Origin of the sequence: Streptomyces colwelliae (assembly GCF_048158785.1) — a bacterium.
In the GTDB taxonomy this organism is placed as follows: Bacteria; Actinomycetota; Actinomycetes; order Streptomycetales; family Streptomycetaceae; genus Streptomyces.
In genome coordinates this window covers 1-56,878 of the sequence record NZ_JBLTJC010000018.1, presented here as the reverse complement: position 1 = coordinate 56,878, position 56,878 = coordinate 1, and the positions used below count along the sequence as shown (strand labels likewise).

Below are 56,878 nucleotides of genomic sequence, written 5' to 3'. Positions count from 1 at the left end.
CGGTGACGGCCCTCCTCCAACTGGCGGCCGCGCCGGAGCCGTTCCTCCGCAGAGGAGTCGCCCGCCACCCCCGAGCCACAGCTGCCCTGCTGAACCAACTCCTTGCGGACCCAACCCCTGACGTCGCCGACGATGCCGCCGCGAACTCCGTACTGCCGCGCAGTCGGATGTGCCGGATTCTGAGCGAGGCCGACGTGTGACGCGGGGGTTGCGGGGGTGCGGTGGCTAGGGCCAAGGACCCGCGGTCCTTCGGCAGTGAGCAACTGCGGCCTGGGGGTGGTGCAGTGTGTCCGGCACTCTCCCTTGACGTCACGCACAAGGAAGGCGTCCGCCATGTCCGACCCGCACAGCCAGATCCCCTACTGGAACGCCGCCGCGGCGACGAAGACGTTCACGCACCCACTCCACCCGCCCTGGCTGCGCGGGATCGACAGGCAGGCCGCGATTCTCGACTACGGATGCGGCTACGGCCGCACCATGGCGGAACTCGAACAGCATGGTTTCGCCAACCTGACGGGCGCCGACACGTCACCGGAGATGATCAGACGGGCCCAACACCTGCACCCCGCACGGCACTTCACCATTCTTGATAACCCGCCGACCTGGCCCACCCCGCACGCCGAGTTCGACGCCATACTGCTCTTCGCCGTGCTGACCTGCGTCCCCGGCGACGAGACCCAACGCCGTCTGATCGCCGAACTGAACCGCATCCTCATGCCCGGAGGATTCCTCTACATCAGCGACCTCCTCCTGCAGCACGACGAACGCAACCGCGACCGTTACAACAACTACGGGACTCTCTACGGCAGTTATGGCGTCTTCGAGACCGGCGACGGCGCCGTCTGCCGCCACCACTCCCGCGAATGGCTCACCGCTCTGCTCGCGGAGTTCGAAATCGTCAGCACGCGGACCATCACGGTGCCCACGATGAACGGCCATGACTCGACGGGGATCCAGTTCCTCGCCCGAAAGCCCGCCGGGAGATGAGGTCTGCTCCTGGGCCAGGCATGATTTCCTCCGTGCACGGGGACAGGAACGACCACAGGCAGGGCCGGTACACACTGACGGAGACGAAGCGCGGCCGGGTCTGGGGCGTGTGCGACGCGGTGGACGGGCTCTTTGGAGAGTCCGTGCGTGGGACCTACGAACTGTTCGGCTGGGTCCCGGAAGCAGTCGCCGTCCAGGGCTGGGTCGGTAGCAGGGTGTGGCTGGTACCGGACGACGGGACACTCGAGCCCTGGTTGTTGGAGGACGCGGAGAGCGCGGGCCGGTCTCGGGGGACGGGCAGTCTCGTACTCACCGGCCTGGACGACTACGAGGGCCCGCCCGAGGGGTACCGGGGTCCCGTCCGCGTACACGACGAACACCAATGGCTGGGCTCCTGCCAGGAGTTCGTACGCATCCTGCCGCCGGACCGGGTGGTTCCACCGCTCGTGCTGCGGGGGCTCGCTCAAAGCGACCACCTGCGGGCCGCGCTGCTGAAGGGCACCCGGCGGTCACTGAATCTGGAGGAAGCAGTCCTGGAAATACGGGACGGTCGGGGCGAGTTGCTCACCGAACGCCCGCTGTCGACCAGTGTCAGCGCCTGGCGTCCGTCCTCCTCCGGGCCGGACCTGATCGACCTCGAACTCGACGGGGAGTTGCTCGAGCCCGTTCCCGAACACGCCAGGACGGTGTGGGACCGCTGGCTCACCGGGCCGCCGGACGGCCCGGGCGCCTGGGCCGCCCTCGACACTCGTCGCCGTGGGACCTGGCTCGACCTCGTCCAGGAGCGGGGATGCCGGCGCCCTCGCCATGACCGGCCCGCGGGCCACGCCTACGAACTCGACGGCCGGTACATCACCGACGTCCCGGGCCTCTACCTGGCACTCGGCGAGGCGGTGAACGGCCCGGGCGGCTACTTCGGTGGGGGTCGGGCCGCGCTGGACGACTGTCTGCGCGGCGCCTTCGGCCACACCGCCCCGGCAACGCTGCTCTGGCGGAACGCCGCGACCGCGCACGAGCACCTGTCCCACGTCCTGTCACCGGACGGGCGGCCCTACGACCTGATGGCCGAGACTCTCGACGCGCTTGCTGAGGGCGGGATGCGCGTCGCCGTGGAGTGAGCGGGTGAGCGGTTCATGGGGTGTTCCTGTGCTCGGTCTCGGCTTGTCCCACGAGGATGGTCACTCGTACTTCCTCGGCGAACGGTTCGCCGGTGGGGAGTGCTTGCAGGATGTGTTCGGCGAGGATGTCGGGCTCGTCCGGTGCGGGCAGCCGTTCGGCGGGAATCGCGGAGCAGACTCCGCCGTACAGCTGGTCGAAGGTGAGCTCGTCGCGGTATTCGACGGCCATTTCGCGCACGCCGTCGTATCCCGCGGACCGAAGTGCCTCCGCATACCTCAGCCGGTCATTGCTGCTGGTGCCGCAGGTCGCCGTCAGCGGGGTGCCCATCCATTCCTCGAGGTAGGCACGCAGAGCCCGGGACCACGGGGTGCCCTGCAACCACAACGGCGTCCCGTTGGAGATCACCGCGATGCCTCCGCCGGTACGCAGGAGCGGTGCGGCGGCGTGGAAGAGTTCCTCGTGGCGCATCCAGTGGAGCGCCTGTCCGACGACCATCAGCGCCAGCGACTGTTCTCCCAACAGCTCGCCCAGCGCCGGGAGTTCGGTGTCGGCGCCCAGCATCCAGGTGGCGTTGCGGATCTCCTGGGTCTGCGCGGCGTGGCGGGCCAGTTGCAGCATGTCGGGTTCCGGGTCGACTCCCACCACTGAGCGGACGCGGGGTGCGAGGGGCAGGGTGAGCTGGCCGGTGCCACACCCCATGTCGAGCACGGTGTCGGCCTGTGAGAGCTGGAAGGTTTCCTGCAGGGTGTCGAAGACCTGGGCAGGGTATCCACGTCGGTACTTCGCGTAGTACTGGGCCACTTCGCCGCTGAATCCCGCTGTCATGGTTCCACTGTGCCGGGCGCCCGCCGTGCGGGACACAGGGCGCACAGGGCGATCGCTGTCCGCGGAATGAGAGAAGGACGGCGCCCGGTCCGGTGCGGTTGGCTCACTCCTTGCCGGCGCGGGCGAGGGCGTCCTCGGCCTGTGTGGCAAGGGTGTTGACGAGGTCGGCTGCGGTGGGCAGGTCGTTGATGAGGCCGACGGCTTCGCCGGCCCACACCGGCAGAGAAGGCAAGTCGCCCTGTGACAGGGCGACTTGGTAGGCCTCTCTGACGTCGTGGGGGTCGGTGGTGAGTTCGGTCTCGCGGCCGCGCCACTCGTCGAGGAAGGGATGGCCGAGAGTGCGGGCGGTGTACTTCCTCGGCCAGGGGGAGTTCCGGGCGATGTCGAGGATGCTGTTGCGCTCGGTGTCCTCGCCGCGCGCCTGAACGATGGCTGTGCTGACCGAGGGGTCGACCAGGGCTTCGGCCGTGGCCTGGAAGCGGGTGCCGATGAGTGCTCCGGCGGCTCCGAGGGCGAGCGCGGCGGCCAGGCCACGGCCGTCGGCGATGCCGCCGGCGGCGAGCACCGGCACGGGAGCCGCGAGATCCACGACGACCGGCACGAACGGCAGGGTGGAGCGACCGTGCCGGGCGCCGTGCCCGCCGCTCTCGGATCCCTGGGCCACGATGACGTCGGCACCCAGGTCCACCGCTCGCCGGGCTTCCTCCAGGTCGGTCACCTGAATGATCAGCGCCGCACCTGCCCGGCGTATCCGTTCGGCGAACGGGCTCGGGTCCCCGAAGGACAGCATCACGGCGATGGGGTTGTGCTCCAGTGCGTGCTCAACCGCGTCGATATCGATCTGCCAGGTGAGAAACCCGATTCCCCAGGGTTCTGTGGTCTGTTCGGCGACGATCGCCACTTCGCGGGCCAGCCAGTCGCGGTCGCCGTTTCCACTGCCCAGCAGCCCCAGTCCGCCTCCGCGGGAGACTGCCGCGGTCAGTGCGCCGCCGGCTGATCCGCCCATCGGGGCCAGTGCGATGGGGTGTTGCACACCGAACAGCTTCGTGAACGCCGTCGACAACGCCATAACCACCATCATGACCCTTGTCGGCGTACGAGCTGAAGGGCGGCGGATATGAGTCGCTTCGCCGCGAGACACGGCGCAGGCTGGTCGCCCCTGGACCGGGCGAGCAACGGTCCCCATCCGAGACAGCCACCCTCCTCACCGCGGCGAGCGCGACCGCCGTCCCACCACCCCCACGCCCCGGACCTCCACGCGGCGCACTGTGCGGGCACCGTGAATGCCGGATACTCGTGAACGGCGGGGCACATGTGCGCTGTGCCGACAGGAGGTGCGCGAACGTATGGACGTACCTTGGCGCGGTCTGCCCGGGCGGATCCCCACCTGGCTGCGCGACCACGATCCGGGACTCGTGGCCACTCGCCGGGCCGCGCGCACCGCGCTGGTGATGCCCGCGCTGTTCGCCCTGTGCAGCCAGGTGCTGCATTCCTCGACGATGGCGACCTACGCGGCGTTCGGTTCGTTCTCGATGCTTCTGCTCGTGGAGTTCACCGGACCCATGGTGCAGCGCCTGCGGGCGCACGTGGGTCTGGCCGTGGCCTGGGCGGTACTCATCTGCCTCGGCACGCTGGTGGCCCGGACGACCTGGCTCGCGGTGACCGTCATGGTCGTGGTGGGCTTCCTGCTGCTCTTCTCGGGTGTGGTCAGCTCCGTCCTCGCAGGCGCGACGACCGCGCTGCTGCTGGCCTTCATCCTCCCGGTGACCTCGCCCGCCCCGCTGTCACAGTTGCCCGACCGGCTCGCCGGAGCGGGCCTCGCGGCGGCTGCCGCCATGCTCGCGATCTCGCTGCTGTGGCCCCGCCCCGCCGCGGACCCGCTCAGCGCGCCCGCCGCCCGGGTCTGCCGCGCGGCCGCGGCGCAACTGCGTACCGACGCCTCGTGGTTGGCCGGCGGGCCGGACGCTGCCACCACCCGGCAGTGCGAGGTCACCGCCGGTCAGGCCGCCGCCGCGGCGGCGGAGCTGCGCACCGCCTTCGACGCCACGCTCTACCGGCCCACAGGTCTGTCCGCCGGTTCCCGCGCTCTGGTCCGGCTGGTCGACGAACTGACCTGGCTGAGCGCCATCGTGGCCGAGAGCGGCCCGCCGCTGGAGGACCGGGGAGCCTGCGACGCCGACGCGCACGCCGTACGGCGTGCGGCGGCCGCGACCCTGGACGAGGCGGCCGACATGCTCGACGCGCCGCGCAACGCGCCCGACGCCCTCCGCACCGCCCTCGTGAACCTGCGTACGGCCATGGACGGCATGGAACTCCGCGCCACCCACCGGCTGCCCGTGCACCGGCCGAAACCCGGCACGGAGTCCGAAGTCCGCGCCTTCATCGAAACCCTCGATCTGTCGTTCCGCGCCCAGGAGTTGGGGTACGCCACCCTCCAGATCGCCGGCAACGTGGACCTGGCCGCGGCAGCCGAGCGCCGCAGCTGGCCCGAGCGGTTGCTGGGCACGGAACCCGGCGCACTGACACAGCCGCTGGCCTCCGCCGTCGAGCGCGCCGCCGCCCACCTGGAGCCGCGCTCGGTGTGGCTGCACAACAGTCTCCGGGGTGCGCTCGGCCTCGGCATCGCGGTGGCCCTGGCGAACGTGACAAGTGCCCAGCACTCGTTCTGGATCCTGCTGGGAACCCTGTCGGTGCTGCGTTCCAACGCGCTCAACACCGGGCAGAACGCGCTCCGGGCCCTGGGCGGCACGCTCGCCGGTTCGCTCATCGGGACCGGACTGCTCCAGCTCATCGGGCACCACAGCACCGTGCTCTGGTTCCTGCTCCCCGTCGCCGTGCTCGTCGCCGGCATCGCGCCCGCCGCCATCTCGTTCGCGGCGGGCCAGGCGGCCTTCACCGTCACCCTGGTCATCCTGTTCAACATCGGCCAGGACCCCGACTGGCACATCGTGCTGCTGCGGATCGAGGACATCGCCCTCGGTTGCGGGGTGAGCGTCCTGGTGGGCCTGTTCTTCTGGCCGCGCGGCGCCGCGGCCGCCGTGGACCGGGCGCTGTCGGCGGCGTACACCGAGAGCGCCCGCTACCTCGCCGACGCCGTGGAGTACGCGGCCAGTCGCTGCACCATCGGCTGCATCCCGACCGATGCCCCACTGGAGGCGGGCCGGCAGGCGGCCGCCGCGGCCCGCCGGCTCGACGACGCCTTCCGCAGCTACCTCGCCGAACGCGGCGCCAAGCCGGTGCGGCTGTCCGACATGACCACCCTGGTCACCGGGATCGTAGGGCTGCGCCTCGCCTCGGACGCGGTACTGGAACTGTGGCAGCGCAACGGCGGTGAGGAACCGATGGAACCCGACCGTTCCGAGGCCCGGCTCACCCTGCTCGACACCGTCGGCCGGCTCGCCGACTGGTACCGCGAACTGGCTGTAGGCCTCGGCCGGCACACCGTCGTGCCCACTCCGCTCGCACGCGACCCCGGGGCGGAGGCACGCCTGGTCCACTCCCTGCGCCGTGACCTGCGCGGCGACGACGGACACGCCACGGCGACAGCCGTCCGCATCATCTGGACCGCCGACCACCTCAACGCGGCCCGCCGCCTCCAGCCCGGCCTGGCGGCCGCGGCGAAGCCGAGCGAACCGGCCGTTCACCCCGGGTAGGGAACGGCGTCCCGGGCCGAACGGAGTGCCACCGCCCACCAGGCCAACTGGTCGAGCACTGTGCGGGCGTGGACAGGGGACTGGGGATCGAGCGGACGACCGTCCTGCCACGCCGTGAAGTAGTTCGGGAAGGAGAGGCCGTCGCGAATCGTCACCGCGTGGAGTTCGGTCAGCACGTTCTCCAGGTGCAGCACCGCGTGTCGGCCACCCGCGGCACCGCCGTAGCTGACGAAGGCGACGGGCTTGGCCGCCCACTGGGTGAAGTGCCAGTCGATGGCCGCCTTCAAAGACGCGGGATAGCTGTGGTTGTACTCCGGCGTGACCACGATGAAGGCGTCGGAGCGCGTCAGCGCAGACGTCAGTGCCGCCATCCCGGCCGGGCGGGGGTAGTCGTCGCCGGCGTACTTCGGCGAAGCCGCGGGCAGCACCAACGGGATGTCGACGGCGGCCAGATCGACGACCTCCACCTCGAAAAGACCGTGCAGGCCGACCTGTTCCTCGACCCACGAGGCCACAACGGGGCCGAACCGTCCTTCACGAGTGCTTCCGACGATGATCACCAGCTGAGGTCTGTTCTCCATGCCCACCACGATCGGACGGCACCGGGCTCCCAGCCAGACCGTGCTCAGGCTGGCCCCCGCAGGGCCACGCTGAGCACTCCGCGGCCGCCGGGCGGCGCCGTATGCTCACGGCATGGGTTCGCCGTTGGGGGATTTCATCCGGACCACGCGAGACAGGATCCAGCCGCGATCGCTGGGACTGCCCGATCACGGCCGCCGCCGTTCACCGGGTCTACGGCGCTCGGATCTCGCCGCGCGGGCCGGCATCAGCGTGGAGTACCTGACCCGCATCGAACAGGGCCGTGACCGCAATCCGTCGGTGGCGGTGGTGAACGCGCTCGCCGACGCGCTCAGCCTCGACTCGTCGGAACGCGACCATCTGCGCTACCTCACGAAGATCACCGGCGGCGAGTGCTCCGCCGGCACTCGGCCCGTGCCGCCGCGCCGGGAGGTCCGCCCGTCCATCCTGGAGACGCTCCGCCTGCTGGAACCGGGGATCGCCATGGTCACCAACCGGCTGGGCGACGTCCTCGCCCACACCAGCGGCTACGAGTCGGTGACGCGCGGAACCGGACTGCTCGACGGCGATACACCGAATCTGACGCGCTTCGTCTTCACCGACCCCCGCGCACGGACGTTCTTCACCGACTGGGACGACATCGCGGACGAGCAGGCCTTCGACCTGTGGCGCGGACCGTCCGTGGAGAACTCCGAGTGGTTCACCACGGAACTCGTCCGCGTCGCCGGCCCCGACTTCACACGCCGCCTGAACCGGCACGTGGTTCCCCGACGTGCGGCGCTCCGCCTCAGCCACCCCTCCGGGTGTGAACTCCGACTGCTCCGCGAGACCCTCGAACTCCCTTTGGACGCACAGCAGTTGATCGTCCTCCTGTCTGCGGACGACAGCACGGCGCAGGCCCTCGACCAACTCCGCCGCGGGTCCCACGGGCGGCTTCGGGTCATCTCCTGACACACCTCGGAACTCCGCAACCACCAGGTGACAGGGCTGAGTCGGCGGGGCGGGGGTAGTCGAGACAGTGATGAACGCGGTGCGATGAACGATTGACAGGGTGCGATGAACGCGGTGCTTTGAGGAGAGGAGCGTCATGTCGGGCGTAATGGAGCGCATCAAGCGGTTCGCCAGGAGTCCTCAGGGGCGACGCACAGTGGAACAAGTACGCCGAGCCGCTGCCGACCCGCGCCGCCAGGCCCAGGCCCGGCGGTTGTTGGGCAAACTTCGCGGGCGCCGTTGAGCATGTCCGTTCCGTGCTCGCGTAGTTCTCGCGTAGTTCACGCCCGCAGTTTGAGCGGGGTGGGACCGGGATCCGCGCCGAAGGGGCAACGGGATGAGCCTGAGGCGGCCCGCAGCAGCCGACCGTCACTCAGGAGGAAGGGCTCTCCTGGTGTTCAGGTGGTGCGCTGCGCTGAAGCCGGTGGAGATGCCGCAAGAACATGGCAGATCATCAGGTCCGTCAGTTCTTGCGGCATCGGGAACGAATCACTCACTCACGGTAGGCTCAGCTGAAGACGAAGGGCCCAGGCGACTGAGCGGCGTTCGACGTGCAGGTGACGGAGATGCCGAAGATGACCATCTTCAGCGAGCCCTTGTAGAAGTCCAGGCTGTCGCCGACGGCCACGGTGCCGGGAAGCGGACCGACGGTCACCGCGCCGCCTGCGGGTATGGCCGGGTTGACGGTGCCGCTGAACACCCGGTTGGCGCCGGTGGAGTTGGTCATGGTGAGCGTGGAGCTGATGGAGTTCGCCGACAGGGCGAGCGGCGTGGTGATGGCGCTTGAGCTGAGGGTGATGGTGGCCGAAGTACTGCTGACCTGGGTCGCGGTCAACGTGGCCGTACCGCCGCCGAAGATGCCGCAGGCGGCGGTGATGGTGGCGGAGCCCGGGGTGACGGCGGCGGACGCGGTGGGTGCGAAGGCCAGCGTCGTGGCGGCGATGACGCCGGCCGTGAGTGCCGCACCCGTGGTCAATCTCTTCATGGGGATCGTGTTCCCTTCCCGTTGGTGGGAGTGCCATGTGTGGGATGGCGACCCCGGGCCGAGTGGGTGCGGGCACACTGCGGGGGATCGGATCTGACGGTCCGTCGGAACTTACGATCCCCATTGATACGCGAGCAACACGGAACGACACAGTTGAAATCTGGCCGACTGTGTACGCGAGGCTGCGGATCGGATGGGCGACGTGGGTTGCCCGGTGTGCCAAAGGCAGGTCTGCGGGACTGGTGTGCACGGCGGGGACTGGGTGTGTACGGCGGGACGGTTGCGTGGCCTGTACGGAATCGTGCGTCTCTGCCCTGAACTAGCCGTCCTGTCAGTGTAGTTGGGGTTCCAGGACGTTGTCGGTGCGCGAGAACGGAAGCCCGGAACCGGCCCGCGTGATGCCGCCGCGGGCCTGCGTCACGCACCTGGACCTGTCCCGTGACGGTCGCACCGCTGCGCAGGTTGGCCCGCCACTGCTGGCTGCCGACCGGCTCGGCCCGTACCAGGTCGTCGTGGAGCAGCCGACGGCCATGCACACCTCGGTCACGCTGAGGTCGCCGCGCCGCAGCAGAGCCTTCGCCCACTCGATCCGCCGGGTCATGAGACAGCTGTACGGCGTCTCCCCGTACGCGGCGCGGAAGCTGCGCTGGAAGTGGTCCGGGGACATCAGTGCGGGCCCCGGTCCGGCACCCGGTTCGTCAACGAGGCGCCGACTTTTGCCAGTTCCCTTGCCGAGTAGCCCGCGAATCCCACCGGAAGTACATACCGGAAGTACATACCGGAAGTACATGTAGCTCCAGCAGAGGGAGGTTGACGCCGTCCCCGAACCCGCCCTGTCAGCGGACCGATCCCTCGCCGCCGCCTTCGCCGGACATCGCCCGCGCCGTGATCTGGATGGCACGCGCGGTGCCCTGTCGGGGAAGGGCGGATGGCACCCGCTCCAGGACACCGCCCGCGAAGACGTCGTACAGGGGCAGAGACTCCAGGTGGACATAGCCGATGTGGCAGTCGCAGACGGCCAGCGGACACGCGCGCGGCCGCAACGCCGCCCGGTAGGAACCGTCGTACAGGTTCCCCAGCTCGTCCCGGACGAAGTGACAGCGGCGGACCGTGCCGGCGCCGTCGACCGAGATCACGGACTCGCCGGTACGGCACGGAAGTCCGGCACTGCGGTGCGGGTGCCGGCTGTACGGGAAGAGAGGGTCGAGCGCGGTCCAGTCGCCGGCCTCGGCGTCGTCGTAGGTGTGTCCCTCGGCGGCGTTGATCCAGAGGTAGACGTGCGGGGGCAGGTCGTCGCGGAGTCGGCGGGCCGCCGTCAGATGGGCGGGCAGGCCGACCACGCCGACACTGAAGCGCACCCCGCGGTCGGCCAGTTCACGGCACTTGGCGAGGAAACGGTCGTAGGGGGTCTGGCCCGGGTGGTAGGTGCACCACAGGGCGAGCGTGTCGAGGTCGGCCTCGGCGAGCCAGCCCGTCCGGCAGCTCAGGTTGGTCTGGATGGCGACCCGGCGCACGTGCGGCAGCCGGGACAGCTCGGTCAGGGTGCGCCGGTACCAGGAGCGGACCAACCCCTCGCCCCACGGCGTGAACAGGAGCGACAGGTCGTCCTCGCTGTCCGTCGCCCACCGCGCGAAGCGCTCCAACGCCTCCCGGTCCGCGCGGAGTTGGGCGGTCGAGTCGCGTCGCTTGGCGAACGGGCAGTAGGGGCAGTCGTAGTCGCAGGACGCGAGCGGCCCCCGGTACAGGACGGTGAGATCCATGACGGTCCGTCACTTCCGTTCGTAGGTGGCCATGGCGGACCGCACCTCGGGGGAGAACAACTCCGGCCCCACGGCGTCGGAATGGGCCAGTCCTTCCGGGGTCAGCACGAGCAGGTCACCCGTCGAGTCGGCCAGCCAGCCGCGCCCGGCCAGTCGGCCCAGCTCCGCGCCGAAGTCGTCGTCGGGCGAACTCCCGAAGCGGGCACGGTAGTCGGCGACGGACAGCCCTTCGGCCTGGAGGAGGGACTGAAGGAGATGACGGCGACGCGCCTCGTGTCCGTCCATGTCGTAGCCGACCTCCGCGTGCGCGAAGTCGGGCGTCGTGACGTAGTCGTCGATGATGTCGCGGATCTCGTGCATGCCGACCGCGTAGTCGAAGGAGTAGTGCAGCGTCGACGTGTACGAGCGGGCCCCGCAGCCGAGCCCGATCATGCCGTCCGTCTGGCAGGCGTAGTCGTCGGCGCCCTGGGCCGGGGCGTCGGCCCGGCGGAACATCCGCATCGACCGCTGGACATAGCCCCGTGCGAGGAGGTGGTCACGCCCCGCCCGGTACAGCCGCAGCCGCAGCGCGTCCCACTCCGGGTCGGTTCCGGCGTCCCGCTGGTGCCGGCCGAGGCCGGTCAACGGGCGGACGTAGAGCGGGTACAGGTACAGCTCCTCGGGCCGCCAGGCCAGGGCCGCGTCCAGCGAGGCGAGCCAGCTCCGCTCGGTCTGGCCGTCGATGCCGTAGATGAGGTCGATGTTGAGCACCGGGATGGTGGTTTCCCGGATCCGGCCGAGCGCGGCCTCCACATCGGCACGGCGCTGCGGGCGTACGGCGGCCCTGGCCTCGGAGTCGACGAAGCTCTGGATGCCCAGGCTGAGGCGGGTCGCGCCGCGGTCGGCGAGGACGGTGAGCCGGTCGGCGGTGGCCGTGGCGGGCGAGGCCTCCACGGAGAGCGGGACCGCGCGCAGGTCGGCGCCCATGCGCCGCTCGGCGATGTCGCACAGGCGCTCCAGCTCGGACGCGGTGAGGAAGGTCGGGGTGCCGCCGCCGAACGCCGCGGTGGCGAACCGCACCGGCTCCGCGTCGCCGAGTGCCGCCCGGACGGCGTCCGCCTGCCGTTCCAGGGCGTCCAGATAGGCGCCGGTCAGGTCGTCCGGGGCACCGATGCGGGTGAAGAGGTTGCAGAAGCCGCACCGGACCTCGCAGAACGGTATGTGCACATACAGCGAGAGGGCGCTTCGGTCCTGCGCCGCCCACAACTCCCGCAGCGCGGGCCGGTCTTTGAGGGGACGGTACGCCGTCTTGTGCGGATAGGCGTACACGTAGTGCTGGTAGGGGCTGGTCTGCTGGGCGGTGGTCATCGGACGGCCTCGGCGGGGTCGAGGAGGAAGTGGGCGTACGGCACGGTCCACACGGACTCGTGGCCCAGACGGTGGCCGGTGTAGCCGTCGTCGCCGTAGGCGGTGCCGTGGTCGGAACACACGATGACGAAGCAGGGGCGCCGGGAACTCGCCGCGGCGAACAGCCGCCCGATGTGCCGGTCGACGTACTCCAGCGCGGCGGCGTGCGTCTCCCGGGTGTCTCCCGCCTCGCGGGTCGCGCCCGGCAAGTGGAACCAGTTGGGCTGGTGCAGTGCCGACACGTTCAAGAACAGGAACAGGCGCTGTTCGGCGGGCAGTTGGCCCACCACCTGTTCCACGCGGTCGATCTGGTTCTCGAAGGAGTGCGGCGAGGTCACGCCGAACTCCTCCTCCCAGTGCGCTTCCTGGAACAGGCCGGGCAGTACGGAGCCCAGCGGACCGCGCCGGTTGAAGAAGCCCACGCCCCCGACGCAGACGGTGCGGTAGCCGGCCGCCGCCAGTCCGGACACCAGGTCGGGGGTGTCGTAGACGAAGGTGCCCTCGGCGGTCGTCTCGCTGCCGGCGAAGCTCGCCGCGAACAGCCGTGGATGCGGGCCGGGTTCGGCCGGAGTGGGCAGGAACCCGGCGAAGATCGCCTGGTGCGAGGCGTACGTGAAACTGCCCGGGGCGTGCCTCTTCTCCCAGCGTCCGCCGGGGAGTTGGCGGGCGAGATGCGGGATGCGCCCCTCGGCCGCCAACTCGGCGGCCACGTCGTGCCGCAGCGTGTCGAGGGTGACCAACAGGATGTCGTGGTCGCCGACGATCGCGTTCATGTCGGGCTCAGGCATGGGCTGTTCCTGTTCTGTACGGGTGTCGCGGGCCGCTGCCGGCCGGTGCGCGCAGGACGGCCGCCACCTGCGCGCCGTAGGTGTCCAGACCCTCCGCGCCACTGCCGGGCAGTCCGGTGAGCCGGGGCAGCAGGTCGCCGAAGGCGTTGACCTCGCCGACGAAGCTGCGACGCCAGTCCACGGCCGGCAGCAGGTCGACCCCGACGCACAGCGTGTGCGGGAAGCAGGACGCGGCGCGTTCGCACACGTCCAGGACGTCGGACCACCGGGCGCCCGCGGCGGTGACGGCCCGTCGGACGCCGTCGAGGGCCCCGCGGCTGCCTCCGAGATGCAGGTTGGTCAGCGGCCAGCGACTGGTGCGCACCACCGCGTGGGTGGCGCGGCCGGCCACGACGACCACCCGGAGATCCGCGGCACGGCCCGCCTGGGAGGCCTTCGGCACCCAGCGTTCGAGATGCAGGCCGTCCGGGGCCAGCGCGTCCACGATGCGGGCGACGTCCCGCTCGTCGTGGTAGCGCCGCACGCGGAGGGAGTTGTGGAGGGCGCCGTCGGGACCGGTCTCGACGGATGTGGTGACCCTGATCCGGCCGCCGCCGGCCGTCTCGACGGCGAGGACACCCGACGCCGACGACCCGTGGGCGGGTTTGACGAACAGCCGGGGCATCCTGTGCTCGCGCATCAACGCCCGTACGTCGTCCCAGCCGTGCACGCGCGCGCCGTGCGGACCCGACGTGGGGGAGTCCGGGACGGGCACACCGGCCGCGTCCAGTACGGCGTGACACGCCCGTTTGTCGAACAGCACCGCCAGCTCGTCCGGGTCGGCGAGGGGGATGCCGCCGCGCAGCGTGCGCAGCGCGGCGGTGAACCCTGTGTACCAGCGCGCTGAACCCTCCACCCGGGTGGGGTCCGAGACACCCCGAAGCAACTGATCGACCTCGGGGTTCTCGCCGGGGGAGTCGACCCGGACGAACTCGTCGGCGCCGAAGTCCGCCCCTCGCATGCGCAGGACGTCCACCCAGGCGACGACGCGGGGTGTGGGCAGCCCGGCCGCGCGCACGGCGTCCGCGAAGAGGGACACCCTGCGGTTCTCGGGGTTGCCGACCACCGCGAACCGGGGGCCGGTACGGGCGGGCGACGCGGTGACGATCGGCCCGGCCGCCGCGGACGCGGTCACTCTCCGACGGCGACGTAGCGCCAGACCGTGCCGTCGTCCTCCGTGTCCTCCTCGGCGTCGTCACGGTCCAGGTCGACGTCCACACCTGCCGGCACCAGCGTCTGCCGTATCCGCTCCGCGACGGTCTCGCTGAGGTAGTGGTGGTGCAGATCCAGCTTCTTGAGATGCGTCAGCGGCTGCCCGCTCAGGAGCGCAGCGGCGCCCTCGTCGGTCAGCACGCCCATCGACAGGTCCAGTGCCTCGAGGCGCTCCACCACCGGGGCGGCGGCGATCGCGGCGGCCACCGCGTCCTGCATCTCGCTGTTGCGCAGGGCCAGATGGCGCAGGCGCGGCAGTCGGGCACCGGACAGGATCGGCTCCAGATCGGCGGCCTCGCTGTCACCGCCGTAGTCCGGCGTGCCGAGCCACAGGTCGAGGTGCTCCAGGGCGGGCAGGTCACTGGCGCCGATGCCGCGCACCACCCCGACGGGCAGACCGCCCGTCTCCGCCACCAGCCGGCGCAGCGCGCCGTGCCGCAACGCGGTGAACTCCAGCCCGGTGCCGCCACGCACACCGAACTCCTCCAGCGCCGGGTACGCGTTGAGCACCGGTGCGACATCGGTCTGGTGGATCCAGGAGATCTCGCACTCCTCCATCACCAGGTCGCCGACGAACAGCGCGCGCAGTGCGGAGAAGGCGTCCCGGGCCTCCACCAGCGCCTCGAAGATCTCGGTGGGCGCGCTCTCATAGGGATCTCCCCAGCCGCCGATGATCACCGCCCGGACCCGGTTCGTGTCGACGGCGGCGCGGAAGCGGGCGAACATGTCGGCCCACGCCTCGTCGGCGTCGTACACGTCGGTGTTCAGGCGCCAGGCGACCGAGTCCGGCTCGGGCAGCCGGTCGGTCGGGGCGCCCGGCCCGGGAAAGGTGAACGAGGGCAGCCCGTGCAGCGCGTCGAGGTGCTCACCGATGGTCATGCGGCCGCTCCTGAGAAGGAAGTGTGCGTGGTGTGTGATGCGCATTTCTACCAACCGCCACTGACAGTGCCGTTCGGCGGGGGCGGGCCCGGGGCCGTTGTCAGTGGTGGCACCTAACGTCGTGGTCATGAAGCCGGTGCGCGGCGCACCCGGCGGTGAGGGGACAGCCATGTACCGACAGGGAGACGTGCTGATCGTGCCGGTCGCGCAGGACGCGGTGCCCGCTCACGCGGCACACGCCCCGAGGGAGCGGCGCGACGCACGCGGGCGGCTCGTGCTGGCGCTGGGAGAGGTGACGGGGCACGCCCACGCGGTCGTCGGGCCGGGGGAGTTGGTGCGCGAGCCGGGTCTCTACGGGCCGTTGCTGCTCCATCTGCCCCAGGGCGGGCGGGTGGTGCACGAGGAGCACGCGGCGATCGCGCTGCCCAAGGGGTGGTTCCGGGTCATCAGACAGCGGGAGTACGTGCCCGGGTCCGTACGGATCGTGGCCGACTGAGAGACCGGGACGCACCGGCATCACGACAGAACCGGGCGGGGCACGGAGGAAGAGCACGTGAGCGGGACGGACACAGGGGTGGACAGGATGACGGACCTGAAGTCGGGCGGCACACCGGACTTGGCGGCGGGGAGCGTGGTGACCGGGCCCTCCGGTGACCTCGCGGAGTGGCGGGCGTGGGCCTCGGCGACGGGCCCCGCGGACCGGGCGCGCGCCGAGGAGGGCGTCCGGCGGGCCTACCGGCTGGCGGGGCTCGCGGAACCGGAGCGCGTGGTGTGGGTGGATTCGCCCCGCGCGGCGGTCACTCTGCTCCGGGAGCAGGCTGACCGGGGCCCGAGCGTACGGGACGCGGTGCGCAGTACGCCGTGGGCGGCGGCGAGGCGGCGGCTGCATGCCGAGTTGGGGCCCGAGGGGTGGTCGGCGCACTGGGCGGCGACCGGCGGACGGCTGTGGCCGTCGACCCAGGCCCTGGTGGACCGGATCCGTATCGGCGTGCTCGAGGAACTGGCCGGAGGCGACACCGGGAAGGACGCCGCGGAGATCCGCTTGACACTCCTGGACGCCGTGCTCGGGCAGCACGACGCGCCGTGGCTCGCGGCGTTCCCCGCCGGCGACGGCCCGATCGACTCGCTGTCCGAGGTGTGCCGAAGCGCCGGCTGGTGGTGGCCGTTCGCGCGGGTCGCCGTGCTGTCGGAGCGCCCCTCGGCCCTCCACCGCGACGAGGCGGGACGACTCGACCACGGGGACGGCCCGGCGCTCGCCTACCCGGACGGCTTCGCCCTGCACGCCTGGCGTGGCATGCCGGTTCCGGCCGCCTTCCTGGCCGAACTGCCCACGCTGACCCCGGAACGCATCCGAGCCGAGGAGAACGCCGAGCTGCGCCGCGTGATGCTCGAGTACTACGGCTACGACCGGTACCTCACCGATTCGGGCGCCCGCCCCCTGCACCAGGACGAGACGGGCACGCTGTGGCGGATCGACCTGACCGACGACGAGCCCGTGGTCATGGTGGAAGTACTCAACTCGACACCGGAGCCGGATGGCACCCACCGCACGTACTGGCTACGGGTCCCCCCGTCGACCCGCACGGCCAGAGCGGGGGTGGCCTGGACCTTCGGGCTGGACGAGGCGGCGTACGCACCCGAGCGGCAGACCTGACAGTTCCCCGTACACCGCGGGACCGGAGTGGCCGTCCCGCTTCAGGATGCGGCCAGCGTGGCAGCTGGGCCCGGCTCAGCCGGGAGGGACAACGGTAGGCCTTTGGTTTCCACCGGTGGCAGACGACGCCGCCGGTCGACGCGCTCTGCCCCATGGCGGGGCGGGACTCGGTTTCTGTGCCAGTGCGGCAACTTGCCGACGCTGACACAGAGTTCAGCGGCGGCGGGACGTGTCCTGCCCCGCGGCCCACGAACGTGGGGGAAGACGAGGGGCGAGCATTGAACGATGGTGCAGCTGGTGGGAGCCGGACGCCCGGGTGGAGGAAGATCCCGTCTGTGCGGTGACGATGTCGGCCGCTGTCCATGCCTGGTGTGCCGCGCACGGAAATCTCGTATCCGCTCGATCCGGCAGGGCGGAGCGTCGGATCCGGTGTCCGACCGGATCGGCGCGACCCGGCTGTAGTCTTGATCCACTCTGCGATGCATGTCGTCGAGGCTCGGTCGATCACCGACGGGTGTGAGGAGACGGGGTGGCGAACAGGGACAACGAGGCCCCGGACACGCTGCGCGGCAGTCGCGTCGCGGACATCGGCAGCCGGGCGGGCGCAGACCAACACGTCAGCGCCGTCGGTTTCGCGGCTTGAGCCCGCGCTGCCGACCGCCTTGGTGGAGGACGAGGCCGGACACACCACGTACCTTGCATGGACACCGACCGGAATCGCCGGAATGACGGGCGGACGGAGCACCCGGCGCGCCGGCGAGCGTCCGCCTCAGCCATGACCGGGAAGCGACATTGAACGAGACCGGAACGACGCGCGAGACGGAACCGCGGGGGCCCGACACGGGTCTCCGCTCGGCGCGAGCCTTGGCCCGCCTCGCCCTGCTGTGCATCGCGGGAGCGGTGGCCGCGGTGGTGGCCGGCACCGGCCATGGGTTCATCCTGCTGCTGGGCCTGGCGGGCCTCGGATTGGCCGGCGCGGGCCTGTGGTGGGCGTTGGCGCACCGTGGATTCGCCCGTCTCCTCGGTGCCGTGTTGGCGATCACCGCACCCGTCGGCGTCCTGGTGCTCTACGCCGTGTCGGGCCTGTGGGTGGTCGCGGTGGTCGCCCTCGCGGCGTGGACGGCCGCGCTCGGCTGCGCGAGGAGTGCCCTGCGCCGGCTGCGCAAGCCGCACGGCATGCACACCCGCACGGTGCGCCCGCCCCGCCGGGCCGTACTGATCATGAATCCGAAGTCGGGCGGCGGGAAGGTCGTGCAGTACGGACTCGTGGAGCGGGCCGAGGCACTGGGCGCGCGAGTGATCCTCCTCGACCTCGACACGGATCCGGATCCGGTGGCACTGGCCCGGCAGGCCGTGGCCGGGGGAGCGGACCTGCTCGGTGTGGCCGGCGGCGACGGCACCCAGGCCCTGGTGGCAGGAGTTGCCGCCGAACACGGTCTGCCGTTCATGGTCGTGACGGCCGGCACCCGCAACCACTTCGCCATGGACCTCGGCCTGGACCGGGACGATCCGGTGAGCAGCCTGGAGGCGCTCTCGGACGGTGTGGAACTCCGCGTCGACCTCGGAGACGTCTCCGGCCGGCCGTTCGTCAACACCGCCTCGTTCGGTACGTACGCGCACATCGTGCAGAACCCCGACTACCGCGACGCCAAAGCGGTCACCGCGCTCGACCAGTTGCCGGACCTGCTGGCGGGCGAGGCGGGCGCCGAACTCAGTGCCCGGACCGACGAAGAGCGGTTGGAGACCCCGCAGGCGGTGCTGGTCAGCAACAACCCCTACGCACGGGCCGACCCCCTGACCGGTGGCCGCAGGGAACGGCTCGACACGGGCGTGCTCGGCGTGATCGCGGTCCGGGTCGGGGGCGCGGTACAAGCCGCCGAACTGGCGCTGCTGGGGGAGCGGGCCAGCGGCATCACGACCCTGACGTCCCGCAGCGTCGTCGTCGAGTCGGACGAGGAGACCATCCCGGTGGCCGTGGACGGCGAGGCACTCGTCCTGCCTGCGCCCGTGGTGTGCACGATACGGCCCGGCGCGCTGCGGGTGCGCGTGCCACGGGAACGTCCGGGGGCACCGTACGTCGCACCGGCCGTCGACTGGTACCGCGTCGTGCGCCTCGCGTTCGACCGGTCGCCCCACGAACACGAGAGCCACGACCGAGCGGCCCTCTCACGCGACAAGAACCAGGAGCAGAGCGATGATTGACCGTCGGCCTCGGCAGCAGCGAGTACCACAGGGCCTGTTGCGCGATCTCGCCAGCCTCGACCAGGCGCTCTACGAGGCCGTGACGGTCACCAGCACACCGGCACTGGACTCGGTGCTGCGCCGGCTGTCCGCGACGGCCGATCACTCCAAGATCTCTCTCCTGATCGCCGCCGCCCTGGCCCTGCGCCCCGGCCGCTCCCGGCGCGCCGCGGTGCTCGGTGTCGCGGCGATCGGCGTCGCGTCCACCACGGCCAACCTGCTCGGCAAGCGTCTTGTGCGGCGGCCACGCCCGCACCGTGCCGAGGACTCGCCCTTCCCCGGTCGGCACGTCCCGATGCCGGCATCCGCCTCGTTCCCCTCGGGCCATACGGCGTCCGCCGTCGCCTTCGCCGCGGCGGTCGGGCCCGCGTTCCCGGCCGTCACGGTCCCTCTCGGCCTGCTCGCCTGTGCCGTGGGCTACTCGCGCGTCCACACCGGGGTGCACTACCCGGGCGACGTGGTCGCCGGCGCCGTACTCGGAACGGGTGCGGCTGCCGCCGTCCTCGCGGCGGCAGCACACTGGGACGGCGCGGGCAGCGCCGGGCGGGTGACCTGCGGCTCTTCGACCCGGTGACGGCCCGTGATCCGGGCGCTCGGGCGCTCGGGTGCCCGAACGGCAGACGCCTCCCGAGACCGGTATCACCCAACCTCATAGTTGAACGCGTTCAAAAAGCTTGCCATGATGGGTCTCGCCATCCGGAGAGGATGCTGGGGGAGAGGACCAACACCATGACGAGCTCGCTTCTCATGCCGCGAGGCCGTGTCCGCACACGTGACGCCGACACGGGAAGAGCGACGGGCAGTACAGCTCCGACACGGATACTCGACTGGCGGCACCCGAACGTCTCGTCCTTGCTGCGCCATCTCGACATGCCGACGGACACGCAAGACGCCTCGGTCGCCTGCCGAACGGCGGCCCTGCGGCAGGCCCACCGATGGATCGCCACGGCAGTGCGGCCGGTGTACTCGGTGCAGGACGAGCGCCCCGTCTCGCAGGTGCTGCGCCGCCGGCGGGGCTCGTGCAGCCAGCGGCTGGCGGTGCTGGAGGCGGTCGCACGGGCAACCGGGGTGGCCACACGCGTGCGCGGCCTGCTGGTGGACGGCAGCTTCTGGTACCCACGCTTCCCCCGGACCCGCCGGTTGGTCCCGTACCAAGTCGTGCTCGCATGGCCGGAGTTCCACATCGAGGAGCTGCCGCGGAACGGCCGCCCCACCGCGCCGTGGCTGACGGTCTCGGAACTCTTCGGCGGTCTCGACGAGTTGAACGAAGCGAGCGACGGCGGCTTCACCAACACCGGCCCGGAGACGCTCTTCGAGGCACTGTCCCGGACTGCGATCGACTGGGACGGCACGACGGTCTGCCCGGCCACCGACCCCTCGTGCGACCTTTCGGCCTACGTCCGCACAGACCTCGGCCATTTCGACTCACGGGACGCACTCTTCGCCCAGCACGGCCAGAGCCTCTGCGGAACGGCGAGGCTACTCGCCGAACCCTTCATGAGCCGGCGTTCGGCAGGGTCCTAGAGCGTGTATCGGAAGTGGATCAAGTCGTAGTGACGAGTTCGACGAGGCGATGGGCGGCGCCGGCGACCGGCAGGGTCGATGATCTGCGGGGCTGCCCTCGTCCGCGCGGGGACGACGGACCAGGGGCATAGGGGTCGGTGACGGGGTTCGGCCCGCCCCCGGGCCGACGGGAGTGGGCCGAACCGCGGCTGTGCTCCGTGGGTCAGCGGACCGTGGTGACCCGGTGCTCCTTCAGCGCGGCACAGTTGGAGCCCGTCACGTAGACGTACACGTTGTCGATGTGGCCGCCCCAGTCGACGCAGTGGGCCTTGCCCTGGACATAGGTCGGTCCGGCGTACGACGTGTACGCGCCCTCGTCCTGGGCGTACTCGCCGGTGTCGGGGACGTAGATCCACGCGCCCATGTCGTGCGCGGTGCCAGGGTTGGTGCGGATGGTCGCGACGCAGTTCTTGCCGTTGGATGCGTTGTAGGTCAGGTAGACGGTGCCCTGCGTGCCGACGGGCGCGGAGTTGACGGTCTTGTAGCTGCTTCCGCAGACCTTCTGCGCGGTGGTGTTCGGTGCTGCGGAGGCGGGGCCGGCCGCAACGGTCGTCGCGCCGACTGCCAGGGCCGCCATCGCGGTACCGGCGATAACAGAACGATTGAACCTCATATTTCCCCCTTATGGTCTTAGGAGTTCGTTACTCCTGACAGGTCAGACACGTGCCGGTCGCGCAGGGTTGTGACCCGGCACCGGCTTGATCCGGCCGAGTTGACCGGGCGGACCGGGAACACTGCCGGGTGGCTGTGACCTGGGTGGACAGGGAAGTTGCGGCGCCGTCCGGGCCCGCCGTCCGCGCGACGGGTCACGCCGCGCCGTCACCGCAGCGGTCTTCGTCCGGGGACGTCGCAAGCCGGGCACGCCAGGCGGCGGCCCGGGTGACCAGGGGCCGTCCGCGCCCGGCGCCCCGCCGTCGCGGATCCGCCCAAGAGCACGACAGCGTGCGGACGTCGGCGCATTCTCGCCACAACCCATCGGCGCACTATGTGTCGAAGGAGTTCACTCAGAGGGTGATTTGTCCCGAATATAATCCTGGATTACGGCGTTGAGGGCGTTTTAGGTGCTACGTCAGCTTGGGGTGGATTCCGCGGTGAGGCGGCGGGTTATAAGGTTGATCATTGCGAGGTGGATTGTGGCTTCGGAGCGATGCGGCTTGGCCTCGTAGCCGCGGGCCAGCCGGCGGTGCTTTATCAGCCGACCCAGGGTGCGTTCGGCGGTCCAGTGGCGGGACAGGACGGTGAAGCCAATGGTGTCGGGGTTGCGGCGTGCTCGACGAAGTGCTGGCAGTGTCCGCGGTCGGCCCAGGTCTTGCGGATGGTGGGGTGCTCGGCGGTGACCTTCTCGATGAGGGTCTGGCCGGCGATGGAGTCCTGCACGCTGGCTGCGGTGACGAGGACTCGGAGGAGGAGTCCGACGGTGTTGATGACGACGCTCCGCTTGCGGCCCACAGTCTTCTTGCGGGCGTCCCTGCCTGCTGGCAGGCGGGGAGGCGCTCGGGACGGAAGAACCGCTCGAAGAGCAGGGTATGCGGGATCGGGGCGAGGTCGGTGATGCCCAGGACGTAGGCGAGGATCGAGCCTTCACGGAACATCGGTCCTGGTCCACAATGATGCCCTGGCTCTTGGCCCGCAGAGCGAAGTCGGCGACGACAAGGTACGAGTAGCCCCGGGGTCCACTGGTAGGCGCTCTTGGCCTCGGCTGCGTCCTCGCGGTCTAATGCGCGGTGATGGACGCGAGCGTGGCGGGTGTGGTGGGCGCGGCGATCGGTGCGCTGGGGGCCGTGGCCGGCGGCTGGCTCTCCGTACTCGGTCAAGGGCGCCAGCGGCAGTTGCAGTCCGACCGCGAGCACCGGCGCGAAGCCGCGCGCCGGGAGGCGTACGGCGGATTGATCGCGAGTACGAAGTTGCTGTCGGCCGCGTGGTGGCGGTTTTCCGACGTGCTCTGGACCGAGCAGTCCACGCCGGAGCAGTGGCGGACCTCCTTCGCCGAGGCGCACAAGGCTTGGACGCAGTTCAGCACCGCAGTCGCGGCCGTTGTCGTCTCCGGGCCGGTGTCCGCCGCAGAGGCGGCCGAGGTACTGCGGGTGGCCATGTACGACTGGGAGAAGGCCGGGATGGACTGGTTCGCGGCTGCGCTGCGGGAGGGACGAGGCCAGGTGGATGAGTGCCCCGAGCGTTTCAACAGGTCTGCCGAGGCGAAACGGGCTCCGGACCGCGCCTTTCAGCACGCCGCGCAGGTGGCCCTGGGAACAGAACACCCGTAGCGGGATCGCCGGGGCGCGACACCACGGATCAGGTCCGGTGGTCGAGATGCCGGCAGGCGCACCCTGGCACGCCGTGGTGACGGCAACTCGGCTGTGCAACTCGTAAAGAGCCTGGGCGCGTTACGCGTGAAGTCCTCGGCGCCCGTTGGCCAGTTGCAAGAGAGTACGCACGCGAGGAACCCTGACGGGGATACCGATGCCTGAGCCATCGGCAGAGGCAGAGGGGACGAGGATTTGAGCACCGACAAGCCCAGCAAGCAACGCATCGGCTGGTCCGGCAAGGTATGGCGCGCGTTGGAGTCGTTGCGTGGCAAGAACTGCTGGTACGTCGTCTACTGGCCAGACGGCGAACCGCACACCGACGAACGGGCCGTTGTCCTGCGCCGCACTCGATACCGATGGCAGGCCTCACGGTGGATCCGGAACTGGGGCACAGGACTTCCTACGCCGATCTTGGTCACACCCCACGACGTGATCCCGCAGTATGCGTCCAAACAGCCTCTCTATCCATACTCTGACCAGCCCCTTGGAACGGATTTCTCGATCATGGACCGAGCGCTCGGGGAACCCGAGGCTTGAGAGAGCGTCGATCGTCCGGATTCCGCGCCGCAACATGGTCTGGGACTCACGGGATTTCTGTGGGCTTCGCCGCCCAGCCCAGGCACACCTTCGGCGTGGGCCGGGCGGAAGGGGTGATACGCAGTCGGATGCCGTATAAGGGCCCCGCACTACGGCGAGGAGGCCCTGCCCGTCCCGGCCTTCTGGCCCGGCGGCCGTGGCCACTTCGAACCGCACGTGTTCGACGGCGACCTCGCCACCGGCGTGCTCGCGATCGACCTGTACAACGACGGAGCACCGCAAGCGACGCCCGCCATGGCGGTGCTCATCAGGCACCAGCTGGACACCGCGCCCTTCGAGCCCGGCTGGGTCGCGGACCCGCAAGCCTTCGTCCACCGCTGGCAGGACGGCAACTGGCAGTGGACGCTGGCCCTGTGGGGACAACCGCTGCCCCCCGAGCAACTGGAGCGCGTAAAGAGCTCCATGCCTGAGAACTGAGAAGGACGACGACACAGGTCACCGACTGTACGGAATCGCCTGTGCGATGACCCAGGCCCTCTCCTCCCCGCCTGACCATCTGCTCGGCGTGGATCGACCACAGCGGTGAACTGTCCCTCGCTGAAGGCAGGTTGATCCGCTTGCCCAGCTGGACTACCTGCTGCGAGTGGGCCGATACCTGAACTGGCGCAACGGAAGGGGAATCGGCAGGCGGACCGTGTCCTTGGGTGACCTGGCCCGGAGCGAGCGGCCTCGGTCAACGGGTTCCCGATGACGCACCACGTGGAGTGCGTGGCGATCCTTGGGCCGGTGGCCAAGCTGTCCTGACCTGCGGTTTTGTGTGTGCGCATTATGCGCGGTGTGGGCGTTACGGGCGATATCTTGACGCTGAAATGACGCTCATTTGACGCTCGTTCTGATGGGGTGTCAGGCGTGCTGCGTTGCTGGTCAGGCGATCCAATGTGCAGCCTGGCTGACAGATACCGCTGAGAATTTCGCGATCTCAGGCGCTTGTACTCAGCCGCTTGCGCACAGCGCTCAACAGATCCTTGGTCTGCTGGTGGTACACGGCGCGCATGGCCCTGGCCAGCGCGAATGTGGTCTTTGAATCAGAGATGAAGGGCTTTGGCCCGCGCATGGTCCGGATCTTGGCTGTGAACTGGGCAAGGCCGGAGTCGGAGACGGGCTCGTACAAGACAGGGTGCGATGCGCGAAGCTGGTGGAACGAAAAGATCTTCTTGAAGTTGTCTACCAGGCCGCTCTGACCTGCGGTGATGCAATCATTATTGCCTCTCACCTGCAAGTATGAGCCTTTCCGGGTCTTTCTGGGCCATGCCGCGTTAGGCGGCCCATTCTCCCCGCGCGCTCCCCAAGAGGGGCTCGTACTCCCCAGATTCTCCCCATGGAGGGTGTCCAGATGGCAGGCGCTGACCGTGATCTCGGCGGCTCGGCGTAGAGAGGCATCGGTCACGCGGCGTGCGCCTCGGCAGCGCGGAAGATGCCGGTGCGCTGTCGAAGAGTCGGTGACAACAGCGCGCAGGACGAGGGGACGCCCGGTGATACGGGATGGTGCCCCGCCGGATGGTGTAACCGATCATGGCGTCGGAATCCGCAGGTCGGTGACGGTGGCTCCGCCATGGCGGGTGCTCAATTCGCCTCAGCAGGGCGCCTCATGGACCGCGGTCTCGCCGGAGATCGTCAGGGGTCTCGTACCGGAACGCGTAACGCTTGATCCCCTACACCACGGCGCGGGACACGACCTGATACGGCCCGAAGTCCCCGAAGGGTCTCAGGGAGGGCCCCACTGCCGACAGCCACCTTTTCGGGTCTATGCACGGCGTGCGGGTGCGGTGTGGGCTGGTGCTCGTGCATCGGTGGTCCGAAACGAACGGCAACGCGCGCTTCTGGAACGGCTCTCGGCTGGTGAGGACCCCGCGGCCTGGACACCGAGTGACTAGCGGTCTGCTCATGCCCTGCACGACTATGGACTTCTGACGGTCGGGTCTGGTGCAGGTATGGGTGACAGGTTGAGATGTCACCCGATCGTGCAGCAGACCCGACCCGTCAGACGTAGCGGTGGGAAGGCGCATGCGGAGGTTACTGACGCTGGCCGCTTCTACCTTCGGGATAGTCATCATCCTGACCAGCCGGGGTTTGCGGGCAGCGGTGATCAGGCGGCGCCCGCCGGGAATCCGTCTTCGGCGGACGCCGTAGGGCTGCGCGGATCCAAGGGCTGAAGGCGCACTCCGATGTCTTGCAACGAGCGGCCCGTCGCTCGCGCGCGACGAACAAAGGCGATGGATCTGGTGGAGCGGGAGGATTCCTTGGGCGTGATCCTCGGGGAGATCGCGGCGTGGGCGGTGGACGACGCCAAGCGTCGGGCAAGCGAGGAGCGGGCTAAAGCGGAGCGCGAGATCCGTTGGCAGGCAGCCATGGAGGAGGCCAGGGGGCAAGCAGTGCAGGATCAACTGGCGGAGGCGCTTCGGGCGGAAGCTGGACGATGGCAGGAGGCCAATGCGCTGAAGCAGTAATGTGATGACATGGAATGTCGCCTTGGCAGGCTGGCGGTGGCACGGACGAGTCGGTTCTGGATTCGGCCCGACGCTGGTTGGCATGGGCGCGCGGCATGCACGGGCGATAGACCCCTTGACCGGGCTTCCGGAGATGCCGGACACGCCTGAACCGACGCCGGAGGAGCTCAGGCCGTACCTGACAAGGTGGAGTTCTCATCTGCCCGAGCGACGGAACGATCGGTAACGGGGAGCAAGCGGCACGCTCTCCATGTCCCGATATGGCGTTGGTCTTTGCTCGTGCTGTTGCCTGCGTCGCGCGGAGACGTTAGATGAGGATGAGGACTGGGACGGAAGGATGTCGGGAGAGATCTCGCCCACAGGGAAGCGCTCCGGTTTCAACTCGTCGCCCGAGGTCCGGGCGTCTCATGCGGACCGGGACCGCGTGGTAGATGTGCTACGTGTCGCGGCGGGAGACGGGCTGCTGACCGCAGACGAGTTGGACGAGCGCCTGGAGACCGCCCTGTCGGCGCGGACGCTGAGTGAACTCGCCGCGCTCACCGCTGACTTGCCGCCCGTATCGGCCACGGTCGGCGGGGCTGGAGCAGAGGCCAAAAACGTCGTCCGGATCGAACAGGTCCACAGCGGCGGGATCGAGCGCCTGGGGCGCTGGGTGGTACCGCGGAAGCTGGAGCTCGCCGTAACGTATTGCAACGTGACGCTCGACTTCGCGGAGGCTGTGATCACGTACGACACCTTGCGGATCGACGTGGCGATGGCGGGGAAGACCCTGACACTGATCACGAGGCCGGGCATCGTGGTCGATACGGATGGTCTGCGGCTGGTGCACACCCGGGTCAAGCACCGTCAGACTCCGACGAATCCCGATACGCCGGTCATGCTGAGAGTGGAACTGGTAGGCCGGAAGGCTCACGGCCGCGTGGTGATACGGCCCGCTCGACGGACGTTCGGGCAGTGGCTTCTGCGCAGGTCCACGCAATCGACGTGAGTATGAGATCAGCTCAACTGCTTGGTTTTGCCCGCAGGCGGGCGCATGGACACTTTCGCGGCTCGACATCGGACAAGGTTCGCGGTCGCGGGGGTCCGTGCGGGGAAGGGCTCTGCGCCTTCTCGGATGTCGGCGAGGCCGGGGACGGGCTCGCCGACATGTCGGTTGGTGACCGGCTTCCACTCGGCCGCGATGGTGGATCAACGGCAGATGGTCTGTAGGAGTGCTGTGTCTAGTGCTCTGACCGCATAGGTTCGCCGGGTCGGTGGTCGTGGCGGTTGGATGTGCGATGACGTCCGATCCGACCGCTGGAGGTGCGGTGGCCGAGCCTGTCTGTGTGCGCAGACTGACCGATCAGGAGGGGCAGCGGCTGCAGCAGATCGTGCGTCGGGGCAGTACCAACTCGGTGCGGTACCGGCGGGCGATGATGCTGCTGGCCTCGGCCGGCGGGAACCGGGTGCCGGTGATCGCCCAGCTGGTGCAGGCCGACGAGGACACCGTCCGGGATGTGATCCACCGGTTCAACGAGATCGGCCTGGCCTGTCTGGACCCTCGGTGGGCGGGAGGCCGTCCCCGCCAACTCAGCCCTGACGACGAGGACTTCGTCGTCCAGGCGGCCACCACCCGCCCCACCAAGCTCGGCCAGCCTTTCACCCGCTGGTCACTGCGCAAGCTCGTCGCCTACCTGCGGAAAGTCCACGACCGGGTGATCCGCATCGGTCGTGAGGCTTTACGCAGTCTGCTCGCCCGCCGCGGTGTCACCTTCCAGCGCACCAAGACGTGGAAGGAATCCCCCGACCTGGACCGCGAGACGAAGCTGGACCGGATCGAGGAGGTACTGGACCGCTTCCCCGACCGGGTGTTCGCCTTCGATGAGTTCGGGCCCCTCGGCATCCGGCCCACCGCAGGTTCCGGATGGGCCGAACGCAAACATCCCGACCGGGTGCCGGCCACCTACCACCGCACCCACGGCGTGCGCTACTTCCACGGCTGCTACTCGGTGGGCGACGACCGACTGTGGGGCGTCAACCACCGCAGGAAGGCTGCCGTGAACACGCTGGCCGCGCTGAAGTCGATCCGCGCAGCCCGGCCCGACGGTGCACCGATCTACGTGATCCTGGACAACCTGTCCGCCCACAAGAGCACCGACATCCGCCGCTGGGCGAGGAAACACAAGGTCGAGCTGTGCTTCACGCCGACCTACGCGTCGTGGGCGAACCCGATCGAGGCACACTCCGGGCCGCTGAGGCAGTTCACCATCGCCAACTCGAACTATCCCAACCACCCGGTGCAGACCCGGGCCCTGCACGCCTACCTGCGCTGGCGCAACGCCAACGCCCGCCACCGCGACGTCCTGGCAGCCGAACGCCGCGAGCGCGCCCGCATCCGCAGCGAGAAGGGCATCCGCTGGGGCGGACGCCCCAGCGCGTCCGCAGCCTGACACCACCTGGCGGCCAGTGACTCAGAAGCCTCGGAAGACGCCGTCCTCGTCGACGGCTCCGGCGAACTCCTCGAAGTCCATGTTCGCGCCCGAGAGGTTGTTCTCGATGCTCCACAGCTGGGCTGCCACAACGCGGACACAATGCCAACGCTCACCCCGCAGGTTCATCACCCGGAGCGGCCGTTCAGTCGAGGCGAGGGCTTCAGAGTCCGCCAAGACAAGAAGCGGATGCTGGTACTCCGCGGGGATCAGGTCGAGGGCCTGGTCGGATGTCAAACCCTCGTACCTCCGGTCATCGACGACTGCGACGTTGGCCAAGAAGCCGTCCTTGCTGGGCGATAACAGCGACGCCCGCAGAGCGTCCCACGCACCGTCTGTCGAGAAGTCGGTGCGCACAACGAGGGCTTCCAAAGTGCAGGGGAGCTGATTCATGCGCGGACAGTACCGCCAACCCGGCGAACCAATCCGGTCACAGCACTAGCGAGAGTTGAGACGCGGCCGTGCCGGACCGTCCTGCACCCAGTCAACGCCGTTGCGGGTGATCGGGAAGGACGAGAGGGCGACCTTCTGGAGTTCCATACGCACCTTGTGACCGCCCAGAAGGCCGACCAGAGTGAGATGGTCCGCCGCCGGTTGAGCGAAGGTGAGCTGACCGGCCCACTTCGGGTCGTCCGCCCGAGCCAGCGTGATCGTGTGATGCGAGGCGTCGAAGAGGGCCATGTAGTCCACGATCGAGCCGTCCATGCGCTGGCTGGACACTGGCCCGTCTTGGTACGAGTGCGGCGTGTCCACGATCAGCCGGTTCCAGCGCTCGGCGTCGTTCTCGAGAGGCGGCAGATGATGGCCGTCCGACGAGAAGCTGGTGACGTTCCAGATCCCGTACAACGGCGGTTTGGGCCCCGACGATCCGATCGAGTCCCACAGATTCCACTCCTCATGCACCTGGGACCCGACGAGCCAGGCTCCGACCAACAGTTGTGCCGCCAGCGCGAGGTGAGCCGCTCGTCGTGCCTGGAACAGTGGCGGTCGGGCGGCGGGACCGACGCGCTGGTTCAGCACGAAGAACTTCACCAACCGCACTACATGCGGAGCCAGAACGAAGAGGCTCAGCAACAACAGGTGGAAGGTGAAAATCTTCAACGGCACCTGGTATGCGGCATTGAGGATGAATACTTGAGTCAGCTCGACCGAGGCCAGCAGGGATCCGAGCAACGCCGTGCGCGGTACGACCAGGAGCAGACCGGCGGTCACCTCGGCGCATCCGAGCAGGATTTCGTACGGCTGGGAGCTGCCGACCTGGGACCAGAGCACGTTCAGCATGGCGAAGTTCCCGAAAGGCTCCACGAGCCTGGTGAGCGGCAGCGACATCTGCAGCGGGAACACCTTGGCGAACCCGAAGGAGAACAGCTGCGCCGCCAGGCAGAGCCGCACTACGAGGTACATCCACTTGTGCAGCGTCACGTAGTTCTCGCGGGCCCGGTCGAGCAGCGACCACACGAGCGTGACCACGGCGGCGCCGAGGAGCCAGGTAAAGGCGAGAACCCAGAAGAACGCCTGGTCGCCACTCTGGACGGGCTCGATGAGAGGCGCATGGACATGCAGCACGTGGTCGGCCACCCAATTCACGAACGGGCGTGCTGCGTGGTACTGCCGGCTGAACACCGACTGGGGGAGATCGTTCCCGAAGACTCCCAGCAGCGGATACATGATCCGCATTTCGGTGACAAAGAACAGTGCGACATAGGCAAGGCAGAAGCGGAACGCGATCAGCTGGGCCGAATTCCACTTCGGCTCAGACCTGTCATCTTCCGCTTCCTCCAGTTTTTCCGGACTGCTCGACGGCCGGGCGACTTTGAGTAGTCGTGTCATGCCAACCTCCTGCCTCGGGCTCCGACACACGGCTCGCAGCGATGCACGACAGGGTGAATTCACCGCGCAGATCGCGAGAGGAAACGAAGGCGGGCAGCTGCCCACATCGAAAGAGAGCCGGGAAGAGCAACCGCTGGAATCGGCCCCAAGTCTGGCCCGGCATTGGCCGAATGTCCATGCCCGGAATTCCGAGTGGAGCGGAATTCCGGGCATGGAATGGGGCGGAAAGGTTATCTTGTGGCCGGGTTCTCTGTCCGGTTGACAGGACGTCGGCGGGACGAGGTGGTTCTCATCCGAAGCGAAACGTCAGTGGAACGGTTTGGGCTTGAACCGGGTGATGCTTACATCCCCGGAGTGTGATTGGGCCTGCACCGCGATGCTTCTGCCGAGAGAGTTGTCCGCACGGCCCTCTCGCGGAGAATCGTGCACGGTCCCTTTGGGTGCCCGTAGATCGAGTACGGCATCGGCGTCCTCGGGAAGGCTGATTTCGATGTTTCCCGAGTCCGAAGCGGCGCTCACCGACCCGCCGACGACTTCGGCGACCCGAATGTCACCGGAATCGCTGTACGCATCGACAACGCCGTGCGTACGGCCGATGAGAAGGTCGGCGTCGCGCCCGTGCAATCGGAGGTCGCCCGTGACTTCGCCGATCTCGGTCTCGCCGTATTCACTGGTGATACCGGCGCTGCCGTCGATCCGACGGATCTGGACGACACCGGAGTCACTGGTCACCTCGGCGTGACCGGTGATCTCCTTCACGGAGATGTCTCCGCTGTCGGTGGTCAGCTTCAGGGGACCGGTCCGGTCCAGGGCGATCTCACCGCAGTCGGTCCGGAAGGTGCACTCGCCCAGCCTGCCCACGCCACGCAGCCCGCCCTCCAGCACCACACCGTTGACCGTGGCGCCCTCGGGCACGTCGATCCTCACCTGGATCGACTCGCCGAACCCCAGCCAGCTGGTCCAGCTGTTGCGTGCCGGGGGGCCGTCGACGACAAGGCGTCGGTCTTCGTAGCGGACACGGAGCGACGACGGATCGTCCAGGCCATGGGGGACCACTTCGGTGTCCGAGCGGTCGCTCGCGATGATCAGGAGGTCACCGACAGGCAGATTGACGGTGACGAGGACTCCGTCAGGAGTCGGAAAGGTCGGCATGGAGTTGGTCCTTGCTAGGAGATGCGGCATTGCGTGTCACCGGGCGGCGGAAGCCAGTTCCACCGGCAGCGCGGTCAGCCGGCGCAGGCCCGGCACCTTCTGCCAGGGGAGGTTCTCGGAGGCGACCGCGAGCGACAGTTCGGGGAACCGGTCGAACAACGCCGGTAGCGCGACGCCGAGTTGGAGCTTTGCCAGATAGGCGCCGAGGCAGTAGTGCGGGCCGTGCCCGAAGCCGACGTGTCCGTGGCCGGGACCCGTCATACTGCGCGCGACATCGAACCGTTCGGGCTCGGTGAACTGCCGCGGGTCGTAGTTGGCCGAGGTGAGCATGGGCTGCACCACGTCCCCGGCCTTGATCTGCACGCCGCCGAGCTCGACGTCGACCGCGGCATACCGCGGTACGGACACCTGGGTCGGTCCGCAGCGGCGGACGAGCTCGTCCACGGCCGTACGCCACAGCTCCGGATCCTGCTTGAGCCGTGCGAGCTGGTCGGGGTGGACCAACAGCTCCGCGATGCTGTTGCCGAGCGCGTGGGTCGAGGGCTCGTGCCCGGCGGTCATCAGAGTGATCACGAACGTGATCAGCTCCTCGACGCTCAGACGGTCGCCGTCCTCGTCGTGGTTCCTGATCAGTGTGGTGAGCAGATCGTCCGCGGGTGAGTCGCGGCGCCGCTCGATGATCTCCCGGACGCCCGCGATCATGTCGTGCAGCGCCGCCGGCATGACGCCGGGCTCCAGAGACCCGAGGCCGCTGCTCCACTTGTGCCAGGCCGCGTGATCGGACTCGGGAATGCCCATGAGCTCGCAGATCACCGTGAGCGAGAACGGATACGCATATTCCCGGATCAGGTCGACCTCCCGGTCGGAGTCGGCGAACCTGCCGATGAGCGATTCGGCGACGGTTTCGAGCCGGGGGCGCAGGTCGTTGACGCGGCGCACGGTGAAGGCACGCGTGACGAGTTTGCGCAGTCGGGAGTGGGCCGGTGCGTCCTGGCCGAGGATCCCGTTGGCGAGGTACGGATAGTCCTCGACGGGCACGCCGAGTTTCTCGGCCATCTGCGTCCTGGCGTCGTCGCCCTGATCGCCCGTCACCGAGGCGATGTTGCTGACGAACCTGCGGTCGCTGAGGACCGTGAGGACCTCCTCGTAGCGGGTGACGTACCAGACGGAGACGACGCCCATCAACCGGCCGCGCACCACAGGGGCTTGCTCGCGCAGCAGCCCGGAGCCGCGGTAGGGGTCTGCCATCATCGCGTCGGAGAGGACATCGGGTAGCTCGGGTGATTCGGTGGACATGGCAATCCTCCTGCTGTGCAGACGGTAGAGGCGTTGGTCGCTCCCGGGCACGGCGGTGTCCGGGAGCGGTTCTTCCGCGTCAGGTGTGGCGCGGGTCGCGCTGGTAGAGCTTCTTGGACCACAGGTAGCCGGCCAGTGCGATGGCGAGGCACCAGGCGATCCCGGTGATCCAGTCGTTGCCGATCGGCTGATCGAGCAGCAGACCGCGCAGTGTCTGGGTGATCGGTGTGAACGGTTCGTTCTCGGAGAACCAGCGCAGGCCCGGGGCCATCGACTCGGCCGGCACGAACGTGCTGGACATGAAGGGCAGGATCTGAAGGATCATCGGCATGTTGCTCGCCGAGTCCACGGTCTTCGCGAGGAGGCCGAATCCGACGGCCACCCAGGTCAGCGCGAAGCTGACGAGAGCCATCAGCCCGAAGGCCCCGAGCCACTCCAGGACACCCGCTGTGGGCCTGAAGCCCACGAGGAGTGCGATGGCGATGACGATGACGAGGCTGATCATCGACTGAATCACGCTGCCCAGAACGTGCCCGGTGAGAACGGAGGCACGCGAGATGGGCATCGTGCGGAACCGGTTAATAACCCCTTTGGTCATGTCGACCGCAACTGAGATCGAGGTTGCCATCGCTCCCACGGTCAGCGCCAGCAGAAGGATGCCCGGGGCAAGGTAGTCGACGTATTCCATGCCCTGCCCGGAGGCTCCCAGGCCGTTGCCCATCGTGCCGCCGAAGGCGAAGACGAAGAGCAGCAGCAATACGGAGGGCATGACCACGGTGCCGAGCAGCATCGACGGGTTGCGCATGGCGTGCCGCAGATTGCGGCGGAGCATGGTCGACGAGTCCTGAAGGGCGAAGGAGAGAGTGCTCATCGGACCGCCTCCTGGTGTCCGTCGGCGGCCTCGGTCTGGCCGGTGAGGGTGAGGAACACGTCATCGAGGTCGGGACTGTGCAGCGACAGGCTGGACGCGTTGACCGATGCCTGGTCGAGCCGGTCGAGTACCTGCCGCATCGACCGCAGATCGCCCTCGCTGGGCAGACGCAGGCTCAGCGACTCCTCGTTGACGTCCGGAGTACCCAACGCCTGGGCGGCCAGGGCCAGTTGCTCCGATGTTTCGAAGGTGAGCCGGATGTAGCCGCCCGGCACGAGGCGCTTGAGTTCGGCGGGGGTGCCCTGCGCGACGAAGCCGCCCTGGTGGAGCACCGCGACGCTGTCGGCCAGTTCGTCGGCCTCTTCGAGGTACTGGGTGGTGAGGAGGATCGTGACACCGTCCGCGGCGAGACCACGGATGATCGACCACATCGTCCGCCTGCTGCGCGGGTCGAGACCCGTCGTCGGCTCATCGAGGAAGATGATGCGGGGTCGGCCCACCAGGGTCATCGCGAGGTCGAGTTTGCGCCGCATACCGCCCGAGTAGGCACCGGCGAGCTTCTTCGCGTCGTCGCCTGCCAGGTCGAACCGCTGGAGCAGTTCGTCGGTGCGCTGCCGGGTCTCCTCGCGGGAGAGGCGGTACAGCTGACACATCAGCACGAGGTTCTCCTCGCCGGTGAGCAGTTCGTCGACCGCGGCGAACTGCCCGGTGACGCCGATCGCCCCGCGGACCGCCCCGGGATCCTGCAGGAGGTCGTGGCCGGCGACCTGGACGGTTCCGGCGTCCGGTCGGATGAGGGTGGACAGGATCTGCACCAGAGTCGTCTTGCCCGCGCCGTTCGGACCGAGCAGCGACCAGATGCGCCCGGAGGGAACTTCGAAGTCGATGCCGTCGAGGACCAGCTTCTCTCCGAACGACTTGCGCAGACCGGTCGCCTTGATGGCGGGTGGACCAGTCATCGTCATAACTCTTCCCTTTCGAGCAATGGGAATTCCGCTGTGGATGCGGCCTCGAACTGGGAGCTGCGTATCCGGCTCCAGGGGAGGCGGCGCTTGCGTGGATACGTACCGGGAGCCGCCGCGGCGCGAAGGTGGCTGTCGAACCGACCTGAGCGGGGTGCGCTTGTGTCCCGTCGCCAGGACACAAGGAAGGGTGCCTGAGCTATGGCGTAAGTATGGCGCCTTAGTGGCGCCATATCAAGCGGAGTGGCGCAGGCTCGGCGTGAGAGGCCCGCGCAGCCGTGGCGGACGAACCTGCGAGCACGCCCTCTACAGCCTTCCGATACACACTCCTGGCGGGTGAACGACGTCGGCCGCCACCCCGCGTGCTGGGGTGGCGGCCGACGTGATGCCTCTGAATCCTTCAGGCGGAAGCGGTCGAGCCCGTTGCCTGTGCGCGGTGGATCATGATGTCGCCGTGCCGCGAGCGGGCCACCACCTTGACGGTCTCCCCCTGAGGGGGAGGGCCGTCCTGGCTCTTGAGGGTGTTGCGCACGGAGCCGGTCGTACTGCGTGCGTCGATCCAGGCCACAGAGCCCTCGCCGACGCCGATCTCGATCTCACCCGACCCGGTCAACAGCTCGGCCTCGCCCTCCCCCACCCGGCCGAGACGAATGGTGCCGCTCGCGGTCTTAGCAGTGACGCCCAGCCCGGCGTTGTCCACGAAGATGTCACCGCCGGCCGTACTGACGTGCAGGTCGCTGCCGCTGTCACCGACCCGGACGTCGCCGTTCACCCCCTTGATCACGGCGCTGCCTGACACCTTGCGCAGCTGCACCTTGCCCGAGACCCCGTTGATGTTCGCGTACTCCGACACGTCGTTGACGGTGACATGCCCAAAAACGGTGTCCACGTGCAGGATGCCCACGTGTCCGAGGTGCGTGTCGCCGGACACGCTTTCCAGGCGGACGTCGTTGAGCCGTCCCTCGGCCCTGATATGCGCCTTCGACACCTCGGCCTGCAAGCTGGAACCCGCCGGCAGTTCGATGGTGATATCGATCGAGCCGCCCCCGCCGACGATGCCGGTCAGCCAGCTCGGTTCCGGCGCCCTGACCAGTAGTCGGCCTGCCAGGTAGCTGACCTCGGTCTGCTGCGCAGCCTTGACGTCGGCGACGGCGGCCTTGTCACCGGGGGTGACGCGTACCACGGTGTCGGTGCGGTCGCTGGCGATGACCGACAGACTTCCCTTGCTCATGCTCAGTTCGACGGTGATGGGCTCGGGTGTGCTGAACTCGGGCATCGGAAGCCCTCCTGTCGTGGTGGTCCAAGGACTCAGCCGACCCAGCCGACATAGCGCCGAGTCGGTCCGGAGCCGCGGTTGCCCGGGCGGGGCTGTGACGTGCCGGGATCCAGTGCGGCCGTGGCGACACGGACCAGCCAGGCGTTCACGGACATTGCCTCCTGGGCAGCGGCGGCCTCGATCCGGGCCTTGAGCTGTTCCGGTGGGCGGAAGTTGATGCGCCCCACCGCGCCTTCGTTGCCGCTGGGGAGTGGCGGCGCCCCCTCCGGCACGGGGGCGGCCGTGGCTGCTTCGAAGTCCTCCGCCGGTAGCTCGTCCAGGCCGGGGGGCGTGACGACGAAATGCGGGTTGCGTCCGCGCAGCCGGACTTCCACCGAGCCGGGCACCAGATCCCGGGTGATTTCGTCCGCCGCGGCCGACAGCACGTCGAGCATGGTGAGCCTGGTCGCCGATGCGACCGACGAGGCCAGGCGCTCCGCCAACGCCATGGCCTCGCCGTCGCTCGACCCTGCAGAGGCCAGGAGTTCGCGGTGGAGGCCGTCGACGTAGGGCTTGAGATCCATGGCGTAAGTGTGGCGCCTCTCTGGCGCCATCGCAAGTCCGGCTCGACGTAGTGCGCAGGATCGGCCCCGCAATGGACATCGCGATCGCCCCTCGAATAGCACGGTAAATGCTGCTGCCTTTTCTTGGGGTCGTCCTTGTCCTGGCGACAGGACAGTCGAGTAGGCGGACCGTCGACAGGGCGACGCCCGTCTGAAAGACTCGGACCCGCGCTAATTCGTGCGTGAATAAATACACGTGTTGAAATCCGGAAATACCCAGGGTCTTTACTGTCGAATCGGTGATGACGGGAGCGCTATGTCCGCGCTGGCTGAAAAATGGGATCTGGACCGACAGCGTTACTTCTGGATGTACGGCGAAAGCGGATCGTCCGAGCGGGTCGTCTTCGACGAGACAACCGGCATCTGGAACGTGTACGGGCATGCCGAGGCGCTGCACGTCGCGAACAGCCCGCATATTTTCTCGTCGGACACAGGACGCCTGATACCCGAGCGGCGCGAATTCGACGAGGGCTCCATCACCCAACTGGACCCGCCGCGGCACACCGCCCTGCGCAAGCTCATCACGCACGCTTTCACGCCCCGGGCGATCGACGAGCTCGAACCCCGCGTCCACGCCATCGTGCAGGACCTGTTGGACAGGGTGACCGATCGGGCTGGCTTCGACCTGATCGCCGACTTCGCCTACCCGCTGCCCGTCACGGTGATCGCGGAGCTGCTCGGCATCCCCGCGAGCGACCACGACCTGCTCAACGGGTGGGTCGACCGGATGATGAGCACGACGACGGAGTTCTCGCTCGGGGAGCGCGACGTGAGCGTCGACAACGCGGTGGCGGACGCCATGGAACAGGTCCGCCACATCACCGACTATCTGCGAGAACACGTCAAGGACCGGCGCTCCCACCCGCGCGAGGACCTGCTCACCGCCCTCGTCCAGGCGGAGGTGGACGGCCAGCGGCTGACCGAGAACGAGGTGGCCAACTTCGCCAACGTCATGCTCGTCGCCGGACACGTCACGACCACACTGCTCATCAGCAACACCGTGCTGTGCCTCGACGCCCACCCGGAAGCCGACCGGGCCGTCCGGCAGGACCGGACAGCGGTCCCCACACTGCTCGAGGAGTCGCTGCGCTATCTGACTCCCATCGCGTGCATGGTGCGGGTGACGACGGCTGCCACCGATGTCGGGGGCGTGACGATCGGACCGGACCAGATGGTCGCCGTATGGCTTTCGACGGCCAACCGGGACAAGCGGGTCTTCAGCGATCCCTACACCTTCGACCCCGCGCGTGAACTCAACCCGCACATCGCCTTCGGCCGGGGAGTGCACTTCTGTATCGGGGCGGCCCTGGCGCGGCGCGAGGGGCGCATCGCCATGAACGCGCTGTTCGACCGGTTCCCCGCACTGCGCTGCGACCCCGACAACCCACCGGCCTTCATGACCAACCCCAACCTCAACGGTGTGACCAGGCTTCCCGTCGTCGGCTGATCCGGCCGTCCAGGAGGAGAACCCGATGAACCCCAGCACACTGGACGAGCGCGTCTACCGGACGGCGGAGCAACTGCTGCGGCACAACCGGGCGAAGCTCGTGCCCGGCGCGAAGATACGGCCGCGGTGGATCGAGGGTGGTGCTCGCTTCTGGTTCCGGACGGCCACCCCGGAAGGGGTCCGGTTCCTCCTCGTCGACCCGGCGCGTGGCACTCGGACACCCGCCTTCGACCACGTCCGGCTCGCCGCCGCGCTCGCGGCCGTCTCCGGACAGGACGTCGACCCGGACGCGCTTCCGTTCGTGGCCTTCGAGCCGGTGGGCGACGCCGTCGAGTTCGACGCGCTTGGCCAGCACTGGAGGTGCGGTCTGGACGACTACACCTGCGCCGTCCACGAAGCCCCGCCGCCCCGTGAACTACTCGACGTTGTCGCCCCGGACGGCCGACACGCTGTGTTCCGGCAGGAGTACGACCTGAGCGCCCGGTCGCTGGCGAACCGGCGGGAGTGGACGCTCACCGACGACGGTTCGGCGGACCGCGACTACGGCGCCAACCCGGATTACTTCATGTACTCCACGCTGCTGGGCAAGCTCGGCATTTCTCACCTGCCGCCCGCCGTGCTGTGGTCCCCCGACTCCCGGCGCGTGCTGACACACCGGACCGACATGCGCGGTGTCCGGGAGACACATCTGATCGAGGCCCTGCCGGCCGACGGCGGGGCGCCCAGGCTGCGCACTCAGCGGTTCGCCTTCCCCGGCGACGAGCACATGCCGCTCGCCGAACTCGTGGTGCTGGACGTCGAGTCCGCGAAAGCGGTGCCCGCGCAGGCGGAACCGGTCCCCATGCCGCTGATGTCGCCGATCTCCCGGCGCTGGGCATGGTGGGCCGAGGACGCTTCGGCCGTGTACTACCTGAGTTCGACACGGGACGCGAAGGAGCTGAGCCTGCACCGGCTCGATCCGACCTCTGGCGAGGAGCGCACCGTCCTGACCGAATCGGGTTCCACGCGGGTCGAGCCCGCACAGATGCTGGGACAGACGCCGATCGTGAAGGTCCTGTCCGACGGGACAGAGGTGCTGTGGTACTCCCAGCGCGACAACTGGGGGCACCTCTATCTCTACGGAACGCGGGACGGCGAGCTGCGGGCGCGGGTGACGTCGGGAGCGTGGGCGGTGCAGGAGATCCTGCACGTCGACGAGGAACGGCGAGTCGTTTACTTCGTGGCGTCGGGCCTCGTGGAGGACGACCCCTACCGCCGCACGGTGTGCCGGGCGGGGCTGGACGGCTCGGGTTTCGCCACGGTCACCGACGACGAACTGGACCATGTCGTGACCGTGCCCCCGGGCGCCAGGTACTTCGTCGACTCGGCATCGACCCATGAACTCCCGCCGGTGATCAGCGTGCGGGATTGGGACGGAGCCGTGCTCGTCGAAGTGAGCCGGGCCGACGACTCGCGACTGCGCGCGGTCGGATGGACGCCACCGGAACGATTCCGTGCCACGGCGGCCGACGGGCACACCGAGATCCACGGAGTGCTCTACCGGCCACACGACTTCGATCCGGCGAAGCGGTACCCCGTCCTCGACCACCCCTACGGTTTCCCGAGCGCGACCCGGGTGACGCCCGCCTTCGACCCCGGCTACTACGGCTTCGACGCCGAGGCGCTCGCGGCGCTCGGGTTCGTCGTCGTCGGCATGGACGGGCGCGGCTCCCCAGGACGCGACAAAGCCTTCCACGACGCCTCCTACGGCCGGGTCGGCGATGCGGCGGGACTCGTCGACCATGTGGCGGCGCTCCGTGAGCTTGCCGACAGCCGCCCCTGGATGGACCTCGACCGGGTCGGGGTCTTCGGGATGTCCTCCGGAGGGTTCGCCGCCGTCCGGGCGATGCTGGACTTTCCCGAGGTGTTCAAGGCGGGGGTCGCGGAGTGTGGGGTGCACGACCTGCGCTACGCCGAGCAGGGTGTCGCCGAGATGTACAACGGTCCGTTCGATCCGCAGGCGTACGCCGAGGCGTCCAACGTCGACCGCGCGGACCGGCTAACCGGCAAACTCCTCCTGGTGCACGGGGGACTGGATGACAGCTTCTCACCGCATCTGACGATGCGGTTGGTGGAACGTCTCATCGAGGCGGACAAGGACTTCGAGCTCCTCGTCGTGCCCGGCTCGGACCACGCCTTCGTCGGTTACCAGCACTACCTCGACCGGCGCCGGTGGGACTTCCTGGTCCGCCATCTGATGCATGCCGAACCGCCGGCGGGCTATCGGCTCGCACCCGCTCCGATGGACGAGGAAGCGATCGCCGACCTGTTCGGTTGAGGGGACAAGGCATGTACATCAGGAAAGCGATCGCGGACGGACTCTGGCTCAGGCCGTGCAGCAGCCCGGGACTGCGTGCCAGCCGCTGGCTGATCTGTCTGCCGCACGCAGGCGGCACCGCCCACACCTACCGGACCTGGCCCGCGTACCTGCCGCTGGACCTGGGCGTCTACTCGGTGCAGTACCCGGGACGGCAGGACCGCTACGGTGAGCCCCCGGCGGACGCCATCGAGGACATGGCCGACGACATAGCCTCGGCGGTGGAACCGTTTACCGGCGATCCGCTGGTGATCTTCGGCCACAGCATGGGCGCCTACGTCGCTTACGAGGTCACCGCAGCTCTGGAACGCCGGCACGGACCCGTCGTCGATCTCCTGGTGGTCTCCGGCGTGATCGCGCCCCACCGCAAGTCGCCGAGCGAGGTGCACAGACTCGGCGACCCGGAGTTCGCCGCCGAAGTCGCCCGGGACAATGCCTCCTTCGGGGAACTGCTGGCAAGTCCCGACCTGGTCCAGGTCCTGCTGCCGATGATTCGCGACGACTACCGCCTGTTCGAGCGGTACCAGCCGGGCGACCCGCCCGTGCTGCACACGCGGGTGCTGGCGACGGGCGGCACCGAAGACCCGGACGTCGACCACGCCGGCCTGACTCTGTGGGGGGAGCTGACGGGCGGCAGCTTCGAAGCCCTCTCCTTCTCGGGCGGGCACTTCTATCTGGCCGACGATGAGCCGGCGCTCGTCAACTCGATCGCCGAGCGACTGCCGGCGGCGTGACCGCACCGACCATCGCGAAGGGGAAGAGGGGGACGAACAGTGTTGCGAACGGCGTCAGGCAGGCGCGTGGAGCGTGTCCGCACGATGCGGCCCCGCCGGTATCTGATGTGCCGGCCCACGCACTTCACGGTCAGCTACTCGATCAACCCATGGATGGACCCGAGCGCGCCGACGAGCGCGGCCACCGGTCTCGCACAGTGGAAACGACTGCACGACGTGCTGGTGGCACTCGGTCACACCGTCGACCTGATACCGCCGTGCCCCGGCTTGCCCGACATGGTCTTCGCCGCGAACGGAGCCGTCGTGGTGGACGACAGAGCACTCGTCGCCCGCTTCCGGCATCCGCAGCGGACGGCGGAATCGACCGCGTACACGCAGTGGTTCCGTGAGCGTGGCTGGACCGAGGTCCGGCAGGCGCGCCGGTTCAACGAGGGCGAGGGGGACTTTCTGCTGGCTGGCGGAGTGCTGCTGGCCGGTTCCGGCTTCCGCAGCGAGCCCGCGGCCTGGGCAGAGGCCGAGGAGTTCCTCGCCCGGCCGGTGCTCGGGCTGACGCTGGTCGACCCGCGTTTCTACCACCTGGACACCGCCCTCGCCGCCCTGGACGACGACGAGATCATGTACTACCCGGGCGCGTTCAGCGCCGAGAGCAGACAACTGCTCGCCGACCGCTTCCCGGACGCGATCCAGGCCACCGAACAGGATGCCCTCGCCTTCGGACTCAACGCACTGTCCGACGGGCGCCACGTCGTCCTCGCCCGGGCGGCCGAGAGGCTCGCCGGACAACTGCGCGAGCGGGGGTTCGAGCCGGTCGGAGTGGAGTTGACCGAGCTGCTGAAGGCGGGTGGCGGGGTGAAGTGCTGCACGCTCGAACTGCGGACGGCCCAGGCGGCGCCCCGCCCCGTGGAGTGAGGAGATGAGCGGCCGTTCGGACCCGGATGCGCTGTTGGCGGTGCGAGACGAGGTGGTCCACCTTCCGGTTGTGGAGCTCGTGACGGAGGGATCGCCGCGGGCTTCCGGCGAGAACGAGGAACACGTGCGCGCCCTGGCCGCCGCCGAGGACGAGCTGCCGCCGATCATCGTGCACCGCGCCACCATGCGGGTCATCGACGGAGCACACCGCGTACGCGCGGCGAAACTGCGGGACGAGCAGTACATCAACGCTCGCTTCTTCGACGGCAGTGGCGAGGACGCGTTCGTGATCGCGGTCCGGGCGAACGTGGGACACGGCCTGCCGCTGTCCCTCAAGGACCGCGTCACCGCGGCCGAGCGCATCGTGACGACGCACTCCCAGTGGTCGGACCGGATGATCGCGTCGGCCGCCGGCATCTCCGCCCGGACCGTCGCGGAGATGCGCAGACGGATCACCGACGACGAGCCCTCTGGCGTCCGCATCGGGCAGGACGGCCGTACTCGGCCCGTCGACGGCGCGCGGCGCCGCACGCTCGCCCAGGATCTCCTCACGGAGAACCCCGATCTCTCGCTGCGTCAGGTCGCCCGGGCGGCCGGAATCTCACCGGAGACCGTACGTGCCGTACGGAACCGGCTGCTCTACGGCCGACCACAGGCGTCGACGCCCGAACACAGAGCACCCCGGCCCCAGCCACGGCCGCCCGTGGTCGATCAGGAGGCGATTCTGCGGCGGCTCACGGCGGATCCCGCCCTCCGGCAAACCGAGTCCGGACGCGCACTGCTGCGGATCCTGAACGCGCAAGCCATGACCGCCGAGGAATGGCAGAGGATTCTCGACCAAGTGCCGACTCATTGTGCCGCGCTGGTGGAGGAGGTGGCACGCGACTCCGCGCGCATGTGGGCGGACCTGGCCGAGCGAATTTCCGCACAATTTTCTGGTGAATGACTGAACCAGTTGTCCAGACGCGGATAACCGGCGGTTGGACACCCCGTCGGGACTACCGGCCAGAGGATTCCCTTCGTTACCATCGAATTGTTCCGAGATTCCGGCCGATTGCCCGACGAATGGGCTCTCATTTCTATTTCCAATGCCGCGCGAACGGAATTCATGATGTCGGCTGACTGCCTGCACACAATTTTCTCCGAACGTGCCCGGTCCGCTCCGGACCGGATCGCTCTGTCCGCGCCCGAGGGGCCCGTGTCGTACGGCGAACTCGACGCACGCAGCGACCGTCTCGCAGCGCGGCTCGTCGGGCTCGGGGTGCGGCCGGGAGTCCTGGTTGGCCTAAGCGCTCGACGCAGCGCCGAGGCCGTGGTCGCGATGCTGGGCATCCTGAAGGCCGGCGGGGCATACGTTGCGATCGATCCGGACTACCCCACCCCGCGGTTCGACTACCTGCTCGCCGACAGCGCGGTGCCGATCGTCGTTACCGCGAAGGACACTTTGGGGCCGCTGAGCGGACGTCACCCCGCCCTCGTCTGGGTGGACACGGAAGGAAACCCGGCCGTGCCCGGTGCTCCGCCCGCACGCACCGGGCCGCGGTCGGAGCCGTCCGGAAACGACCTGGCTTACGTCATCTACACCAGTGGTTCCACCGGCGAGCCGAAAGGCGTGATGGTGGAGCACCGGAACGTGGTGCGGCTGTTCGAGAGCACCCAGCCCTGGTTCCGGTTCGACGAGAACGACACATGGTCGCTGTTCCACTCCATCAGTTTCGACTTCTCCGTGTGGGAGATCTGGGGAGCCCTGCTGCACGGCGGCCGGCTCGTGCTGCTGCCCGAGACCGTGTCCCGGTCGCCGGAGCACATGGTCGCGCTGCTGCGCCGAGAGCGGGTGACCGTGCTGAACCAGACACCCTCCGCCTTCCACCAGTTGCTCACCGTGCTCTTCGACGAGTCCGACCAGGCGACCACGTCGGGTCTCGCCCTGCGGTTGGTCATCTTCGGCGGCGAGCGGCTGGACCCCCGGATGCTCGCCCCATGGGTCGAGCGGCACGGCGACCGGACGCCCGAACTGGTCAACATGTACGGCATCACGGAGACCACCGTGCACTGCACCTACCGACCCGTCAGGGCGGCGGACGTCACCCAGGGCGACGGGGTCAGCCCGATCGGCGTACCCCTGCCCGACCTGCGGGTGTACGTGCTCGACGAGCAGGGCCAGCCGCAACCCGACGGCGTTCCGGGGGAGATGTACGTCGCCGGTGCCGGACTCGCCCGCGGTTACCTCAACCGGCCGGAGCTCACCGCCTCCCGGTTCGTGCCATCGCCGCCACCACTGGGAGAGGAAAGGCTGTACCGCTCCGGAGACCGAGCGATGCGGCAACCTGACGGCGAACTCGTCTACCTGGGCCGGATGGACGACCAGCTGAAGATCCGTGGGTATCGGATCGAGCCCGGCGAGATCGAGGAATGCCTCGCTCGTATACCGGACGTGGCGAGGGCCGTCGCTGCGTCACGTGAGTTCGGGGACGGCGATGTGCGGCTCGTTGCCTATCTGCTGCCCGTACGGCCCATCGACCGCCAGGGGCAGGAGGCGTACCGGCTCGCCGAGGCGGCGGAGCGGCACGCGCGCCGCGAACTGCCCAGACATCTGCGGCCGTTTCGCTACGTGATCGTCCCGGAGTTCCCCATGACTCTTCAAGGAAAGGTGAACCGTGATGCGCTCGGGAAATGAGCTCGCCGTGGGAAAGGGGCCGGCGTCATGACCGTTTCGTCCGAGGTACCCGCGACCGAAGTACGCGAGTCGGTGAAGGGGGTCGTCGCCCAGGTGCTGGAGCGCGGCGGCGTCGACCCCGCCGTCGACCTCTTCGACCAGGGCGTGACGTCGCTGGCCTTCATCCGGATCGTCGCGCAACTCAACGAGCAGTACGGCATCAAGCTCGATGTCGCGGAACTGGAGGAAGCCAGCATCGACTCACTGGCCGCACTTGTCGACGCCGAGACCGGCGCTAAGGACCACGACGCAGAAAAGGGTGCACGATGAGCAACGCGGTGCAGCAGAGCTTCACACCGACCCCCGAAGAGGTCGCCAGGTTCCACGAACTGGGCTACCTGGGCCCGTTCAAGGTGTACGAAGAGGACGAGATGCGGCGGCTGTGGCGGCGCGAGCGGCTGCGGCTGATGGACCGCAGTGACGCGGTCTATGACGAGGGCGACGCCCAGGCGGGCAACACCAACATCGCGAACTACGACCGCCACCTGGACTCGACCTTCCTGGCCGATCACATCTGCCGACCGGAGATCGTCGACCGCGTGGCTGCGGTGCTCGGACCGGATGTTCTGTGCTGGCGCTCGGAGTTCTTCCCGAAGTACCCCGGGGACGAGGGCACCGACTGGCACCAGGCCGACACCTTCGCGTTCGCCTCGGGCAGGCCGCAGATCCTCTGGCCCGAGGAGCAGAAAGACTTCGGCGGCACGATCACCGTCTGGACGGCGTTCACGGAGGCAGCCGAGGACACTGGCTGTCTCCAGTTCATCCCGGGCAGCCAGCGCACGATGCATTACGACGAGTCGAAAGGGATGCACTACCAGCCGAACAAGATCAACCAGCAGGCCAAGAGCGGTGTCACCCGCGGCTTCTACGGCTACGACTACCGCCAGTTGCAGAAGGACCCGGACTGGCGTCCGCCCGAGGAGCGCGCCGTGTCCATGGTTATGCGCCCCGGTGAGGCGGTGCTGTTCTGGTCCACCATGATGCACGCGTCCAAGCCGCACAGTGCCCAGGACAAAGAGATGCGGCTGGGCTTCGCCGGACGGTACGTGCCGACCTCGGTGCACGTGTATCCCGACACCGAAGAGGTCGACGAGTACGGCGGCCGGGTGAGTTTGAGCGAGTACGGCGCGGTCCTCGTCGCGGGTACCGACAGGTACACGCACAACCGGAAGGTCACACGGACGACAAAGGGCCACGTGTTCCCCAAGAGGTGACGCGCCCGGCCCCGTGGAACAGCCCGAGACGGAACGCGAGAAGGAGGCCGCATGCTAGGGCCGGAAACACGGTCGGCTGTCGCCCGCCTCGCTGCGGCCGTGCAGTCGGTGAGACCGCTGGTAGAGGGAATCGCCGCGCCCGTGCGGGTCGTCGCCGTCGTTCGCGGCAGGGACGTCGGGGCCGGGGACCGGCCGCCTGGCCAGTGGCGCGCCCTGCGCGCACTGCTGGACCGGGTGGCCCGTCGCGCGGAGGTCCGCGGACTGGTCCTGTCCAGAGAGGACCGCCTCGACGACCTCCATGTCTTCGAACGCGTGATCAGCGAGCGGCTGGCTCTTGGAGAATTGCTGGACTCCGTGGGCGTGGTGCCGGTCGACCGTCTGGGCGAGGTCGACGCCCTGGTGTCCGAGTCCCTGGCGGAGGGTTTCGATAGCTTCTCGCGGAGGGACACGGTCGTCTCGGCCGACGGCGCACCACTGAACGCGTATGCGGCGGGCGAAGGCGAGGAGACGGTGATTCTGGTGCCCGCCTGCGGCATGCCGGCCGCGCTGGCGGAGTCCTGGATGCGGTTCTTCGCCCGCGACCGCCGGGTGCTGACCTGGGAGAGCCGGGGTCTCTTCGGTGCTTCGGGCCACGAGGTGGAACCGGCGACGCACATCGGCGCACAGGCCGACGACCTGTTCGCGGTGATGGACCATCACGGAGTGCGGGACGCCCATATGATCGGCCTGTGCGGCGGCGCGGCGATCGCCTTGGTGGCCACGGCCGCAGAGCCGTCGAGAGTGCGCTCGCTCAGTTTGTGGCACGGTGCCTACGGGTTCGGCGAGGATTATCCGAAGACCAGCCACCAGCACGGACTGATCGAGCTCATGACCGCGGCGGCCCGCAGCCGAACCGCGGCGGAGGCAGTGCACGCGGCCTTCTGCCGGGCGATGCTCACCAGCACACCCGCCGACGTGGCGCATCTCGTGCTGTACCCGTACTCCAGTGCGGAACTGCTGTACCGGTACTGCCGGCTCAACCTCGGCATCACGGGCACCGACGTGGAGCCCTACCTCGGCAGGGTGGGCCTTCCGACGCTGGTGGTGACCAGCAGGGACGACGACATCGCCCATCCGGAGGGTTCGCAGCGGGTGGCTGCCGGCCTGCCCCGAGGGCAGTTGAGGGTTGAGCCGCACGGCGACCACATCTCATTGTTCAGCGCGGACGCAGCACTCCTGCGCGTAGCGGAGGAGTTCATGACGAGGCATCGGGTTCCGGCTCCCTGAACGGGCGCGGCCCCGTTGCCGGACGCGCGCGTGTCCCGTCAGCGGGGCACGCGTCTGAGCGGCAGGTAGGGACGAACCTCGGCCGCGCACGGCATGGCCCAGGGCGCGGAACAATGTGAGTGGAGAGGGCAATGACACGAGCCAGTTTGATCGGGGTGTTCGAGACCGGTTACGGGAAACTCGGGGCCGACGTGAAGGAGTTGGCCCAGCGGGCCGCGCTGGGTGCCGTCAAGGACGCCGGTCTGGAGCCTCACGACATAGCACTCGTGGTGCTGTCGAACTCCATGGCAGGGACGCTCTCCGGCCAGGACATGGTCCGCGCACAGGTGTGGCTGCGCGGAGCGGGGTTCGGCAACACCCCCATGCTTAACGTCGAGAACGCTTGCGCGGGAGGTTCCTCCGCCGTATATAACGCGATGCTGGCGGTGCGGGCCGGAGTAGCGCCGGTCCTTGTGGTGGCGGTGGAGAAGATGTTCACGGGCAGCCGTGAGGTGACCATCGAGGCGCTCGAACGTGGTCTGCCCGCAGACCTCCGAGGGGCGTACGCCGCCCGCTTCGACGGCATCGCGCCCTCCCTGCTGACGGGTTTCAACGCGTTGTGGGCGCGGCGGATGCTCGATGACGGCCGGGCCACCTTGGAACAGATCGCGGCCGCGGCCGCCAAGGCACGTCTGCACGCGAGTCTGAACCCCGTGGCGCAGCATCGGGCCCGCCTCACAATCGAGGAGGTGATGAACGCTCCTCCCGTCGTGGATCCGCTGACGCGCCCGATGTGCTCGTCCTTCACCGACGGCGCCTGTGGCGTCGTACTAGCGCCTGACGACGGCCGGTCTCCCGTGTTGCGGGGAGCGGTGGTCGTCTCCGGTGACGGCACGGTGGAGTGGCACGACCGGACCGCCGCCCTCGCGTCGCGTCTGTGGGAGACGGCGGGTATCGGAGCCGGAGACGTGGACGTGATCGAGGTGCACGACGTCACCGCCGCCGAGGAGATCTGGACGCTCGAGGCCATCGGACTGTTCGCCGAGGGGGAAGCCGGCGCGGCCACCGCTGCGGGCGACACTTCTGTCGGCGGCCGTGCACCACTGGTGAATCCCAGCGGTGGCCTGATCGCCCGGGGCCATCCGGTGGGCGCGACTGGGCTCGCCCAGATTGTCGAGATCACCCACCATCTGCGCGGCACGGCAGGCCAGCGGCAGCAGGGAGATCCGCGCATCGGGGTCACCTTCAACTGTGGGGGCATCACAGACGGCGACGCGTCTGTCATGGTCGCCACTGCGATCGAGGCCAGGTAGTGCTGCGCCTCGGCCTCGTGCTGCCCATGCTGCCGCAGGACGGCGGGCTGCACCACGACATCCCCGGACTGGCCCGTTGGGCCGAGGGCCTCGGGGTGACATCCCTGTGGGCGACAGACCATGTCCTTTGGCACTCGCCCGTCTACGAGTGCCTGACCGCTGTGACGCTCGCGGCCGCGGCCACCGAGCGCTGTCGCATCGGCACATGTGTACTGCAACTGCCACTTCGCCGGCCCGCGGAAGTCGCCCGGACCGCCTCAACCATCCAGCACGTCAGCGACGGTCGCCTGATCCTCGGCGTGGGCGCGGGGATCCACGAGGGCGAGTTCGCCGCTGTCGGCGTTCCGTATCACGACCGCGGCGCCCGGCTCGACGCCGACATCGCGGAGCTCCGTCGCCTGTGGGCGGGCACGGAGGACCGGTACGGGCATCAGCGCATTATCGCGCCACCGGTGTGGATCGGGGGCGCGAGTCGGCGCGCCGCCCGTCGTGTCGCTCAACTCGGTGACGGCTGGATTCCGTTGTTCGTGTCGCCGGACGGGCTCGCCGAACGGTTCTCCACGCTCGATGCGATGCTCAAGGCGCGTGGCCGCAGGCCCGAGGACGTCGAACGGGCCGTCGCCCTGTGGGTACGCGTGACGTACAGCGTCGCGGAGGAGCGCGAGGCCGCCGTCTGGCTCGGACGACTCTACGGGCTTCCGGACGCGGTGGTCGCCCGCCACCTGATCGTCGGCTCGCCGGAGCGATGTCTCGAGCGGATGGCCGAATACGTACGTGCGGGAGCATCCGAAGTCGTCGTCTCACCCGCTGCGGACGACCCCACAGCCACCCTGGGCGCACTGTTCGCGGCCTTGGGCAGCGCGGGACTATATACCCCCGCGCACGCCTGACGGCTCGGGGCCTCGTCCGGGACCGCGCTCAGCGACGCCGGTCCCGGACGGACGCGTCCATGCCCATGCCCGAGAGCAGCCAGCCGAGTCCCCGGTGGAAGTCCTGTTCGGCCTCCTGGTCGTGCGGCTGCCGTCCGGGCGCTGTCCAACGACCTTCCAGCGACGCGGAGCCGAACAGGAACCGAAGGACGGCGGAGAGTGCGGTCGGCCGCAGTGCGTCGGGCAAGGGGGAACGCGCGAGGACGGCTTGAACGTGCTCGGAGAATCGCAGACCGTGCGGGCCAGGATGGGGGAACCGGCCGTAACAATGCAGCGCCCAAGGGCGGGCGATCATGGCACGCCGCCAGGCCAAGGCCAGCGCGTGCAGGTCGTCCTGCCAGTCGCGTCCGGCGTCGGCAGGATCTGGTAACTCCATTCGCCCCGTCACGGCGTCCAGGGCGAGCTCGAGCAGGTCGTCCTTCGTGTCTACGTACCAGTACAACGACATCGCGGTGACCTCAAGCTCGCTGGCCAGACGGCGCATCGAGAATCGTGCTTCACCCTCGGCGTCCAGGAGCCGGACTGCGGCGGTGACGATCCGTTCACGGTCCAGGTGCTTCACTCCCGGAGCAGCCCCGCGGCGCCGGCGGCTTGGGGCCCGTCCGAGCCAGACACTCTCCGGCGACCGTGGGGTCTGTCCGGCAGTCAAGTCCTCGGCCTTTACCAACGTGACCCGCTCCTTTGCCTGCTCAAGGCCATGAAGCGGAAGAATCCCCCCGGTCGCAGCCGTGATGACACATATTTGTGTTACTTCAGGCATCAATGTTATCGTCTCGAAGTGCCGCAGGACGCGCAGCTCACCTTCGCCGACCGTGTCGGACACTTCTATGCACGTCGGTTCGGGTTTCCGCCGATGGCTGGACGCCTGCTGGGCTACCTGCTTGTCTGTGATTCCCCGCAGCAGTCGATCGACGAGCTCAGTGATTCACTACTGGCGAGCCGGAGTGCCGTCACCGGTGCGGTCAAGCTGCTGGAGAGTTTCGGGATGGCGCGACGGACGCGCATGGCCGGTGAGCGGGCCGACCGAATCCGGTTGTGTCCTGTGGACGATCAACCGCAGCACTTCGACTCCGCCGTCCACAAGGAACACGCGGCGTTGTTCCGGGAAGGGCTGGCCTTGTTGGACGACGTCCCGCCGGAGCGCATGGTGCCTCTTCAAGAGAAGATCGCATTGGCCGAGTTCTTTGCCGAGCGGCTGCCCGGGCTCCTGGACGAATGGCGCGTTCGGCGCGATGAACTTCGCACGGAAGCTTGTCCGACGACACCTACGACACCAATCGAATAGGCGATGGACACGCTGTGATCCGACGAGGAGGTCGGCTCGGTAACTCGAGCCGGTCTCCTGAAGGTTGGGTGCGCCTGGGTGTTGCTGCGCGTGGGCCGATGTGTCGCCCACGGAGCTGCCCCGTCCCCGCTTCCTCGGTGCCCCAATGTGACAGCGCGTGACCATCGTTCCGTCAAGGAGATATCAACGTAGAGCTACGGGGGAACTGTGGTCAGTTGTTTCGAAGTTGACACTCTGGACGCGCACAGCGGCTTTGACGACACGAACGCCGTCGGGAGGGGCCTGGAGTATTTCTGCGCGCAGATTTTCGGACACCTCTTGCGCGTGGACCAGAGGCGCTGGGCCCATGCCTACATGGCGGCCCTGCTGGCAACGCCCGGAAAGAAGTCGATCAGCCGTCTCGCCCGGGCCATCTCGGCCTCTCCGGCCGCCGCGCAGTCACTGCGGCAGTTCGTCAACGTCAGCCCGTGGCACTGGCGGCCGGCTCTCCATGAACTCGCTTCCTGGGCCGAGGATCATCGCTCTGTCAGGGCGTGGTCGATCGGCCGTGCATTCTTGCCTAAACGCGGGGAACGATCGGTCGGCGTTCACCGCCACTACGATCCGCTGTCCGATCGGACCCTGAACTGCCAACTCGGCTACGGCGCGTTCCTGTGTGTCGGAAGCGCCCACATACCCGTGGCCTGGGAACTGTCGCTGCCCGGTCCGTGGAACGGGAACATGCAGTTGCGTCGACGCACCCGCGTTCCTGACACCGAACGGTACCGGCCCATGTGGGCACACGCCCTCGGCTTGGTGGAATCCCTGGCGGCGCACACATGTTCCGTCCGGCCCGTCGTCGCCGACCTGAGTGACGAAAGGGCCCTCGGTCCGCTGATCCGTGGATTGGATCAGCGCGGGTATGCCTTCGTCATCGGGGTCCCGTCGGACCTTCCGCTGATCCTCGGTGAATGCCCGGGGGCCGGTACGTTGGCGCCCGCCGCGCAGCATCTGGTCTCGTCTGGTTCGGCGCTGGAGACCGTCCGGCCCGGCACTCGTGGGGCCGAAAACCGAACCGCGCCAGTCCTGTCCGTACCGGTCCGCCTGCCCGCGCTACCCTCCGTCGGACCTGCCATGGACCTCTACCGACTTTTCGGTCAGACGGTTGCCGGCGGGTTCCCTGATCGGATCTGGATCACCAACTTCCCTCATCGAAGCTTCCGCGAAGCTGTCGGGCTGACGGAGTTGGCGGCCGGCCCCGCCACCGCCGTGAGCGCGATGGCGCGATGGTTCGGGCTATTTGACTTCGAAGGGCGTTCGTTCCCTGGCTGGCACCATCACATGACACTGGTGTCCGCCGCCTACGCTTACGGACGCCTCGGGAACGCGTGAAAGGCTCGTCCGGTCGTAGACGCCGACGCCATAGCTGCTGTTCAGCCATAGGTTGTTCGTCACAGCGGCGCGTTTTCCTCGCACCGTGGCCGAAACGGCTGCCGCCTCATGCTGATCCACATCGTGACGGTCCGATAGGGCCGCGTATGGACATGTGAAAGTCGCGTTCGGCGATTCGATACCGCTTGCCCGGCTTGGTGCCGCTGGGTTTGACTGGCACCGAATCACCGGAGACATTGCGTCAAGTCGGCCGCAGTTGGCCGAAAAGACGCACCCGCAGGTGAAGTAAAGAGCGTGCGGAACCCGTCCGATGGAGGTGGCCGGCGGCAGTCGGGCGAACCCTCGACTTCGCAGGATCCACCGGTACATGGAGGTGCTCGTGGGCGCTACGCGTAACGCACAATTACCAAGAACACTACCGTCGAACAAGCCATCAGTTTCCGGACCGTTGAAGAGACGTTTAGTCTCGGAAGCCGCGCAGCGAACCGACGTTATGACCACGCGTATGGGGCTTCAGATACCGGCAGGCTTGAACTTCGAGTCGTGGGAGCGAGCCGGCCGTCAACTGGCAGGACTGGTCGATTCCTCCGCGTGGTGGCTTGGTGACTGGCTGGTATATGGAAAGGACAACTACGGGGATCGCTACGAAATGGGGATTCGGGCCGCGGGGCTCAAGTACCAGACGCTGCGCAACTACGCCTGGGTCTCCCGTCGGTTCGACGTGACGAGACGGCGCGCCACGCTGAGCTTTCAGCATCACGCGGAGGTCGCCTCGCTCCCCGTGCCGGAGCAGGAGCACTGGCTCGACACGGCGGAGCAGATGAAGTGGACCACCAAGCAGCTGCGCAACGCGATCCAGAACTCGCGTGAGGACGCGGCAGGCAGGACCGACCGGACCGTTCGTCGGCTTGAGGTGCCTGACAATCGTTTCCGGGAGTGGCGCAAGGCGGCCGAACGGCTTGGCACCGATCTCGACGAATGGGTGCTGACGACGCTCGACCATGCGGCCGAGCGGACTCTTGAGCTGCAGGAAGCCTTGGCCGACGCGCCGGAGGGCGGGGCTTGAACCGGGCCTCACCATGGTCGGCTGAGGGGTTCCGCAGCCGACCACGGTGAGGACCGATGGCGCTAGGGGAGTAGGCCCATCAAGCGAGCGGTCTCACGATGGCGGCTGCAACCGCTCTGCGCGAACGCCTGCTGTACCCGACCGCGGACCTCGGGGTCCTGCTCCTGACTGAGCTTGAACATGCCCTCGGCCCGTCGCACATCGACCCGGAAGGCGCCCACACCGGGAAGGATCTTCCGGAAGTAGTCGACGGATTCGGCCATGTCCCAGCCGGCACCGAAGAAGCCCTCGAAGGCATGGACCGTGGATTTCACCACGTCCAGGGTGTCCTCGGATCCATCGATCTTCTCCACGATGCCGTGCACATGGACGGCTGTGAAGTTCCAGGTCGGTGCTGCCGGGGTGGTGCGGTACACCGTGGGAGAGACATAGGCGTGCGGTCCATTGAATATCAGCAGGACCGGATCGCCGTTCCGCAGTGCCGACCAGTGTGGATTGTTTGCGTTCATGTGGCCGAGAAGGCGAGTGCCCGCGAGATCCGAGGTCCATTCGCCTGTCCACTGGGGATCGCGGATGACTGGAAGATGTGTGGCCGATGGACCGTGGCCAGATTCACCGTTGGTCGTCAGCAACGCCAACGGATTGTGGTCTATCAGATCCACCATCCATGATCCGTCCGGTTCTCGATATGGACGAGGAACGAACATGTCGTGGTCCTTTCGATGAAATCCGCTCGGACGGCGGAGTATCCGTCGAGGCCGTGTCCCGTCGCCAGGACACGCATCCTTCAACTCCCCTGATTTAGCGCGTGACTTCACTCTGGCGGTGAGGCGGGGTACGGGGTGTAAAGTCCGGTCTGATTCCAAGTCGATTCTCGGATACTCGCCGTGCTGTCCGAATGAGCGAGAAGAGGTGCCTGGATTGGACTCGTATTTCGAGGCTGTGCGGTCCGGCGATGCGATAACCGGAAGCATGTTAGCGGGGCTTGCCCTTATTCTCGCCGTCGCATTCGTCTTCGCCCGCGTTGCCGGACGACTTCGCCAACCGGCGGTGATGGGCGAGATCGTCGCCGGCATCGCTCTCGGGCCGAGCCTGCTGGGACTCCTGCCGGGCCATCTCACCGACCAGCTGTTCCCGGCGGACACCCGGCCGCTCCTGCAGGGGTTCGCCCAACTCGGGCTGGTGCTCTTCATGTTCGGCGTCGGCTACGAGCTCGACCTGTTCCGGCTGCGCGGGGCGGGCCGCCAGGTCGTCGTCGTCTCTCTCAGCTCGGTCACGCTGCCGTTCGTGCTCGGCGCCGGACTGGCTCTGCTGCTCTACTCCTGGTACGACAAGTCGCAGCTCAAGACCGACGGTGCGCTTGCGCCTGCGCTCTTTCTCGGAGCCGCGATGGCCATCACCGCGTTCCCGGTGCTGGCCCGGATCATCACAGAGCGGGGGCTGCAACGCACCCGGATCGGCTCTATGGCGGTCACCTGCGCGGCCATCGAGGACTTCCTGGCCTGGTGCGTGCTGGCTGTCATCGTCGTCATCGCCACCGCCGGGGGAACCTGGCCCCTGGTGCGGATGCTGCTCGAATCAGGAGCCTTCGTGCTGGCCCTGCTCTATGTCGTGCGACCTGGGCTGCGTCGGCTGCTGGCCGCGCGAGGACGGTGGTCGGCCGGCGGTCCCGTGATCCACGCCGTGCTCGTTACCGGCCTCCTGCTGTCGGCCTGGGCCACCAACGAGATCGGGCTGCACGCTGTCTTTGGCGGCTTCGCCTTCGGGGCCGTGGTGCCGCGTGAGGAGATCGACGCCCGAGCACCGGAGGTCGCCGAACGGATCGAGCAGACGAGTCTCTTCCTGCTGCCCGTGTTCTTCACGGTCACCGGGCTCTCGGTGAATCTGGGCGGGCTGGGCGGCCACGGCCTCGTGATGGTCGTGGCCGTGATCCTGGTCGCGTGTCTGGGCAAGTTCGCCGGAGCAGCCACCTCGGCCCGTCTGTCCGGTGCCACCGGGCGGGAGGCGGTCACGCTCGGTGTCCTGCTCAATGCGCGTGGCCTCACGGAACTGGTCATCCTCAACGTGGGTCTCGGACTGGGTGTGCTGGACGACAGGGTGTTCACCGCGATGGTCATCATGGCCCTGGTCACCACCGTCATGACCGGACCGCTGCTGCAGTATCTGAAACCTCATCAGGAGGACGGGGCGATACCCGTACTCCAGGAAAGTGTCGAGAAGGGCGTGTGACGGGCACCGCCTTTGGACTCCATGCCGAACCCGTGGAACTGACCGGCCGAAGAACGCTGCCCACCGCGGCAGCGCTGGGTGAAGGGAATTTCTGTGGCTGCTGGTTCGCCTGATGAGCTGTACGACGTGATCGGCGTCGGGTTCGGCCCGTCCAATCTGTCGCTGGCTGTCGCCCTCGAAGAGCACAACACCCACAACCCGGGTGAACAGGTCACGGGCTTCTTCTTCGAGCGCCAGGAATCCTTCGGATGGCACCGCAACATGCTGCTGCCGTCCGCGACGATGCAGATCCCGTTCCTCAAGGACATCGCCACCTTTCGCAATCCGGCCTCGCGCTACAGCTTCGTGTCGTATCTGCACGCTTCGGACCGGTTGGCGCGCTTCGTCAACACCCAGACGTTCTTTCCCACCCGGCAGGAGTTTCACCAGTATCTGGAGTGGACCGCCGCGCACTTCACCGACCGGGTCGCATACGGCTCGGAGGTTCTTCGAATACGACTGCCCGTTGGGGCTACCGAACCCGGCGCGCCGGCCCACCTGGAGGTGGAGGTCCGCCAGCGGGAGAGCGGCGACATCCAGACGATCTGCGCGCGAAACGTGGTGATCTCTACGGGGCTCGTCCCGCGGATGCCGGAGGGCGTGCGGCGGGAGGACCGGGTGTGGCACAGCTCGGAGTTTCTGTCTCGGTTCCGCCGGACGGACCCAGCGAGCCTCAAGTCAGTCGCCGTCGTGGGCGCGGGTCAGAGCGCGGCCGAGATCACCCGGTTTCTGTACGACGCGCTGCCCGACGCGCAGGTGCACGCCATTGTCCCGTCGTACGGGTACTCCCTGGCCGACGACACCCCCTTCGCCAACCAGGTGTTCGACCCGGGTGCGGTGGACGACTACTACTTCGGCACGGACCGGATGCGCCAGGCGTTCTGGGACTACCACAGGAACACCAACTACTCGGTTGCCGACGACGAGGTCATCAGGGACCTGTACCGCCGCTCGTACGCAGAGGATGTCCAGGGCGCCAGGCGGCTGCACTTCCTGAATCTCACTCGGGTCACCGAGGTCGTGCACGACGGTGACGAGCGGCGTGTCCTGCTGCTCGACAGCGACTTGCAGGAAATCACCGTCGACATCTGCGTGTTCGCCACGGGCTACCACAACATGGAGCCGACACCTCTGCTCGGCGAGCTCGACCGGTACTGCAAGCGCGACCAGTCCGGCCGGCACCAAGTCGAGCGAGATTACCGCCTGGTGGCCGATCCCGCGCTTACCTGCGGGATTTATCTGCAGGGCGGCACCGAGCACACGCACGGACTGACGTCCTCCCTGCTGTCCAACATCGCCATACGCAGCGGCGAGATAGCAGAATCAGTCATCAGCCATCGGCGAGTGGAACACGAACTCGCGCGAGCCCTTCCTGTCGAACCCGTGGGAAAGGCGGTCTGGGCCCAGGTCGTGGTGGGCGAGCCCGATGAGCGTGCGGTAGCGGTCGCCGACCGGGCAGAGGAGACAGCGATGTCCCAACCGGCTCAGGAACCTCAGGAGCCCGAGGCCCCGCATCTCGACTTCCGGGGGCAGGCGCGGGGCTGTGCCGATATGCGAC

At 68.4% G+C, this 56,878-nt stretch carries 52 protein-coding genes and 2 pseudogenes (1 of these 54 cut by a window edge); 31 read left to right on the top strand and 23 right to left on the bottom strand.

The window, feature by feature from the left end; genetic code table 11:
- The 3 genes from ACNFOC_RS06305 to ACNFOC_RS06295 form a co-directional block, all read left to right on the top strand.
- A protein-coding gene (locus tag ACNFOC_RS06305) for a hypothetical protein (RefSeq protein WP_416957462.1) crosses the window boundary here: on the top strand, window positions 1–200 show its 3' end. 1,162 nt of this gene lie to the left of the window's left edge; only the last 200 of its 1,362 coding nucleotides appear in the window; its start codon lies beyond the left edge, outside the window; the stop codon is at window positions 198–200.
- A 133-nt stretch (window positions 201–333) separates the two neighbouring features.
- Entirely contained in the window at window positions 334–987 is a 654-nt protein-coding gene (locus ACNFOC_RS06300) for a class I SAM-dependent methyltransferase (RefSeq protein ID WP_416957460.1), read from the top strand.
- A gap of 20 nt (window positions 988–1,007) precedes the next feature.
- Window positions 1,008–2,105 (top strand): barstar family protein, encoded by a 1,098-nt coding sequence (locus ACNFOC_RS06295; RefSeq protein ID WP_416957458.1) that lies wholly within the window; start codon window positions 1,008–1,010, stop codon window positions 2,103–2,105.
- Between the two features lie 13 nt (window positions 2,106–2,118).
- On the opposite strand, the gene ACNFOC_RS06290 is transcribed toward ACNFOC_RS06295, so the two are convergent.
- Entirely contained in the window at window positions 2,119–2,931 is an 813-nt protein-coding gene (locus tag ACNFOC_RS06290; RefSeq protein WP_416957457.1) for a class I SAM-dependent methyltransferase, read from the bottom strand.
- Between the two features lie 103 nt (window positions 2,932–3,034).
- Complete coding sequence (locus ACNFOC_RS06285; RefSeq protein WP_416957455.1) at window positions 3,035–4,000, bottom strand: NAD(P)H-dependent flavin oxidoreductase; 966 nt, start codon at window positions 3,998–4,000, stop codon at window positions 3,035–3,037.
- 277 nt (window positions 4,001–4,277) lie between these two features.
- On the opposite strand from ACNFOC_RS06285, the gene ACNFOC_RS06280 reads away from it, so the two are divergent.
- Window positions 4,278–6,584, top strand: a complete 2,307-nt coding sequence (locus ACNFOC_RS06280; RefSeq protein ID WP_416957453.1) for an FUSC family protein — start codon at window positions 4,278–4,280, stop codon at window positions 6,582–6,584.
- On the opposite strand, the gene ACNFOC_RS06275 is transcribed toward ACNFOC_RS06280, so the two are convergent.
- On the bottom strand, window positions 6,572–7,165 hold the full coding sequence (locus ACNFOC_RS06275; RefSeq protein ID WP_416957451.1) for an NADPH-dependent FMN reductase: 594 nt from the start codon (window positions 7,163–7,165) through the stop codon (window positions 6,572–6,574). The genes ACNFOC_RS06280 and ACNFOC_RS06275 overlap by 13 nt on opposite strands.
- A 112-nt stretch (window positions 7,166–7,277) precedes the next feature.
- On the opposite strand from ACNFOC_RS06275, the gene ACNFOC_RS06270 reads away from it, so the two are divergent.
- The gene (locus ACNFOC_RS06270) at window positions 7,278–8,114 is read left to right on the top strand and encodes a helix-turn-helix domain-containing protein (protein WP_416957449.1); all 837 of its coding nucleotides are present in this window, start codon (window positions 7,278–7,280) and stop codon (window positions 8,112–8,114) included.
- 547 nt (window positions 8,115–8,661) lie between these two features.
- Here ACNFOC_RS06270 and ACNFOC_RS06265 read toward each other — a convergent pair.
- The 7 genes from ACNFOC_RS06265 to ACNFOC_RS06235 all read right to left on the bottom strand — a co-directional run bounded on the left by ACNFOC_RS06265 (window position 8,662) and on the right by ACNFOC_RS06235 (window position 15,202).
- Entirely contained in the window at window positions 8,662–9,138 is a 477-nt protein-coding gene (locus ACNFOC_RS06265; RefSeq protein WP_416957447.1) for a hypothetical protein, read from the bottom strand.
- Window positions 9,139–9,469: 331 nt separating this feature from the next.
- Complete coding sequence (locus ACNFOC_RS06260; RefSeq protein WP_416957445.1) at window positions 9,470–9,805, bottom strand: helix-turn-helix domain-containing protein; 336 nt, start codon at window positions 9,803–9,805, stop codon at window positions 9,470–9,472.
- Between the two features lie 169 nt (window positions 9,806–9,974).
- On the bottom strand, window positions 9,975–10,898 hold the full coding sequence (locus tag ACNFOC_RS06255; protein ID WP_416957443.1) for an STM4011 family radical SAM protein: 924 nt from the start codon (window positions 10,896–10,898) through the stop codon (window positions 9,975–9,977).
- A 9-nt stretch (window positions 10,899–10,907) separates the two neighbouring features.
- The gene (locus ACNFOC_RS06250; protein ID WP_416957441.1) at window positions 10,908–12,245 is read right to left on the bottom strand and encodes an STM4012 family radical SAM protein; all 1,338 of its coding nucleotides are present in this window, start codon (window positions 12,243–12,245) and stop codon (window positions 10,908–10,910) included.
- Entirely contained in the window at window positions 12,242–13,057 is an 816-nt protein-coding gene (locus tag ACNFOC_RS06245) for an STM4013/SEN3800 family hydrolase (RefSeq protein ID WP_416957471.1), read from the bottom strand. The genes ACNFOC_RS06250 and ACNFOC_RS06245 overlap by 4 nt, the downstream gene beginning before the upstream one ends.
- Before the next feature lie 7 nt (window positions 13,058–13,064).
- A complete protein-coding gene (locus tag ACNFOC_RS06240) occupies window positions 13,065–14,246 on the bottom strand; it encodes an STM4014 family protein (RefSeq protein WP_416957439.1) in 1,182 nt (393 codons plus the stop codon).
- Window positions 14,243–15,202: an STM4015 family protein gene (locus ACNFOC_RS06235; protein WP_416957437.1), complete on the bottom strand. Its 960-nt coding sequence runs from the start codon at window positions 15,200–15,202 to the stop codon at window positions 14,243–14,245. The genes ACNFOC_RS06240 and ACNFOC_RS06235 overlap by 4 nt, the downstream gene beginning before the upstream one ends.
- Before the next feature lie 169 nt (window positions 15,203–15,371).
- On the opposite strand from ACNFOC_RS06235, the gene ACNFOC_RS06230 reads away from it, so the two are divergent.
- From ACNFOC_RS06230 to ACNFOC_RS06210, 5 genes are all read left to right on the top strand, one after another.
- Window positions 15,372–15,698 (top strand): DUF8820 family protein, encoded by a 327-nt coding sequence (locus ACNFOC_RS06230; RefSeq protein ID WP_416957470.1) that lies wholly within the window; start codon window positions 15,372–15,374, stop codon window positions 15,696–15,698.
- A gap of 87 nt (window positions 15,699–15,785) precedes the next feature.
- Window positions 15,786–16,856, top strand: coding sequence for a DUF6745 domain-containing protein (locus tag ACNFOC_RS06225; RefSeq protein WP_416957435.1), 1,071 nt, complete (start codon window positions 15,786–15,788; stop codon window positions 16,854–16,856).
- A gap of 792 nt (window positions 16,857–17,648) precedes the next feature.
- A complete protein-coding gene (locus ACNFOC_RS06220) occupies window positions 17,649–19,058 on the top strand; it encodes a diacylglycerol/lipid kinase family protein (protein ID WP_416957433.1) in 1,410 nt (469 codons plus the stop codon).
- Window positions 19,051–19,671, top strand: a complete 621-nt coding sequence (locus ACNFOC_RS06215; RefSeq protein WP_416957431.1) for a phosphatase PAP2 family protein — start codon at window positions 19,051–19,053, stop codon at window positions 19,669–19,671. Before ACNFOC_RS06220 ends, ACNFOC_RS06215 begins: the two co-directional genes overlap by 8 nt.
- A 296-nt stretch (window positions 19,672–19,967) precedes the next feature.
- Window positions 19,968–20,621: a transglutaminase domain-containing protein gene (locus tag ACNFOC_RS06210; protein ID WP_416957428.1), complete on the top strand. Its 654-nt coding sequence runs from the start codon at window positions 19,968–19,970 to the stop codon at window positions 20,619–20,621.
- A gap of 202 nt (window positions 20,622–20,823) precedes the next feature.
- Here the strand turns inward: ACNFOC_RS06210 and ACNFOC_RS06205 are convergent, their stop codons facing one another.
- The 3 genes and pseudogenes from ACNFOC_RS06205 to ACNFOC_RS06195 all read right to left on the bottom strand — a co-directional run.
- Window positions 20,824–21,273 carry a spore-associated protein gene (locus ACNFOC_RS06205; RefSeq protein ID WP_416957426.1) on the bottom strand — a complete coding sequence of 150 codons (450 nt, stop codon included), beginning with the start codon at window positions 21,271–21,273 and terminating at the stop codon, window positions 20,824–20,826.
- Between the two features lie 456 nt (window positions 21,274–21,729).
- Window positions 21,730–22,133, bottom strand: a pseudogene (locus ACNFOC_RS06200) (transposase); the annotation flags it as partial.
- Between the two features lie 74 nt (window positions 22,134–22,207).
- Window positions 22,208–22,252: pseudogene (locus ACNFOC_RS06195) on the bottom strand (hypothetical protein); the annotation flags it as partial.
- 135 nt (window positions 22,253–22,387) lie between these two features.
- Between ACNFOC_RS06195 and ACNFOC_RS06190 the strand changes: the two are divergent.
- The 5 genes from ACNFOC_RS06190 to ACNFOC_RS06170 all read left to right on the top strand — a co-directional run bounded on the left by ACNFOC_RS06190 (window position 22,388) and on the right by ACNFOC_RS06170 (window position 28,439).
- Window positions 22,388–22,924, top strand: a complete 537-nt coding sequence (locus ACNFOC_RS06190) for a hypothetical protein (protein ID WP_416957424.1) — start codon at window positions 22,388–22,390, stop codon at window positions 22,922–22,924.
- Window positions 22,925–23,719: 795 nt separating this feature from the next.
- Window positions 23,720–23,980: a hypothetical protein gene (locus tag ACNFOC_RS06185; RefSeq protein WP_416957422.1), complete on the top strand. Its 261-nt coding sequence runs from the start codon at window positions 23,720–23,722 to the stop codon at window positions 23,978–23,980.
- Between the two features lie 1,796 nt (window positions 23,981–25,776).
- The gene (locus tag ACNFOC_RS06180; protein ID WP_416957420.1) at window positions 25,777–26,010 is read left to right on the top strand and encodes a hypothetical protein; all 234 of its coding nucleotides are present in this window, start codon (window positions 25,777–25,779) and stop codon (window positions 26,008–26,010) included.
- Between the two features lie 337 nt (window positions 26,011–26,347).
- Entirely contained in the window at window positions 26,348–26,998 is a 651-nt protein-coding gene (locus ACNFOC_RS06175) for a DUF1707 SHOCT-like domain-containing protein (RefSeq protein WP_416957418.1), read from the top strand.
- 319 nt (window positions 26,999–27,317) lie between these two features.
- On the top strand, window positions 27,318–28,439 hold the full coding sequence (locus tag ACNFOC_RS06170) for an IS630 family transposase (protein ID WP_416957416.1): 1,122 nt from the start codon (window positions 27,318–27,320) through the stop codon (window positions 28,437–28,439).
- Between the two features lie 21 nt (window positions 28,440–28,460).
- Here ACNFOC_RS06170 and ACNFOC_RS06165 read toward each other — a convergent pair whose 3' ends face one another.
- From ACNFOC_RS06165 to ACNFOC_RS06130, 8 genes are all read right to left on the bottom strand, one after another.
- Entirely contained in the window at window positions 28,461–28,871 is a 411-nt protein-coding gene (locus ACNFOC_RS06165) for a DUF6924 domain-containing protein (protein ID WP_416957414.1), read from the bottom strand.
- Between the two features lie 45 nt (window positions 28,872–28,916).
- A complete protein-coding gene (locus tag ACNFOC_RS06160; RefSeq protein ID WP_416957413.1) occupies window positions 28,917–30,308 on the bottom strand; it encodes a DoxX family protein in 1,392 nt (463 codons plus the stop codon).
- A gap of 306 nt (window positions 30,309–30,614) precedes the next feature.
- Entirely contained in the window at window positions 30,615–31,460 is an 846-nt protein-coding gene (locus ACNFOC_RS06155) for a DUF4097 family beta strand repeat-containing protein (RefSeq protein WP_416957411.1), read from the bottom strand.
- Between the two features lie 36 nt (window positions 31,461–31,496).
- Window positions 31,497–32,756, bottom strand: coding sequence for a cytochrome P450 family protein (locus tag ACNFOC_RS06150; RefSeq protein WP_416957409.1), 1,260 nt, complete (start codon window positions 32,754–32,756; stop codon window positions 31,497–31,499).
- 79 nt (window positions 32,757–32,835) lie between these two features.
- The gene (locus ACNFOC_RS06145; RefSeq protein WP_416957407.1) at window positions 32,836–33,627 is read right to left on the bottom strand and encodes an ABC transporter permease; all 792 of its coding nucleotides are present in this window, start codon (window positions 33,625–33,627) and stop codon (window positions 32,836–32,838) included.
- Window positions 33,624–34,586 carry an efflux ABC transporter ATPase subunit, DrrA-related gene (locus ACNFOC_RS06140; protein WP_416957405.1) on the bottom strand — a complete coding sequence of 321 codons (963 nt, stop codon included), beginning with the start codon at window positions 34,584–34,586 and terminating at the stop codon, window positions 33,624–33,626. Before ACNFOC_RS06140 ends, ACNFOC_RS06145 begins: the two co-directional genes overlap by 4 nt.
- Window positions 34,587–34,989: 403 nt before the next feature.
- The gene (locus ACNFOC_RS06135) at window positions 34,990–35,865 is read right to left on the bottom strand and encodes a DUF4097 family beta strand repeat-containing protein (protein ID WP_416957403.1); all 876 of its coding nucleotides are present in this window, start codon (window positions 35,863–35,865) and stop codon (window positions 34,990–34,992) included.
- 32 nt (window positions 35,866–35,897) lie between these two features.
- Window positions 35,898–36,428 (bottom strand): toxin-antitoxin system HicB family antitoxin, encoded by a 531-nt coding sequence (locus ACNFOC_RS06130; protein ID WP_416957401.1) that lies wholly within the window; start codon window positions 36,426–36,428, stop codon window positions 35,898–35,900.
- A 295-nt stretch (window positions 36,429–36,723) separates the two neighbouring features.
- Between ACNFOC_RS06130 and ACNFOC_RS06125 the strand changes: the two genes are divergently transcribed.
- The 11 genes from ACNFOC_RS06125 to ACNFOC_RS06075 all read left to right on the top strand — a co-directional run bounded on the left by ACNFOC_RS06125 (window position 36,724) and on the right by ACNFOC_RS06075 (window position 49,291).
- Entirely contained in the window at window positions 36,724–37,914 is a 1,191-nt protein-coding gene (locus ACNFOC_RS06125; protein ID WP_416957400.1) for a cytochrome P450, read from the top strand.
- A gap of 25 nt (window positions 37,915–37,939) precedes the next feature.
- Complete coding sequence (locus tag ACNFOC_RS06120) at window positions 37,940–40,231, top strand: S9 family peptidase (protein ID WP_416957398.1); 2,292 nt, start codon at window positions 37,940–37,942, stop codon at window positions 40,229–40,231.
- An 11-nt stretch (window positions 40,232–40,242) separates the two neighbouring features.
- On the top strand, window positions 40,243–41,004 hold the full coding sequence (locus ACNFOC_RS06115; RefSeq protein ID WP_416957396.1) for a thioesterase II family protein: 762 nt from the start codon (window positions 40,243–40,245) through the stop codon (window positions 41,002–41,004).
- Between the two features lie 66 nt (window positions 41,005–41,070).
- Window positions 41,071–41,913 (top strand): dimethylargininase, encoded by an 843-nt coding sequence (ddaH, locus tag ACNFOC_RS06110; RefSeq protein ID WP_416957394.1) that lies wholly within the window; start codon window positions 41,071–41,073, stop codon window positions 41,911–41,913.
- 4 nt (window positions 41,914–41,917) lie between these two features.
- Window positions 41,918–42,859 (top strand): ParB N-terminal domain-containing protein, encoded by a 942-nt coding sequence (locus ACNFOC_RS06105; protein ID WP_416957391.1) that lies wholly within the window; start codon window positions 41,918–41,920, stop codon window positions 42,857–42,859.
- A gap of 108 nt (window positions 42,860–42,967) precedes the next feature.
- Window positions 42,968–44,590 (top strand): amino acid adenylation domain-containing protein, encoded by a 1,623-nt coding sequence (locus tag ACNFOC_RS06100; RefSeq protein WP_416957389.1) that lies wholly within the window; start codon window positions 42,968–42,970, stop codon window positions 44,588–44,590.
- Window positions 44,591–44,617: 27 nt separating this feature from the next.
- Window positions 44,618–44,899 (top strand): acyl carrier protein, encoded by a 282-nt coding sequence (locus ACNFOC_RS06095; RefSeq protein ID WP_416957387.1) that lies wholly within the window; start codon window positions 44,618–44,620, stop codon window positions 44,897–44,899.
- A complete protein-coding gene (locus ACNFOC_RS06090; RefSeq protein ID WP_416957385.1) occupies window positions 44,896–45,843 on the top strand; it encodes a chlorinating enzyme in 948 nt (315 codons plus the stop codon). The genes ACNFOC_RS06095 and ACNFOC_RS06090 overlap by 4 nt, the downstream gene beginning before the upstream one ends.
- A 108-nt stretch (window positions 45,844–45,951) precedes the next feature.
- On the top strand, window positions 45,952–47,109 hold the full coding sequence (locus ACNFOC_RS06085; RefSeq protein WP_416957383.1) for an alpha/beta fold hydrolase: 1,158 nt from the start codon (window positions 45,952–45,954) through the stop codon (window positions 47,107–47,109).
- A 131-nt stretch (window positions 47,110–47,240) separates the two neighbouring features.
- Window positions 47,241–48,401: a thiolase family protein gene (locus tag ACNFOC_RS06080; RefSeq protein ID WP_416957380.1), complete on the top strand. Its 1,161-nt coding sequence runs from the start codon at window positions 47,241–47,243 to the stop codon at window positions 48,399–48,401.
- Entirely contained in the window at window positions 48,401–49,291 is an 891-nt protein-coding gene (locus ACNFOC_RS06075) for an LLM class flavin-dependent oxidoreductase (protein WP_416957378.1), read from the top strand. The genes ACNFOC_RS06080 and ACNFOC_RS06075 overlap by 1 nt, the downstream gene beginning before the upstream one ends.
- A gap of 28 nt (window positions 49,292–49,319) precedes the next feature.
- Here ACNFOC_RS06075 and ACNFOC_RS06070 read toward each other — a convergent pair whose 3' ends face one another.
- The gene (locus ACNFOC_RS06070) at window positions 49,320–49,892 is read right to left on the bottom strand and encodes a TetR/AcrR family transcriptional regulator (protein WP_416957376.1); all 573 of its coding nucleotides are present in this window, start codon (window positions 49,890–49,892) and stop codon (window positions 49,320–49,322) included.
- 216 nt (window positions 49,893–50,108) lie between these two features.
- Here ACNFOC_RS06070 and ACNFOC_RS06065 point away from each other — a divergent pair, with 216 nt between their 5' ends.
- From ACNFOC_RS06065 to ACNFOC_RS06055, 3 genes are all read left to right on the top strand, one after another.
- The gene (locus ACNFOC_RS06065; RefSeq protein ID WP_416957374.1) at window positions 50,109–50,615 is read left to right on the top strand and encodes a GbsR/MarR family transcriptional regulator; all 507 of its coding nucleotides are present in this window, start codon (window positions 50,109–50,111) and stop codon (window positions 50,613–50,615) included.
- A 234-nt stretch (window positions 50,616–50,849) separates the two neighbouring features.
- Window positions 50,850–51,986: an IS701 family transposase gene (locus tag ACNFOC_RS06060; RefSeq protein WP_521984687.1), complete on the top strand. Its 1,137-nt coding sequence runs from the start codon at window positions 50,850–50,852 to the stop codon at window positions 51,984–51,986.
- A gap of 505 nt (window positions 51,987–52,491) precedes the next feature.
- Window positions 52,492–53,052: an LmbU family transcriptional regulator gene (locus ACNFOC_RS06055; RefSeq protein ID WP_416957370.1), complete on the top strand. Its 561-nt coding sequence runs from the start codon at window positions 52,492–52,494 to the stop codon at window positions 53,050–53,052.
- 62 nt (window positions 53,053–53,114) lie between these two features.
- Here ACNFOC_RS06055 and ACNFOC_RS06050 read toward each other — a convergent pair whose 3' ends face one another.
- On the bottom strand, window positions 53,115–53,759 hold the full coding sequence (locus ACNFOC_RS06050; protein ID WP_416957368.1) for an FMN-binding negative transcriptional regulator: 645 nt from the start codon (window positions 53,757–53,759) through the stop codon (window positions 53,115–53,117).
- A gap of 265 nt (window positions 53,760–54,024) precedes the next feature.
- Here ACNFOC_RS06050 and ACNFOC_RS06045 point away from each other — a divergent pair, with 265 nt between their 5' ends.
- Window positions 54,025–55,281 carry a cation:proton antiporter gene (locus tag ACNFOC_RS06045; RefSeq protein WP_416957366.1) on the top strand — a complete coding sequence of 419 codons (1,257 nt, stop codon included), beginning with the start codon at window positions 54,025–54,027 and terminating at the stop codon, window positions 55,279–55,281.
- A gap of 93 nt (window positions 55,282–55,374) precedes the next feature.
- On the top strand, window positions 55,375–56,878 hold a 1,504-nt coding region (locus tag ACNFOC_RS06040; RefSeq protein ID WP_416957364.1), incomplete at its 3' end, for a lysine N(6)-hydroxylase/L-ornithine N(5)-oxygenase family protein.

Bases quoted from the DNA above. Each gene is read 5' to 3' on its own strand.
- ACNFOC_RS06215 (WP_416957431.1), top strand. From the start codon at position 19,051: ATGATTGACCGTCGGCCTCGGCAGCAGCGAGTACCACAGGGCCTGTTG.
- ACNFOC_RS06055 (WP_416957370.1), top strand. From the start codon at position 52,492: ATGGGGCTTCAGATACCGGCAGGCTTGAACTTCGAGTCGTGGGAGCGA.
- ACNFOC_RS06145 (WP_416957407.1), bottom strand. From the start codon at position 33,627: ATGAGCACTCTCTCCTTCGCCCTTCAGGACTCGTCGACCATGCTCCGC.
- ACNFOC_RS06090 (WP_416957385.1), top strand. From the start codon at position 44,896: ATGAGCAACGCGGTGCAGCAGAGCTTCACACCGACCCCCGAAGAGGTC.
- ACNFOC_RS06210 (WP_416957428.1), top strand. From the start codon at position 19,968: ATGCCGACGGACACGCAAGACGCCTCGGTCGCCTGCCGAACGGCGGCC.
- ACNFOC_RS06160 (WP_416957413.1), bottom strand. From the start codon at position 30,308: ATGACACGACTACTCAAAGTCGCCCGGCCGTCGAGCAGTCCGGAAAAA.
- ACNFOC_RS06115 (WP_416957396.1), top strand. From the start codon at position 40,243: ATGTACATCAGGAAAGCGATCGCGGACGGACTCTGGCTCAGGCCGTGC.
- ACNFOC_RS06270 (WP_416957449.1), top strand. From the start codon at position 7,278: ATGGGTTCGCCGTTGGGGGATTTCATCCGGACCACGCGAGACAGGATC.
- ACNFOC_RS06280 (WP_416957453.1), top strand. From the start codon at position 4,278: ATGGACGTACCTTGGCGCGGTCTGCCCGGGCGGATCCCCACCTGGCTG.
- ACNFOC_RS06300 (WP_416957460.1), top strand. From the start codon at position 334: ATGTCCGACCCGCACAGCCAGATCCCCTACTGGAACGCCGCCGCGGCG.
- ACNFOC_RS06295 (WP_416957458.1), top strand. From the start codon at position 1,008: ATGATTTCCTCCGTGCACGGGGACAGGAACGACCACAGGCAGGGCCGG.
- ACNFOC_RS06150 (WP_416957409.1), bottom strand. From the start codon at position 32,756: ATGTCCACCGAATCACCCGAGCTACCCGATGTCCTCTCCGACGCGATG.
- ACNFOC_RS06230 (WP_416957470.1), top strand. From the start codon at position 15,372: ATGTACCGACAGGGAGACGTGCTGATCGTGCCGGTCGCGCAGGACGCG.
- ACNFOC_RS06260 (WP_416957445.1), bottom strand. From the start codon at position 9,805: ATGTCCCCGGACCACTTCCAGCGCAGCTTCCGCGCCGCGTACGGGGAG.
- ACNFOC_RS06250 (WP_416957441.1), bottom strand. From the start codon at position 12,245: ATGACCACCGCCCAGCAGACCAGCCCCTACCAGCACTACGTGTACGCC.
- ACNFOC_RS06255 (WP_416957443.1), bottom strand. From the start codon at position 10,898: ATGGATCTCACCGTCCTGTACCGGGGGCCGCTCGCGTCCTGCGACTAC.
- ACNFOC_RS06225 (WP_416957435.1), top strand. From the start codon at position 15,786: ATGACGGACCTGAAGTCGGGCGGCACACCGGACTTGGCGGCGGGGAGC.
- ACNFOC_RS06235 (WP_416957437.1), bottom strand. From the start codon at position 15,202: ATGACCATCGGTGAGCACCTCGACGCGCTGCACGGGCTGCCCTCGTTC.
- ACNFOC_RS06290 (WP_416957457.1), bottom strand. From the start codon at position 2,931: ATGACAGCGGGATTCAGCGGCGAAGTGGCCCAGTACTACGCGAAGTAC.
- ACNFOC_RS06045 (WP_416957366.1), top strand. From the start codon at position 54,025: ATGTTAGCGGGGCTTGCCCTTATTCTCGCCGTCGCATTCGTCTTCGCC.
- ACNFOC_RS06095 (WP_416957387.1), top strand. From the start codon at position 44,618: ATGACCGTTTCGTCCGAGGTACCCGCGACCGAAGTACGCGAGTCGGTG.
- ACNFOC_RS06130 (WP_416957401.1), bottom strand. From the start codon at position 36,428: ATGGATCTCAAGCCCTACGTCGACGGCCTCCACCGCGAACTCCTGGCC.
- ACNFOC_RS06105 (WP_416957391.1), top strand. From the start codon at position 41,918: ATGAGCGGCCGTTCGGACCCGGATGCGCTGTTGGCGGTGCGAGACGAG.
- ACNFOC_RS06155 (WP_416957411.1), bottom strand. From the start codon at position 31,460: ATGCCGACCTTTCCGACTCCTGACGGAGTCCTCGTCACCGTCAATCTG.
- ACNFOC_RS06120 (WP_416957398.1), top strand. From the start codon at position 37,940: ATGAACCCCAGCACACTGGACGAGCGCGTCTACCGGACGGCGGAGCAA.
- ACNFOC_RS06050 (WP_416957368.1), bottom strand. From the start codon at position 53,759: ATGTTCGTTCCTCGTCCATATCGAGAACCGGACGGATCATGGATGGTG.
- ACNFOC_RS06180 (WP_416957420.1), top strand. From the start codon at position 25,777: ATGGATCTGGTGGAGCGGGAGGATTCCTTGGGCGTGATCCTCGGGGAG.
- ACNFOC_RS06275 (WP_416957451.1), bottom strand. From the start codon at position 7,165: ATGGAGAACAGACCTCAGCTGGTGATCATCGTCGGAAGCACTCGTGAA.
- ACNFOC_RS06165 (WP_416957414.1), bottom strand. From the start codon at position 28,871: ATGAATCAGCTCCCCTGCACTTTGGAAGCCCTCGTTGTGCGCACCGAC.
- ACNFOC_RS06140 (WP_416957405.1), bottom strand. From the start codon at position 34,586: ATGACTGGTCCACCCGCCATCAAGGCGACCGGTCTGCGCAAGTCGTTC.
- ACNFOC_RS06265 (WP_416957447.1), bottom strand. From the start codon at position 9,138: ATGAAGAGATTGACCACGGGTGCGGCACTCACGGCCGGCGTCATCGCC.
- ACNFOC_RS06285 (WP_416957455.1), bottom strand. From the start codon at position 4,000: ATGGCGTTGTCGACGGCGTTCACGAAGCTGTTCGGTGTGCAACACCCC.
- ACNFOC_RS06125 (WP_416957400.1), top strand. From the start codon at position 36,724: ATGTCCGCGCTGGCTGAAAAATGGGATCTGGACCGACAGCGTTACTTC.
- ACNFOC_RS06245 (WP_416957471.1), bottom strand. From the start codon at position 13,057: ATGAACGCGATCGTCGGCGACCACGACATCCTGTTGGTCACCCTCGAC.
- ACNFOC_RS06080 (WP_416957380.1), top strand. From the start codon at position 47,241: ATGACACGAGCCAGTTTGATCGGGGTGTTCGAGACCGGTTACGGGAAA.
- ACNFOC_RS06205 (WP_416957426.1), bottom strand. From the start codon at position 21,273: ATGAGGTTCAATCGTTCTGTTATCGCCGGTACCGCGATGGCGGCCCTG.
- ACNFOC_RS06175 (WP_416957418.1), top strand. From the start codon at position 26,348: ATGTCGGGAGAGATCTCGCCCACAGGGAAGCGCTCCGGTTTCAACTCG.
- ACNFOC_RS06190 (WP_416957424.1), top strand. From the start codon at position 22,388: ATGGACGCGAGCGTGGCGGGTGTGGTGGGCGCGGCGATCGGTGCGCTG.
- ACNFOC_RS06135 (WP_416957403.1), bottom strand. From the start codon at position 35,865: ATGCCCGAGTTCAGCACACCCGAGCCCATCACCGTCGAACTGAGCATG.